General features: G+C 65.6%; 53 protein-coding genes (2 of these 53 running past the window's edge). 29 read left to right on the plus strand and 24 right to left on the minus strand.

Annotation, left to right across the window (positions count from 1 at the left end):
- The 4 genes in view from ACNI3R_RS16290 to ACNI3R_RS16305 are tightly spaced (at most 20 nt apart) and all read right to left on the minus strand, a layout consistent with a single transcriptional unit that may run on beyond the window.
- A protein-coding gene (locus tag ACNI3R_RS16290) for a hydantoinase B/oxoprolinase family protein (RefSeq protein ID WP_426185239.1) crosses the window boundary here: on the minus strand, positions 1 to 368 show its 5' end (the start). 1519 nt of this gene lie to the left of the window's left edge; 368 of the gene's 1887 nt are visible here — the first part of the coding sequence; its start codon is at positions 366 to 368; its stop codon lies beyond the left edge, outside the window.
- Between the two features lie 14 nt (positions 369 to 382).
- On the minus strand, positions 383 to 2431 hold the full coding sequence (locus tag ACNI3R_RS16295) for a hydantoinase/oxoprolinase family protein (RefSeq protein ID WP_426185241.1): 2049 nt from the start codon (positions 2429 to 2431) through the stop codon (positions 383 to 385).
- A 6-nt stretch (positions 2432 to 2437) separates the two neighbouring features.
- Positions 2438 to 3346: a hydroxymethylglutaryl-CoA lyase gene (locus tag ACNI3R_RS16300; RefSeq protein WP_426185476.1), complete on the minus strand. Its 909-nt coding sequence runs from the start codon at positions 3344 to 3346 to the stop codon at positions 2438 to 2440.
- Between the two features lie 20 nt (positions 3347 to 3366).
- On the minus strand, positions 3367 to 4425 hold the full coding sequence (locus tag ACNI3R_RS16305) for an LLM class flavin-dependent oxidoreductase (protein WP_426185243.1): 1059 nt from the start codon (positions 4423 to 4425) through the stop codon (positions 3367 to 3369).
- Positions 4426 to 4704: 279 nt separating this feature from the next.
- Here ACNI3R_RS16305 and ACNI3R_RS16310 point away from each other — a divergent pair, with 279 nt between their 5' ends.
- The 3 genes from ACNI3R_RS16310 (at position 4705) to ACNI3R_RS16320 (ending at position 8727) form a co-directional block, all read left to right on the plus strand.
- Positions 4705 to 7164 carry a TonB-dependent receptor gene (locus ACNI3R_RS16310; protein ID WP_426185245.1) on the plus strand — a complete coding sequence of 820 codons (2460 nt, stop codon included), beginning with the start codon at positions 4705 to 4707 and terminating at the stop codon, positions 7162 to 7164.
- 69 nt (positions 7165 to 7233) lie between these two features.
- Complete coding sequence (locus tag ACNI3R_RS16315; protein ID WP_426185247.1) at positions 7234 to 7989, plus strand: SDR family NAD(P)-dependent oxidoreductase; 756 nt, start codon at positions 7234 to 7236, stop codon at positions 7987 to 7989.
- Positions 7990 to 8067: 78 nt separating this feature from the next.
- Positions 8068 to 8727, plus strand: a complete 660-nt coding sequence (locus ACNI3R_RS16320) for a GntR family transcriptional regulator (RefSeq protein WP_426185249.1) — start codon at positions 8068 to 8070, stop codon at positions 8725 to 8727.
- Between the two features lie 32 nt (positions 8728 to 8759).
- On the opposite strand, the gene ACNI3R_RS16325 is transcribed toward ACNI3R_RS16320, so the two are convergent.
- Positions 8760 to 9680 (minus strand): peptidase associated/transthyretin-like domain-containing protein, encoded by a 921-nt coding sequence (locus ACNI3R_RS16325; RefSeq protein ID WP_426185251.1) that lies wholly within the window; start codon positions 9678 to 9680, stop codon positions 8760 to 8762.
- A 119-nt stretch (positions 9681 to 9799) separates the two neighbouring features.
- Positions 9800 to 10567 carry a response regulator gene (locus tag ACNI3R_RS16330; RefSeq protein ID WP_426185253.1) on the minus strand — a complete coding sequence of 256 codons (768 nt, stop codon included), beginning with the start codon at positions 10565 to 10567 and terminating at the stop codon, positions 9800 to 9802.
- 169 nt (positions 10568 to 10736) lie between these two features.
- On the opposite strand from ACNI3R_RS16330, the gene ACNI3R_RS16335 reads away from it, so the two are divergent.
- From ACNI3R_RS16335 to ACNI3R_RS16380, 10 genes are read left to right on the plus strand one after another with little or no spacing between them, the layout of a single operon-like run.
- On the plus strand, positions 10737 to 11366 hold the full coding sequence (locus tag ACNI3R_RS16335) for a lytic transglycosylase domain-containing protein (RefSeq protein ID WP_426185255.1): 630 nt from the start codon (positions 10737 to 10739) through the stop codon (positions 11364 to 11366).
- Positions 11363 to 11611: a TrbC/VirB2 family protein gene (locus ACNI3R_RS16340; RefSeq protein WP_165323120.1), complete on the plus strand. Its 249-nt coding sequence runs from the start codon at positions 11363 to 11365 to the stop codon at positions 11609 to 11611. Before ACNI3R_RS16335 ends, ACNI3R_RS16340 begins: the two co-directional genes overlap by 4 nt.
- A 7-nt stretch (positions 11612 to 11618) precedes the next feature.
- Positions 11619 to 11897: a VirB3 family type IV secretion system protein gene (locus ACNI3R_RS16345; RefSeq protein ID WP_426185258.1), complete on the plus strand. Its 279-nt coding sequence runs from the start codon at positions 11619 to 11621 to the stop codon at positions 11895 to 11897.
- A gap of 11 nt (positions 11898 to 11908) precedes the next feature.
- Positions 11909 to 14299 (plus strand): VirB4 family type IV secretion/conjugal transfer ATPase, encoded by a 2391-nt coding sequence (locus ACNI3R_RS16350; RefSeq protein WP_426185260.1) that lies wholly within the window; start codon positions 11909 to 11911, stop codon positions 14297 to 14299.
- Positions 14296 to 15471: a TrbL/VirB6 family protein gene (locus ACNI3R_RS16355; protein ID WP_426185262.1), complete on the plus strand. Its 1176-nt coding sequence runs from the start codon at positions 14296 to 14298 to the stop codon at positions 15469 to 15471. Before ACNI3R_RS16350 ends, ACNI3R_RS16355 begins: the two co-directional genes overlap by 4 nt.
- Positions 15468 to 16202, plus strand: coding sequence for a TrbG/VirB9 family P-type conjugative transfer protein (locus tag ACNI3R_RS16360; protein WP_426185264.1), 735 nt, complete (start codon positions 15468 to 15470; stop codon positions 16200 to 16202). The genes ACNI3R_RS16355 and ACNI3R_RS16360 overlap by 4 nt, the downstream gene beginning before the upstream one ends.
- Positions 16199 to 17293: a TraB/TrbI/VirB10 family type IV secretion system protein gene (locus ACNI3R_RS16365; RefSeq protein WP_426185266.1), complete on the plus strand. Its 1095-nt coding sequence runs from the start codon at positions 16199 to 16201 to the stop codon at positions 17291 to 17293. The genes ACNI3R_RS16360 and ACNI3R_RS16365 overlap by 4 nt, the downstream gene beginning before the upstream one ends.
- Complete coding sequence (locus tag ACNI3R_RS16370) at positions 17290 to 18258, plus strand: ATPase, T2SS/T4P/T4SS family (protein WP_426185268.1); 969 nt, start codon at positions 17290 to 17292, stop codon at positions 18256 to 18258. The genes ACNI3R_RS16365 and ACNI3R_RS16370 overlap by 4 nt, the downstream gene beginning before the upstream one ends.
- A gap of 16 nt (positions 18259 to 18274) precedes the next feature.
- On the plus strand, positions 18275 to 18439 hold the full coding sequence (locus ACNI3R_RS16375; RefSeq protein ID WP_426185270.1) for a twin-arginine translocase TatA/TatE family subunit: 165 nt from the start codon (positions 18275 to 18277) through the stop codon (positions 18437 to 18439).
- Positions 18440 to 18480: 41 nt separating this feature from the next.
- Positions 18481 to 20700: an ATP-binding protein gene (locus ACNI3R_RS16380; RefSeq protein ID WP_426185272.1), complete on the plus strand. Its 2220-nt coding sequence runs from the start codon at positions 18481 to 18483 to the stop codon at positions 20698 to 20700.
- 12 nt (positions 20701 to 20712) lie between these two features.
- Here the strand turns inward: ACNI3R_RS16380 and pcaF are convergent, their stop codons facing one another.
- Positions 20713 to 21912: a 3-oxoadipyl-CoA thiolase gene (gene pcaF, locus ACNI3R_RS16385; protein ID WP_426185274.1), complete on the minus strand. Its 1200-nt coding sequence runs from the start codon at positions 21910 to 21912 to the stop codon at positions 20713 to 20715.
- Positions 21913 to 22111: 199 nt separating this feature from the next.
- Between pcaF and ACNI3R_RS16390 the strand changes: the two genes are divergently transcribed.
- From ACNI3R_RS16390 to ACNI3R_RS16430, 9 genes are all read left to right on the plus strand, one after another.
- Positions 22112 to 22573, plus strand: coding sequence for a MarR family winged helix-turn-helix transcriptional regulator (locus tag ACNI3R_RS16390; protein WP_426185276.1), 462 nt, complete (start codon positions 22112 to 22114; stop codon positions 22571 to 22573).
- Positions 22573 to 22983: an acyl-CoA thioesterase gene (locus ACNI3R_RS16395; protein ID WP_426185278.1), complete on the plus strand. Its 411-nt coding sequence runs from the start codon at positions 22573 to 22575 to the stop codon at positions 22981 to 22983. Before ACNI3R_RS16390 ends, ACNI3R_RS16395 begins: the two co-directional genes overlap by 1 nt.
- A 114-nt stretch (positions 22984 to 23097) precedes the next feature.
- Positions 23098 to 25122: a 3-hydroxyacyl-CoA dehydrogenase NAD-binding domain-containing protein gene (locus ACNI3R_RS16400; RefSeq protein WP_426185280.1), complete on the plus strand. Its 2025-nt coding sequence runs from the start codon at positions 23098 to 23100 to the stop codon at positions 25120 to 25122.
- A gap of 103 nt (positions 25123 to 25225) precedes the next feature.
- Positions 25226 to 27541: a bifunctional salicylyl-CoA 5-hydroxylase/oxidoreductase gene (locus ACNI3R_RS16405; RefSeq protein WP_426185282.1), complete on the plus strand. Its 2316-nt coding sequence runs from the start codon at positions 25226 to 25228 to the stop codon at positions 27539 to 27541.
- Positions 27538 to 28296, plus strand: a complete 759-nt coding sequence (locus tag ACNI3R_RS16410) for an SDR family NAD(P)-dependent oxidoreductase (RefSeq protein ID WP_426185284.1) — start codon at positions 27538 to 27540, stop codon at positions 28294 to 28296. The genes ACNI3R_RS16405 and ACNI3R_RS16410 overlap by 4 nt, the downstream gene beginning before the upstream one ends.
- Before the next feature lie 10 nt (positions 28297 to 28306).
- Positions 28307 to 29119: an enoyl-CoA hydratase family protein gene (locus tag ACNI3R_RS16415; RefSeq protein WP_426185286.1), complete on the plus strand. Its 813-nt coding sequence runs from the start codon at positions 28307 to 28309 to the stop codon at positions 29117 to 29119.
- A 1-nt stretch (position 29120) separates the two neighbouring features.
- Positions 29121 to 30302, plus strand: a complete 1182-nt coding sequence (locus ACNI3R_RS16420; RefSeq protein ID WP_426185288.1) for an acyl-CoA dehydrogenase family protein — start codon at positions 29121 to 29123, stop codon at positions 30300 to 30302.
- Complete coding sequence (locus ACNI3R_RS16425) at positions 30299 to 30691, plus strand: RidA family protein (protein WP_426185290.1); 393 nt, start codon at positions 30299 to 30301, stop codon at positions 30689 to 30691. Before ACNI3R_RS16420 ends, ACNI3R_RS16425 begins: the two co-directional genes overlap by 4 nt.
- A 65-nt stretch (positions 30692 to 30756) precedes the next feature.
- Positions 30757 to 31941: an acyl-CoA dehydrogenase gene (locus ACNI3R_RS16430; RefSeq protein ID WP_426185292.1), complete on the plus strand. Its 1185-nt coding sequence runs from the start codon at positions 30757 to 30759 to the stop codon at positions 31939 to 31941.
- A 208-nt stretch (positions 31942 to 32149) separates the two neighbouring features.
- On the opposite strand, the gene ACNI3R_RS16435 is transcribed toward ACNI3R_RS16430, so the two are convergent.
- The 5 genes from ACNI3R_RS16435 to ACNI3R_RS16455 are packed head-to-tail and all read right to left on the minus strand — an operon-like array spanning position 32150 to position 37304.
- Complete coding sequence (locus ACNI3R_RS16435) at positions 32150 to 32482, minus strand: XRE family transcriptional regulator (protein ID WP_426185294.1); 333 nt, start codon at positions 32480 to 32482, stop codon at positions 32150 to 32152.
- The gene (locus tag ACNI3R_RS16440) at positions 32479 to 32838 is read right to left on the minus strand and encodes a type II toxin-antitoxin system RelE/ParE family toxin (protein WP_426185296.1); all 360 of its coding nucleotides are present in this window, start codon (positions 32836 to 32838) and stop codon (positions 32479 to 32481) included. The genes ACNI3R_RS16435 and ACNI3R_RS16440 overlap by 4 nt, the downstream gene beginning before the upstream one ends.
- Before the next feature lie 57 nt (positions 32839 to 32895).
- Positions 32896 to 34380, minus strand: a complete 1485-nt coding sequence (locus ACNI3R_RS16445; RefSeq protein WP_426185298.1) for an indolepyruvate oxidoreductase subunit beta family protein — start codon at positions 34378 to 34380, stop codon at positions 32896 to 32898.
- A complete protein-coding gene (locus tag ACNI3R_RS16450) occupies positions 34380 to 36506 on the minus strand; it encodes a thiamine pyrophosphate-dependent enzyme (RefSeq protein WP_426185300.1) in 2127 nt (708 codons plus the stop codon). Before ACNI3R_RS16450 ends, ACNI3R_RS16445 begins: the two co-directional genes overlap by 1 nt.
- 15 nt (positions 36507 to 36521) lie before the next feature.
- Positions 36522 to 37304, minus strand: a complete 783-nt coding sequence (locus ACNI3R_RS16455) for a cyclase family protein (protein ID WP_426185302.1) — start codon at positions 37302 to 37304, stop codon at positions 36522 to 36524.
- A gap of 85 nt (positions 37305 to 37389) precedes the next feature.
- Here ACNI3R_RS16455 and ACNI3R_RS16460 point away from each other — a divergent pair, with 85 nt between their 5' ends.
- From ACNI3R_RS16460 to ACNI3R_RS16470, 3 genes are all read left to right on the plus strand, one after another.
- Positions 37390 to 37854, plus strand: coding sequence for a MarR family winged helix-turn-helix transcriptional regulator (locus tag ACNI3R_RS16460; protein WP_426185304.1), 465 nt, complete (start codon positions 37390 to 37392; stop codon positions 37852 to 37854).
- A gap of 119 nt (positions 37855 to 37973) precedes the next feature.
- Positions 37974 to 38963, plus strand: coding sequence for a thymidylate synthase (locus ACNI3R_RS16465; RefSeq protein WP_426185306.1), 990 nt, complete (start codon positions 37974 to 37976; stop codon positions 38961 to 38963).
- Positions 38960 to 39886: an alpha-glutamyl/putrescinyl thymine pyrophosphorylase clade 3 protein gene (locus ACNI3R_RS16470; protein ID WP_426185308.1), complete on the plus strand. Its 927-nt coding sequence runs from the start codon at positions 38960 to 38962 to the stop codon at positions 39884 to 39886. The genes ACNI3R_RS16465 and ACNI3R_RS16470 overlap by 4 nt, the downstream gene beginning before the upstream one ends.
- 32 nt (positions 39887 to 39918) lie before the next feature.
- On the opposite strand, the gene ACNI3R_RS16475 is transcribed toward ACNI3R_RS16470, so the two are convergent.
- A complete protein-coding gene (locus ACNI3R_RS16475; protein ID WP_426185310.1) occupies positions 39919 to 41019 on the minus strand; it encodes an ImmA/IrrE family metallo-endopeptidase in 1101 nt (366 codons plus the stop codon).
- A 372-nt stretch (positions 41020 to 41391) separates the two neighbouring features.
- Positions 41392 to 41757, minus strand: a complete 366-nt coding sequence (locus ACNI3R_RS16480) for a hypothetical protein (protein ID WP_426185312.1) — start codon at positions 41755 to 41757, stop codon at positions 41392 to 41394.
- A 260-nt stretch (positions 41758 to 42017) separates the two neighbouring features.
- Here ACNI3R_RS16480 and ACNI3R_RS16485 point away from each other — a divergent pair, with 260 nt between their 5' ends.
- Positions 42018 to 43013: an NAD(P)H-dependent flavin oxidoreductase gene (locus tag ACNI3R_RS16485; RefSeq protein WP_426185314.1), complete on the plus strand. Its 996-nt coding sequence runs from the start codon at positions 42018 to 42020 to the stop codon at positions 43011 to 43013.
- Positions 43014 to 43045: 32 nt separating this feature from the next.
- Entirely contained in the window at positions 43046 to 43873 is an 828-nt protein-coding gene (locus ACNI3R_RS16490) for a TetR/AcrR family transcriptional regulator (RefSeq protein WP_426185316.1), read from the plus strand.
- Here the strand turns inward: ACNI3R_RS16490 and ACNI3R_RS16495 are convergent.
- Genes ACNI3R_RS16495 through ACNI3R_RS16535 form a run of 9 tightly spaced genes read right to left on the minus strand, consistent with a single transcriptional unit; the run spans position 43852 to position 51781 of the window.
- Positions 43852 to 45855, minus strand: a complete 2004-nt coding sequence (locus tag ACNI3R_RS16495) for a pyrroloquinoline quinone-dependent dehydrogenase (protein ID WP_426185318.1) — start codon at positions 45853 to 45855, stop codon at positions 43852 to 43854. The two genes, ACNI3R_RS16490 and ACNI3R_RS16495, sit on opposite strands and share 22 nt — an antisense overlap.
- Positions 45856 to 45874: 19 nt before the next feature.
- Positions 45875 to 46114, minus strand: a complete 240-nt coding sequence (locus tag ACNI3R_RS16500; protein WP_426185320.1) for a lipoyl domain-containing protein — start codon at positions 46112 to 46114, stop codon at positions 45875 to 45877.
- 12 nt (positions 46115 to 46126) lie between these two features.
- Positions 46127 to 47119 (minus strand): alpha-ketoacid dehydrogenase subunit beta, encoded by a 993-nt coding sequence (locus ACNI3R_RS16505; protein WP_426185322.1) that lies wholly within the window; start codon positions 47117 to 47119, stop codon positions 46127 to 46129.
- 13 nt (positions 47120 to 47132) lie between these two features.
- Positions 47133 to 48128, minus strand: coding sequence for a thiamine pyrophosphate-dependent dehydrogenase E1 component subunit alpha (locus ACNI3R_RS16510; protein WP_426185324.1), 996 nt, complete (start codon positions 48126 to 48128; stop codon positions 47133 to 47135).
- A gap of 10 nt (positions 48129 to 48138) precedes the next feature.
- Entirely contained in the window at positions 48139 to 49434 is a 1296-nt protein-coding gene (locus tag ACNI3R_RS16515; protein ID WP_426185326.1) for a M24 family metallopeptidase, read from the minus strand.
- A gap of 1 nt (position 49435) precedes the next feature.
- Positions 49436 to 49900 (minus strand): cupin domain-containing protein, encoded by a 465-nt coding sequence (locus ACNI3R_RS16520; protein ID WP_426185328.1) that lies wholly within the window; start codon positions 49898 to 49900, stop codon positions 49436 to 49438.
- 17 nt (positions 49901 to 49917) lie between these two features.
- The gene (locus tag ACNI3R_RS16525) at positions 49918 to 50679 is read right to left on the minus strand and encodes an SDR family NAD(P)-dependent oxidoreductase (protein ID WP_426185330.1); all 762 of its coding nucleotides are present in this window, start codon (positions 50677 to 50679) and stop codon (positions 49918 to 49920) included.
- Complete coding sequence (locus tag ACNI3R_RS16530) at positions 50676 to 51467, minus strand: SDR family oxidoreductase (protein WP_426185332.1); 792 nt, start codon at positions 51465 to 51467, stop codon at positions 50676 to 50678. Before ACNI3R_RS16530 ends, ACNI3R_RS16525 begins: the two co-directional genes overlap by 4 nt.
- Positions 51464 to 51781: a putative quinol monooxygenase gene (locus ACNI3R_RS16535; RefSeq protein ID WP_426185334.1), complete on the minus strand. Its 318-nt coding sequence runs from the start codon at positions 51779 to 51781 to the stop codon at positions 51464 to 51466. The genes ACNI3R_RS16530 and ACNI3R_RS16535 overlap by 4 nt, the downstream gene beginning before the upstream one ends.
- A 23-nt stretch (positions 51782 to 51804) precedes the next feature.
- Here ACNI3R_RS16535 and ACNI3R_RS16540 point away from each other — a divergent pair, with 23 nt between their 5' ends.
- Positions 51805 to 53319 carry a 2OG-Fe(II) oxygenase family protein gene (locus ACNI3R_RS16540; RefSeq protein ID WP_426185478.1) on the plus strand — a complete coding sequence of 505 codons (1515 nt, stop codon included), beginning with the start codon at positions 51805 to 51807 and terminating at the stop codon, positions 53317 to 53319.
- 78 nt (positions 53320 to 53397) lie between these two features.
- On the opposite strand, the gene ACNI3R_RS16545 is transcribed toward ACNI3R_RS16540, so the two are convergent.
- The gene (locus tag ACNI3R_RS16545; protein WP_426185336.1) at positions 53398 to 55719 is read right to left on the minus strand and encodes a TonB-dependent receptor; all 2322 of its coding nucleotides are present in this window, start codon (positions 55717 to 55719) and stop codon (positions 53398 to 53400) included.
- Between the two features lie 424 nt (positions 55720 to 56143).
- Here ACNI3R_RS16545 and ACNI3R_RS16550 point away from each other — a divergent pair, with 424 nt between their 5' ends.
- Positions 56144 to 56339: the 5' portion of a carbon starvation CstA family protein gene (locus ACNI3R_RS16550; protein ID WP_426185480.1), read on the plus strand. 1847 nt of this gene lie beyond the right edge of the window; the window shows 196 of its 2043 coding nt (coding positions 1-196); the start codon lies at positions 56144 to 56146; its stop codon lies beyond the right edge, outside the window.

The following is a 56339-nucleotide window of genomic DNA, read 5'->3' on the forward strand; positions in this document are numbered from 1 at the left end:
AGGCGGCCGTCCTTGAAGACGGGCAGCAGAACCAGCCAGTCGTTCGAGTGGCTGATCGCGCCCTCGCAGCTATAGGGGTCCGAGAGGAAGATCATGTCGCCTTCCTCGAGGGTGCCGTCGAAGCTCTTGAGGAAGCCGCCGATGAACGAGCCGAACTGGCCGACGATCATCTTGCCGGTGTGGTCGGCGATCAGCGGGAAGGCGTCGCCCTGCTCGCGAATGCCGGGCGACATGGCGGTGCGCACCAGGGTGGCGTCCATCTCGATCCGGGCGTTGCGCAGTGCGTTCTCGATAACCTCGAGCGTGACGGGGTCGATCTCGACCCGGTTGAACGGGGTCTGGTTGGTCTGGACGATCGTTGCGGGCATGACTGTCCCCTCCCTCAGGCCAGGTTGATCAGGATGTTGCCGACATGGTCGACGGTGGCGACGCAGCCGCTCTCGATCAGCGTGGTCGAGTCCATTTCGATGACGATGGCCGGGCCGGGGATGACGTCGCCCTGGCGCAGCTTCGACCGGTCGTAGATGACCGCGGGCTGCTCCTTGCCGTCCATCCACAGGCTGTGGTCGCGCATCTTGGCAGCGATCGGATTGCCGTCGCCCTTGGGCAGTTCGGCCGCCGGCAGGTCGAGCGCGCGGCCCAGCGCGACGGCGCGCAGGTTCACGATCTCATGGGGCGTGTCCATGTTGAAGGTGAAGAGGCGGTGATGCTCTTCGTCAAAACGCTTGAGGATGCCGGCGATGCCGTCCTGGCGCAGCAGGTCGGAGCTGATCGTCAGCGGCACTTCGAAGGCCTGGCCCGCATAGCGGACGTCGACTTCGAACAGGCTGGTGATCTCGGCGTCGGGAACGCCGTCCGATTTGAGCTCCGCGCGGGTCTGTTCCGCCATTTCGTCGAGGATGGCGATCAGTTCCTCGGCCTTGGTGGCGGTGGCGAGGCGAGAGAAGCTGCGCGCGGTTTCGGTGCGCATCTGCGTGGTGGCATCGCCCAGCGCGCAGAGCACGCCGGGGCTGACCGGCGAGACGGCGGGCCAGCTGCCCATCAGCCGCGCGACCGCGTTGACGTGGAGCGGACCGGCGCCGCCGAAGCCCATCAGCGCGAAGTCGCGCGGATCATAGCCCTGCTGGACCGAGATCATGCGCAACGCGCCGAACATATTCTCGTTGACGATGTCGATGATACCGCGCGCGGCCTCCATCAGGCCGATGCCGAGCGCGTCGGCGATCGTCTGGACGGCCTTCTTGGCGCCTTCGCGGTCGAGCTTGAAGGTACCGCCCAGCAGCGCTTCCGGCAGATAGCCCAGCACGACATTGGCGTCGGTGACGGTCGGCAGCGTGCCGCCTTTACCATAAGCGACCGGGCCGGGCACCGCGCCCGCCGACTGCGGGCCGACGCGCAGCGCCTTGGTCAGTTCGGGCACATAGGCGATCGATCCGCCGCCTGCGCCGACCGTCTTCACGTCGAGCGCCGAGGCGCGGACCGAGAGGTGGCCGACTTCGGTGGTGCGGACGCGGCGCGCTTCGAGATTCTCGATCAGCGCCACGTCGGTCGAGGTGCCGCCGACGTCGAGCGTCAGGATATTCTTGATGCCGGCGTTGCGGCCGACCCAGATCGCGCCGGTGACGCCGCCCGCCGGACCCGACATCAGGATGTTGACCGGATGCTCCTCGGCCTTCTGCGCGGACATCAGGCCGCCGTCCGAACGCAGCAGCGAGAGCTTGCCCGCCATGCCCGCCGAGGCGAGCTTGTTGCGCAGGTTGGAGACATATTTGCCCACGACCGGGCGAACCGAGGCGTTGGCCACGGTCGTCAGCGTGCGCTCATATTCCTGCATCTCGGGCAGAACTTCATGGCTCAGCGACACGGGGACGCCCGGCAGCACCTCGGCCGCCAGTTCCCCGACGCGCTTCTCATGCGCGCCATTGAGATAAGCGTTGATCAGGCTGACCGTGATCGCCTCGACGCCCTGCGCCTTCAGAAATTCGAGCTGGGCGCGAATGTCGGCGTCGTCTATCGGGCGGACTTCCTGGCCATCCGCGTTCATGCGGCCCTTGATCGTGACGGTGTCCTCGAGCGCGGCCAGCGGCTGCGGCTTCGGCCATACGATCCAGCCTGCAAGACCGCCCGGCACATAGCTGCGCGCGATCTGCATGATGTGGCGATAGCCCTCGGTGGTCACCAGCCCGACGCGCGACCCTTTGCCTTCGAGCACCGCATTGGTGGCGACGGTGGTGCCGTGCAGGAAGAACTCGACGTCAGCCGGGGTAATGCCGGCCTTCTCGCAGATGGCGACGACGCCGTTGAGGATGCCCTCGGAACTGTCATGCGGCGTCGACGGCGTCTTGTGACGCCAGAAGGCGCCGCTTTCGACGTCGAATAGGAGGAGGTCGGTGAAGGTTCCTCCGACGTCCACGCCCAGGCGATAACCCATTCGTTTCTACTCCTGTACGGTCTTGGGGAAGAGCGGCGCCTGCGCCACCATCCCGGGAAGTTTGCGTTGAATGATCTCGCTGAACCAGGCGTTGGCCTCGATGAGGCGGCCCAGGTCCATGCCCGTGCCCACGCCGGCGCGATGCAGCATATAGACGACGTCCTCGCTGGCGACGTTGCCCGCCGCGCCCGGCGCGAAGGGGCAGCCGCCGAGGCCGCCGAGCGCCGCGTCGACGATCGTTGCGCCCGACTGGACTGCTGCCCAGACATTGGCGATGCCGGTGCCGCGCGTGTTGTGGAAATGGACGCGCACCGGAATCGGCGCGACCGCTTCGGCGACTTTGTTCACCAGCCGGGAAACGCTCGCCGGATCGGCGACGCCGATCGTGTCGGCCAGCCCGATCTCGACCGGATTCGCCTCGGCCAGCGAGCGAGCCATGGCGACCACGCGGTCCTGATCGACCTCGCCTTCGAAGGGGCAGCCGAAGGAGGCGCCGATCGTGACCTGGCCCTTCAGGCCGGCATCCTGCGCCGCGCGGATGATGGCCTTTGCGGCCTCGACCGACTCGTCGCTCGTCTGGCCCTGGTTCGCCATGGCGAAACTGTCGGTCGAGACGCAGACGGCGCCAAGCTCGTGGAGGCGGCCCGTGGCGATGGCGCGTTCGGCGCCGCGCATGTTCATGACCAGGCCGATATAGCTGACGCCGTCCGCCTCGGGCAGCAGTGCGCACAGCTCGTCGGCATCGGCCATCTGCGGGACGCGGCGCGGATTGACGAAGCTGGTCACCTCGATGCGGCGCGCGCCCGCCTCGATCGACCGGCGGACCAGTTCGACCTTGTCGGCGGTCTCGATGACCTGTTTCTCATTCTGCAGCCCGTCGCGAGGTCCGACCTCGACGAAGCTTATGCGATCGATCGTCACAGCCTGTTATCCGTTCAATATTTGACCTTGGGGGCGATCTTCTCGCCGAACTCGCGAATGCCTGCGGTGAAGTCGAGCCAGCTCATCATCACGCCGGGGACGCCGGTTTCCGCGACGATGTCGTTGATCTTGCTCGCCACCGTCTCCGGCGTGCCGCACAGCAGCGGGAAGCTCATGAACGCCATGTTGCCCTGCTCCGCGGGCAGGTCGAGCGCGGCCTGGAGGTGTGAGCTCGAACCGCCCTCGTTTGTGTCGAGCGCGGCGCTGCCGAGGATGTTGCCGATCGCCGAGCGGTCCGCCTTTGCGATCACGTCATCGGCGAGACGCTGCGCCTCGGCGTCGGTCCGACCGGTCACGACCGCATAGAGCGGGAGCGTCCCGACCTGCCGGCCAGCGGCGGCGGCCTTCTCGTTCATGCTGGAGGTGAACTTCTTGAGGTTCTCCGTCCCCGTCATGACGAAGCTGTAGTCGGCATTGTTCACGGTGAAATCGAGCCCCTTGGGCGACTGGCCGGCGCTGACGATCGTCGGCATGCTCGCGGGCTTCGGGGACACGGTCGCGCGGTTCAGCTTGAAGAACTCGCCGTCGTGCGTGACTTCGTCCTCGGTCCACAGGCGCTTGACCACATGGATATATTCGGCGGCATAGTCGTAGCGCCGCTCATAATAGTCGCTGCCCGGCCAGATCCCCATCGATTCATATTCGATATGGTTCCAGCCGGTGACGATGTTCAGCCCGCATCGCCCGCCCGAAATGTCGTTGATCGTGGCGATCATCCGCGCGCACACGGCGGGATGGGTGGTGAGAAGGGTGGTGCTGGGGATCAGCTGGATCTTCGAGGTGCGGGCAGCCATGCCGGCGCACAGCGTGAAGGTCTCCAGGCAGCCATCCCAATAGCCGGTGGTGCCGCCAAAGCCCTTCCACTTCATCATCGCGAGGGCGAAATCGAAGCCCTGCCGTTCGGCCTCGATCGTCGCTTCGAGATTATGTTCGAAGCTGGGATCGTAGAGCGGCGCCGCCTCGGAGATGGTAAAGCCGTTGCGCGCGCTGGGCAGAAACACACCGTATTTCATGGAGCCTCCCTCGGGACTGCGTCAGTGGCTGGGCTTGGAGTGCCGACCGTGGCCGACCAGCTGGATTTTGTGTACCAAATTTTTTCCCTTGTGCACTAATTTTCTGCCTGTGGCCAAAAAACACCGTTCTGAGAGGAAAAACAGGGCGCAAGACAAAGGGCTTGCAATGCGATTTTATACAGCCACAACTTTTTTGTGTACGAACGTCCCGATTCGCGGCACTATCTGCCTAACGAAAAGAGATGCCGCGCAGGGGGAAGCTCAAAAGGGGAGCTGTATATGACGAAGATTCGCTCGGTTTTGCTCGGTAGTGTCGCGATGCTGGCCTTTGGAGGCCAGGGGGTTCAGGCGCAGGAAACGCCTTCGGGGGCTGTCGACGGACAGCAGGAAATCACCGTTACCGCCCGCCGTCAGAGCGAGCGTCTCGTCGACGTGCCGGCTTCGGTGTCGGTGCTGACCGCCGAAAATATCCGCGCCTCCGGTATCGTCACGACGGAACAGGCGATCGCGTTCACGCCCGGCGTGACGATCGTTTCGAACGCCGCTCAGGTCGGCGACGCACAGATCAACATTCGCGGCGTCAATGGCGCCCGCGATGCGGAGAACAACGTCGCGCTCGTCGTCGACGGCATTCTCAAGACCAACACCGCCGCAGTGAACCAATATCAGGGCGACCTGCAGCAGTTCGAAGTGCTGAAGGGTCCGCAGGGCGCTTATTATGGTCGTGGTGCGACCGCCGGTGCCTTCGTCCTCACGACCAAGAAGCCGGGCAAGACGCTCGAGGCCAGTGGGCGGGGTTTTCTGGCAACTCAGAATGGCCAGCTTGCTGAGGGATCGGTTTCGGGTCCGCTCAGCGACACGCTCGGCTTCGTCCTGTTCGGACAATATCGTCATACCGACGGCTTCTACCGCAACAACGGCCCAACGGCCGATCTGCGCGGCAAGATTGTGGACAATTACAAGGGCTGGAACCTTGGCGGCCGCCTCGTCTACGATCCCACCGACAGGTTGTCGATCGACATGAAGGCGCGCTATGGCAAGGTCAACGCCGCCGCGTTGAACTTCGAAGCGATCTTCGCACTGCCCGATTTCGCCTCGGCGCTTGGCAGCCCGAAGTTCAATGAAGACGTCAACGATCACACCCGCTTCAACTATCAGCGCAACATCAAGAACCGTAACAACCAGCGGACGGTCGAAGCCTCGATCAAGGCCGATTATGAGTTCGATACGGCGAAGCTGACTGCCTGGGCGTCCTACTCGGACATCGACGAAACCTTCGTCGGTGACGCCTCGGCTGCCTCGCTCGGCCGCTTCAACAACCGTCCCTCGTGCATTGCCAGCACGGCAGCGCTGTTCGCAGCGGGCGTCACCTTGCCGGCACCGCTCGTGCTCGGGCCGACGCCAGCCGCTTCGATTTTCGGTCCGTTCGGGCCGACCACCTGCGACGGTATTCAGGTGACCGTGCGCGACCAGAAGGACGTCAGCGCCGAAGTCCGGCTCGTCTCGACCACCGACGGTCCGCTGTCCTGGTCGGTCGGCGCTTATTATCTGCACATCAACCGTCACTACGGCGTGGCAGTGAACGAGGATACGGGCCAAGGTTCGCTCGATACACTCTACAACCCGCCGGGCTCGATCAATCCGACCTCGCAGCTGTTCGACGACAAGCTGCTGACCGATGCATATGCAGCCTTCGGTTCGCTTCAGTACAAGCCGACCGACAAGCTGACCGTCTCGGGCGCGCTGCGCTACGACCGTGAAGAGCGCAAGGTGGTTCCGCTGGTGCCGAACGTGCTCGATCCGGTCACCGGTGGCCCGATCAACCCGGGCTTCTCGGTCGGCTCGATCGTGCCGAAGAAGAACACCTACCAGCTCGCGCAGCCGAAGTTCACGGCGCGCTATGAAGTCACGCCCGACGTCAATCTCTATGTCGACTATGGCGTTGGCTTCAAGGCTGGCGGCTTCAACAGCCAGGGCTCGGGTGCGATCATCGACCAGTTCTTCAACCAGCTGCTCGGGTCGAATCTCGGCGTGACCGACGACTATAAGAAGGAGAAGTCGAACGCGATCGAGGCCGGCTTCAAGCTGCGTCTTGCCGGCGGCAAGCTGCAGATCGATGGCGCGGTCTATCGCAACATCGTCCGCGACATGCAGTTCTTCGAATTCTACACGGGCACCTTCGGTCTGCTCCGCGTGGTTTCGAACATCGACAAGGTCCGGTTGCAGGGCGCCGAGTTGGGTGTCGTCTATCGCCCGGTTCGCGGCGTCACGCTGACGGCGGGCGGGAACGTCCTCGACAGCAAGATCCTGCGCAACACGGTGCGGCCTGACACGGTCGGCAACAAGTCACCCTATACGGCCGATTATACGCTCAACGTCGGCCTGCAACTCGAGCAGCCCGTTTCGGACACGCTCGATCTGACTTTCAAGGCCGATTATCGTCTGACCGGCCCGACCTGGTTCCACGTGGTCCAGAACCAGCGGCGTCGGACCATCTTCGACGTGTTCTTCCCCGGCATCGGCACGGGCGATTATTCGGAAACGCAGCGCGACGCCTATGGCATCCTCAATCTGCGTGCCGGTGTGAAGTCGCAGAACTGGCGCCTGACGGCCTTCGTGAACAACGTGTTCAAGAAGCGCTATCTGGAAGAAGTGATCCCGGCCCCCGAGTTCGGCGGTTCGTTCGCAACTCCGGGTCAGCTGCGCACCATCGGTGTCGAAGCCGGCTTCAACTTCTGACGCGACAAGGGTGGCCGGGCTCGTCCCGGCCACGTCCTCCGGGAAATGACCGCTTCAGGAGATGACGGCATGAGACTGCTGGGCAAGAGCGCACTCGTCACCGGCAGCAGTTCCGGGATCGGCGAGGCGGTCATCCTGGCCTTCACCCGCGAAGGCGCTTCCCATCTGATCGTAAACTACCCCGATGAGGGTGAACGCGAGCGGGCCGAGGCGGTGGCGCAGCGCGCGACCAAACTCGGCGCCCAGGCTGTCGCCCTGCAAGCCGATGTCAGCGACGCCGATGCTGTCGCGGCAATGGTCGCGAAGGCTGAGGCTTTTGCCGGCAAGATCGACATTCTCGTCAATAATGCCGGTATCGGCCATGCGGACGCGGTCGAAAGCCTGTCGATCGAAACCTGGGACCGCGTGATCGGCGTCCATCTGCGTGGAACCTTCCTCGTCACCAAGGCCGTATTGCCGGGCATGTATGCGCGCAACAGCGGCCGCATCATCAACACTGCATCACAACTCGCCTATAAGGGCGCGCCGGGACTTTCGGCTTACACGGCTGCCAAGGGGGGCATATTGTCCTTCACCCGATCGCTGGCGCTGGAGATCGGCGAACGCAGGTTGCGGGTGAACTGCGTGGCGCCCGGCGCGACGCGGACGCCTATTCTCGATGCGGTGCCGGTGGCGGTGCTGGAGGCTGTGCGCGCAGCAATTCCGACGGGCCGGATCGCCACGGTCGAAGATATCGCTCCGGCCTATGTCTTTCTCGCCTCGAGCGACGGAGACCATTTTCAGGGACAGTGTATCAGCCCCAATGGCGGAGATCAGTTTCTCTAGGTTGGAACGGGTAGAAAGGGCGGAAAGGCCTTGGTAAGGGCGCCGTCTCGGTTCGTATACAATTCGCCGCGGGGACAGATGTCGAAATCATCCGAACAGGCCTATCGACTGATCCGCGGCGCGATCCTGCAGGGTCATTTTCCTGCTGGCCAGTTCGTTCCCGAGGACGAGTTCGCGCAATATTGCGGCATGTCCCGCACCCCGGTGCGCGAAGCGATCGCCCAGCTGGTCGCGGAAATGCTGCTCCAGCGCTCGGACACCAACCGCGTGTTCGTGCCGGTTTGGTCCGACGAGGATTATGAAGAGCTGTTCACGCTGCGCGCCTATCTGGAAGGTCATTGCGCACAACGTGCGGCGCGATTCATCACGGATGATCAGATCGACGAGCTCAAGAGCCATTATGCCTTTATCGACCGCGCGATAAAGCGACGGCCCGATGCCAGCGTGTCCGACTTCGTCGAAGGAAACCGGCGCTTCCACCGTGTCCTGATGCGCGCGGCCCAGTCCGAGCGGCTGAACCAGCTGATGCAGCTGGTGGTGAACCAGATCGTGATCCACCGCACGGCCGAACGCTATTCGGCCGAAGACATGGCCCGCAGCCAGAGCGACCATTTCGATCTGATCACCGCGCTCGAGGCGCATGACGCCGAATGGGCCGGGTCGATCGCGACCAGCCACATCCGGCGCGCGGCCGGCGCCTATCGGCAAAATCGCGACCGGCTCGTCAACGGGGAATGACCGGGCGGTCGCAAGGCCGACCGCCCCGGCCATCAGATGGCGAGCCCGATGGTCGCCGTGGCGGTATAGCCAGCCGACGCACTGCCCGACATCGTCAGGGTCTGCGCAGCGATCTGGGCGGCGGTATTGTCGCCGAAAACATTGTCGCTGGCGATCGTGACATTGGTGAGGTTGCGCGAACTGGTGCTGTAGCCGCTGGTCGCGTAGGCCGCCGTGCATTCGTCGCGGGGCATCGCCAGCTGCGAGATCAGGGCCGATGCCCGTCCGCTGGTCGCGCCGGCGAGGCTGCTGAAAACCTCGAAGTGGATATGCGGATAGCGGCCGGCATAGCAGCCGGGGAAGATCGTCGTGAAGGTGACCTGCCCGCTCGAATTGGTGACCTGGATACCGCGCAGATAGCTTTCGGTCGGCAGATCGTAGAGCGAATATTCGCCATTGGCGTCGCAATGCCAGATGTAGATGGCATAGTTGGACAGCGCGGCGCAGCTGGCGTTCACATTGACGATGGTCAGCGTGATATCGACCCGTACGCCACTGGCGGTGGTGCTGCTGTTGAGGAAGCTCGATCGGATGTCGCTGCGCACCGCGCTGCTGAGGGTCAGCACGTTGCTGGTCGACCCGCTCGAACTGTTGGTGCCGTCGGCCGGGTAAGGGCCGTTCGTCTCGCTCGACGCCGCGACGCAGCTGCCCGAGGAGGTGCTGCCCGTGCCCGTGCTGGTTCCGCTGCCGGTCGAGGTGCCCGATCCCGTCGAGGTGCTGGAGCCGGTCGAGGTCGAGCTGTCGGTGGACGAGGTGGAGGAAGACGAATCGCCGCCGCCGCAGCCTGCGAGCAGGGCGGTAACGCCGGCGCCGGCGAACAGGCCCAGCGCTCTGCGCCGGCCCAATAGCTGGCGGCTCATGGTCTCCAGATCGCGGGCGAGGCCGTGATCGTGATCGTCGTCATGGTGGGTCATGGTAGCTCCGTCACTGCTTCGGAGCGGCGATCCTGCCGCTCCGATGCGGTGACCTTCAGCGCCGGCCTTTGCCTGTGAATGTCAGGCCTTTTGCCGGTGATGCTACATTGTTGCGGTGGTCAGCGCTCGACGATGGGCGCGAACATATAGCCCTCGTTGCGCACGGTCCGGATCAGGTCCTGTCCGCCCTGGCCACCCAGTTTGCGGCGCAGGCGGCTTACCTGTACGTCGATCGCGCGATCATAATGTTCGCTGTCCTCGCCGCGGGCGAAATCGAGCAGCTGATCGCGCGTCAGCACGCGCCGGGGGTGTTCGACAAAGGCACGGAGCAGGCGAAACTCGCCGTCGGACAAAATTATGGGGTGGCCCTGTGGATCGTTGAGAGTCCGCAAGTTCGCGTTCATGCGCCAACCGGCGAACTGCATGTCGCCTTCCGCGCGCGGCGCCGCCCCGGCATTCGCGGCGGAATCCGCCTTGCGGCGTCGCAGGACGGTCCTGATCCGCGCCAGCAATTCGCGAGGGTTGCAGGGCTTTGCCAGATAATCGTCTGCGCCGAGTTCGAGCCCGACGATCCGATCGACGTCGGTCCCGACCGCCGACAGCATGATAACCGGCGGCCCCGCGTTGCGCTGAAGTTCGCGCAGAGCCGAAAGACCGTCCTCGCGCGGCATCATCACGTCCAGCACGATCAGGTCATAGGGTTGTCGGGCGAGCAGCTCGCGCATCTCGATCGGGTCTCCCGCCGTGTCGGTTCGGAAGCCGTGCTTGTCCAGAAAGGAGGACATGAGCGTGCGGATGCCCGGATCGTCGTCGACGATGAGAATGCGGGTTTCCAGATCCATGCGGTGCAGAATGGCGTTCATCCGCGACGAATGCCAGCGCAACATCGCCGGGATTTTTCAATCGGCACGGTCTGGACCCGGTCTTTGCAAAACAGACGCTACATTGCTGCGACCCGACTGAAATCTGCCGGCAAAACGACTCGCCCATCTTCGGTTCCGCACAGTGAACGGGAGTATCGAGGTGATCCGCATCGACAGCAGGCATCGGAAAGGGATGGGGAGACTGGCAGCAGGCGCAATCCTGCTCTCCCTGTCCGCCTGGGCTCCGGCCCGGGGCGATGTTCTGGAGATCGACCCCGATGGTTCCATCCGCGCGATCGCCGGCCCCGGACCCCAACGCCTGGCCGCGCGATCCTCCGGGGATGTCGAGGGAGCGTCGCTCCCTGACGTCGCCGTCCCCGCCGAAGCGATCATCGGCCAGCTTTCGAACCGCGCCCCGGTCCCCTTTGCGGCGAAGCTGGTCGAGATCGCGGAGGCCAATGATCTCAGCCCGGCCCTGCTCGAAGCGCTGGTGTGGCAGGAAAGCCGCTGGCGCCATGACGCTATATCCTCGGCCGGGGCCATAGGCCTGGCGCAGCTGATGCCGGCCACGGCGCGCTCGCTGGGCGTCGACCCGCGCGACCCGATCCAGAACCTCGCTGGTGGCGCGCGCTACCTCCGCCAGCAGCTCGACCTGTTCGACGGCGACGTCGAAAAGGCGCTTGCCGCCTATAATGCCGGGCCCGGTCGGGTGCTCAAGGCCGGCGGCATCCCCGCCATCCGCGAGACCCGCGCCTATGTCGACGCGATCGTCGGCCGGCTCTCGACCTCGCCCACCCACAATCTTTTCACGCAAGGAGAATGACGATGCAGGCGGATCCCCAGGGTTCCGGCCCGATCCTCGCCGCCCTCGGCTGGCTGCAGGGCACGTTGCTCGGCAATGTCGCCACCGCCGTGGCGGTCATCGCGGTGGCGATGGTCGGTTTCATGATGCTGAGCGGACGGATCAACTGGCGCTTCGGCGCGACGGTGATCCTCGGCTGCTTCATCCTGTTCGGTGCCAGCGCGATCGTGAGTGGAATACAGTCCGCCGCGCTGGTCGCGCGCTGAGGCCGCCATGCTCAGCCGAGCCCCCGTCTTTCGCGTCCTGACCCGACCGCAGATGTTCGGCGGCGTCACCTACAGCTTCTTCATCGTCAACCTCGCGGTGACGACCGAGGCCTTTCTGGTGACACGCAGCTTCTGGGCGCTGCCGGCGGCGTTGGGGGTCCACGCCTGCGGCTATCTCGCCTGTTTGCGCGAACCGCGCATCTTCGACCTGTGGCTGACGCGCGTCAGCCGCTGCCCCCGCACCCGCAATTGGCGGCGCTGGGGCTGCAACAGCTACGCGCCTTGAGGAGATCTGGCATGACGCGATGGATCGGACCTGCGGCGTGGGGAAAGCGCGAAGCGCGGGCGGGCGACCGCCTCCCTTATGCAGCCCATGTCGACGACCACAGCCTGGCCTTGCGCGACGGCGCGCTGATGCGGTCGATCCACATCGCCGGCTTGCCGTTCGAAACCGAGGATGCGGCGATGCTCAACCATCGCCTGGCGGTGCGCGAGGTCATGCTGCGCAGCATTCTCGATGCGCGTTTCCTCGTCTATCACCATGTCGTTCGCCGTCGCATCGCTCCCGAGCTGGCGCCGATCGAGGCGGACCCGCTGTCGGTCGAGATCGACGCCCAATGGCGCGAGAGCCTCGCCACAAGGCGGCTCTACATCAACGAACAGTTCCTGACGATCGTGCGCCGGCCGGCGCGGGGCAAAAGCGGTTGGGCGGAAAAGCTGCGCCGTTCCCTGTCCACCGAGATCGACGCGGCCGACCTGCGCGCACTCGACGTCGCGACAACCTCGATCCTCGCCGCGCTCGAACCCTATGGCGCGCGGTTGCTCGGCCGTTATCCGCTCGAGGGTGGCCTCTGTTCGGAGCCGCTGGAACTGCTCTCGGCGCTGTACAATGGCGAGATGCGGCCGGTGCAGTCCCCCCCTGTGGACTGCGACCTCGGCCACCATCTGCCCTATGCAAGGGTCAGCTTCGGGCTCGACGCGATCGAGACGCGCGGACCCGCAGGGCGCAGTTTTTCGGCGATGCTCGGCGTGAAGGACTATCCCGACGCGACCCGTCCGGGCCTGATAGACGGGCTGCTGCGCCTGCCGCACGAACTGGTCCTGACCGAGAGCTTCGCGCCGGTCGATCGGCAGGTCGCACGCGAGCGGATCGACCTGGCGCTGCGCCGTCTGCGCGTCGCGGACGAGACCGCCGGTGCCGAGCGCGGCGAAATGCTCGCGGCGCGCGACGCGCTGGGATCTGGGCAGGTGGGGTTCGGCGATCATCATCTGAGCGTCCTCGTGCGCGCGGCCGATCTCGGCGAACTCGACCGGGCGACGGCGCTCGCCACCGCCGCCCTGACCGATGTCGGGGCGGTAGCGGTGCGCGAGGATGTCAATCTCGAACCCGCTTTCTGGGCCCAGTTTCCGGGCAATGAATCCTATCTGGTCCGCCGGGCCCTGATCTCGACCGCGAACGCCGCCGGCTTTCTGTCGCTGCACGGGCATCCGCTCGGCCGCGCGCGGGGCAATCATTGGGGCGATGCCGTCACGATCCTGGAGACGACCGCATCCACCCCCTATTTCTTCAACTTTCACGAGAACGACCTGGGCAATTTCACCGTCATCGGTCCCTCGGGCTCGGGCAAGACGGTGGTGCTCAACTTCCTTGCGGCGCAGGCGCAGAAATTCGCACCGCGCACCTTCTTCTTCGACAAGGATCGCGGTGCCGAGATCTTCCTGCGCGGTGCCGGCGGACATTATGCCCGGCTGAGCCCCGGCACGCCGACCGGCTTCAATCCGCTGCTGCTGGCCGACACGCCCGTCAACCGCGCCTTCCTGCGCGACTGGCTGGCGCTTCTGGTCAAGGCGACCGGCCCCGAGGAGGTGGCTATCGTCGCCGAGGCGATCGATGCCTGCTTCGATCATGAACCCGTGCTGCGCCGGCTGCGCCATGTGAAGGAGCTGCTGGCGGGCGCGCGCCGTCCGCAGGCCGGCGATCTCGCTTCGCGGCTGGATCCGTGGATCGGACAGGGCGAGCATGGCTGGCTGTTCGACAATGCCCGCGACGCGCTCGACCTGTCGGTGCGCATCGCCGGCTTCGACATGACCGCGCTGCTCGACCAGCCCGAGTTACGGACGCCGGCGATGATGTACCTGTTCCACCGGATCGAGGAGCGGCTCGACGGCGAGCCGACGATGATCCTGATCGACGAGGGCTGGAAGGCGCTCGACGACCCGATCTTCGCCGCGCGGATCCGCGACTGGATGAAGACGCTGCGCAAGCGCAACGCGATCCTCGGCTTCGCGACCCAGTCTGCCCGGGACGCGCTCGACAGCCACATTGCGGCGGCGATCGTCGAGCAGACCGCGACGATGATCTTCACGCCCAATTCCAAGGCGCGGAGAGAGGATTATTGCGACGGCTTCGGGCTGACCGAACATGAACTAGACCTGATACGTTCGCTGCCGTCGAGCAGCCGATGCTTCCTCGTGCGGCACGCCAATCATTCGGTCGTGGCGCGGCTCGATCTGTCGGCGATGCCAGCGCTGCTGACGGCGCTGTCGGGTCGCGAGGCGACCGTTCGCCGGCTCGAAATGGTGCGCGCTGCCGTCGGCGACGATCCGGCGCGCTGGTATCCGATCGTTACTGGCGCTGCCTGGCCGCAAGGCGATCCCGAGGCCGGGATGTTGGAGGCTGCGGAATGAGAGGCTGTCCTCCGCTCTCGGTCGACGGCCCCGGCGGCATCGCCGCAGCGCTGCGAAGCGTCGATTGCGTCAGCAGCCAGGCCACCGCGGTCGCGTTCGGCCGCCTGTTCGGGGTCGAAAGCCAGTTGGGCCTCGTTTTGACGGCGATGCTGACGCTGTTCATCGGCTGGTTCGCGGTCGGCCTGCTGACTGGGCGGACGCGCCTGTCGCTCGCATCGCTGAGCCCGCGCCTCATGACGCTCATGCTGGTGCTGACCTTCGCCACCTCCTGGCTCGCCTATCAGAGCGTCGTCTGGACTCTGGCGACCGGTGCTCCCGACCAGATCGCGGGCGTCCTGACGGGCGCGCGGGGTTCGGCCACGATGCAGTTCGCGGGGCGGCTCGACCAGCTCTTCGCGGCGATCGCCGAGGTCGCGGCAACCGCGCAATCCGATGCTTCGGTCGCAACTGCCAAGTCGATCGCGACGCCGGCCGATATGCTCTGGCTCGGCGCGCTGCTGCTGCTGATCGGTACGGTCGGGGTCCTGCTGGTCGCCCGCATCGCCCTCGCCGCGCTGCTGGCGCTCGGCCCGGTCTTCATCCTGCTGTCGCTGTTCGACGCGACGCGGGGGCTGTTCCACGGCTGGCTGCGCGGGGTCGCGATGCTGGCCCTGGTGCCCCTGTTCACCGTCCTGATCGGCGGCGGAGCGCTGGCGATGCTGTCGCCGGTCGTCTCAGGCCTTGGCGCTGGCGAACTGACGATGCGGTCGTCGGTCACCGTGTTCCTGGCGGCGATCGTCTATTGTGGGCTGATGCTGATGGTGTTCCGGACCGTTGCCACGATTGCGGCCGGCTGGGGGTTCCCCTCTGCCGGGACTGGAAACCCTTATGCCGATGGCCAGCCGCCGGTCACACATCCTGCGCCTGAAACACGGTCCTTCGAGTCCGTCACGCGCCCTGTAGAGGGCGATCGCATCCGCGCGATCCTTGCTGGCTTCGCGCCGATCGCGTCTTCGTCCCCGGACCCGTCGTCGATGCCCCATGGTGCCGGTGTCGAACGGCTCGCGGGTGCTCCGGTTCTAATGTCTGCGCCGCCCGGCGGCGGCGCTGTGACCCTCGACGGTCGCGCGAAGGGCCTCGGCAATCTCTATCGCCATGCGGCCACGTCCATCTCCCGGGAGATTACCCAATGATCCGCTTTGTGCTCGGATTGAGCCTGCTGGCGACGGCCATTCCCGCTGCGGCGGAGGACCGGCGCATCCAGGCGCTGCTCTATGATCCTGCGGCGGTCGTGACCGTGGTCGGCCGTCCCGGCATCCAGTCCACGATCGAGTTCGCCCCCGACGAGCGGATCGAGAATGTCGCGATCGGGGACTCGGCCGCCTGGCAGGTCACGCCGAACCGGCGCGCGAGCCTGTTGTTCCTGAAGCCGAACGCGGCTGCGACGCGCACCAACATGACCGTCGTCACCGATCGCCGCACCTATATGTTCGACCTGGTCGCGCCGCGCCGGGCCGCGAGCCCGCTCTACGCGCTGCGCTTCACCTATGCCGAGCCGCTCGCGACGGAGATCGCGCCGATGCCCGCCGCCGCCCCGCCGCTGGTGCAGGCAAACCAGCGCCCGACCGCGCTCGATCTGCGCTTCGACTGGGCCGGCAAGGGCAAGTCCGCGCTGCTCCCCCGGCGCGCGTTCGACGACGGCCAGGCGCTCTATCTCGCGTGGGACAGCAGCGCCGCCATTCCGGCGATGCTGACCGTCGACGCGCAGGGGGTGGAGGGGCCCGTCAATTACAGCATGAAGGGGGATTATGTCGTGATCGACCAGATTCCGGACAGGCTGCTGTTCCGTTCAGGGCAGGCGGTCGCGACGCTCAGCCGGGCCGGCGCAACCGCCACCACGCGCAGCGAGAGGGCCGCACGATGAAGGGACAACTCATCCTGTCGCCGGTGGCCGACCGTGACCCCCGCTCCTCGCTCGACGATCAGGCGCTGCTGCTGGCCAGTCGCAACGCCTTTCCCGTCGTCGCTGCCCGGCCAGGGCGATCAGACCGGGCGGGATTGCTCGCGGGCGGGGCGGTGGCGCTGCTGCTCGGCCTCGCGACCTTCTGGTCGATGAGCGGCCAGCGTCAGACATCCGCGCCTGTGCCGCCGTCGCCCGCTCGCCTTGCGGAAAGGCCGCCCGCGACTGTCGCAGAGCCGGCCCCGCCGCCGTCGTCCGCGATGGCCTTGCCGACCCGGCCTGCTCCTATGCCCTCCGTTCCCGTCAACCAGGTGACGCCGATGTCGTCGCCCGTGATGGTTTTCGACACCAGCACCGTCAGGGCCCTGCCGGCTCCGTCCGGTGCCGGCGTTCCGATGCCCGGCAATGCCCCGAAGGCGGCGGCAGGGCAGGGCTTGGGTGACAATGAGAGCTTCGCCGCGCGGCTGGGCGATGCGGGGGTCGAGACGGCGAGTGCGACGCGGCTAGCGGACCCGGCGAACATGATCACCCAGGGCACACTGATCGCGGCGATCCTGGAGACGGCGATCGACAGCGACCTGCCGGGCTATGTTCGCGCCGTGGTCAGCCAGGATGTGCGGTCCTTCGATGGCAGCCGGATATTGATCCCGCGTTCGTCGCGCCTGATCGGCCAGTATAAGTCGGGCCTCGCCGCCGGGCAGACGCGGGCTTATGTGCTGTGGACGCGCCTGATCCGGCCCGATGGCGTGTCCGTCGCGCTGGCTTCGCCCGCGACCGATCATGCCGGTCGCAGCGGCCTCGGGGGAGAGGTGGACGGCCATTTCGGCAAGCGCTTCGGTTCCGCGATATTGTTGTCGGCCGTCGGCGGCCTGGGGGCGATCGCCTCGGGCGGCGCGTCGCTGATCGTCTCGGGCGGGCAGAGCGCGGCGTCGGTCGCGGCGCAGCGCGATGCCCAGATACCGCCGACGATACGGGTCCGGCAGGGCCAGCCGATCCGCATCTTCACCGCGCGCGATCTCGACTTCTCCACCGTCGCCGAAGAGCCTGCGCCATGACGGTCGCTCTTCGCGCCGTGGACGACGGGAAGGACGTCTTCCTCTCCGCCTATCTCGGGTTGCTCGGGCCGTGGCTCGAACGGGAGGATGTCACCGAACTGCTGGTCAACCGGCCGGGAGAGCTGTGGGTCGAAGGCGGGACGGGCATGGAGCGGCATGCGCTGCCTGCGCTCGATGCGCGCTTTGTCCGGCGACTGGCCGAGCAGATCGCACGTGTCAGCAACCAGGGCGTCAACCGGGAGCAGCCGCTGCTGGCGGCGACCCTTCCCGATGGTGCCCGGGTCCAGATCGTGGCGCCCACCGCGACGCGTGGCGACTGGGCACTGGCGATCCGGCGACATCGGTTGCTGGAGCGGCCTCTCGAAAGCTATGGCCACACCCTCGTTGCCGGCCAGCCGCCGCTCCCGCCCTTCGCGGTCGGGGGCGATCCGATCGCCTATCTGCGCGATGCCGTCCGCCAGCGTCGGACGATATTGATCAGCGGCGGCACATCGACGGGAAAGACGACCTTCCTCAACGCCTTGCTGGGCGAAATCGGCGCGGAGGAGCGGCTCGTCCTGGTCGAGGACACCCCCGAAATCCGCCTGCCGGTGACCAATGGCGTCGGTCTCGTCGCGGTCAAGGGGACGCTCGGCGAGGCGCGGGTGACTTCGGACGATCTCGTCCAGGCGGCGCTGCGGCTGCGGCCCGACCGGATCGTGCTCGGCGAGCTGCGCGGTGCGGAGGTCGTCAGCTTCCTGCGGGCCATCAACACCGGTCACCCGGGTTCCTTCGCCACCATCCACGCCAATTCGCCGCGCGGTGCGCTGGAGCAGCTGGTGCTCATGGTGATGCAGACGGGGCTTGGCCTGGGTCGCGACGACACGCTCGCTTATGCCCGCACCGTTATCGACATCGTGGTGCAACTCGACCGGAGTGGGGGGCAGCGCGGGATCGCGGCCGTGACCCGCACCGAAGACATCTAAGGCAGGAGAAAGGCACATGGGTGGATTGAGCATCGCGCATTGGGCGATCGTGGCGGTGGCGGCCAGTCTGCTCTTCGGGCGCAACCGCTTCTCCTCGGCGATGACCGATCTGGGGCAGGGGTTGAAGAGCTTTCGTCGTGGCCTGGCGGAAGAGCCGGACGATGCGCGCCGCGATGGATAATCGCCTCGGCCCGTGGCACTAGAGGGCTTATGAAACAGGCCATGCTCCGTCCTATGCGGGGTCCCGCGCTCGTCGTGCAGATCGTGATGCTCCTGCTCGGCGGGCTCGTGGTCGCGCAGATCGTCACGCTGCTGCTGACGATGCTGCTCCCGCCCGCGCCAACGCCGCAATATAATCTCGACTCGGTCGCGGCAGGCCTGCGAGGACAGAAGCTCGCGGGGAATCTGCGTCGGGACGTGCAGTCCGGGCCGCCCGATCTCGGCGGGCGGGGCTGGCTAGTGTCCGAACGATCGAGACTCGATCTGGCCGGCATGCTTGGCGCCGATCCGGTCGACGTCCGGCTGAGTTTCTACACGCCGCTGCCCTTCGCCGGTACGGTCGCCACGCGCAAGATGGCGATGGCCAATGATGGGCCCGCCGAGCCTGCACAGGCCTGGCTGCACTTATCCGCCTCGATCGGGCAGGCCGAAGACGCACGCCCGAGAGTGATCCTCGCGCAGGCGACGATGCCGCCGCGCTTGCCGCCTCCCCCATCGGCGCAAGGAACGGTTCTGCCGAACGGGGTCCGGCTCCCTCCGTCCAAGGGGGCGCCCAATCGCGACATGCTGCCGCCCGAGGTTCGACCCCAGCACGACCGTGATCGCATGCGACCGATGATCGACGGGATCGAAGGGCGCGCTGTGCAGCCTCCCGCATCGGGCGAGTTGTTCGAGATAGACCCCACCCCGCTCAAGGGCCGCGACGGCATCTGGATCGGCGGAGACCGGGGCGAGACCATCCCGGAGATTCTCGGCGGACCGCAGCAGGGCGGGCAGGGCGGTCTGCCTCCCTTCGTACCGCCCGAAGCGACGGATTCGCTTCCGGGCACCACGACCAGCGTCCCGCCCGCAGTCGCCGGCACCACCGGTGGCAATAATGCGCTCCAGCAGCCTCCGTTCAACGGTTTTCAGCCTGGTATGCGTCCCCCCGTCCCCGGCATGGCGATGCCGATGCTGTCGCTCGAAAATCAGCTCCGTGCGCAGGTTCAGCCGTCCCAGGCGGCTGCGACGAGTTCCGCGATCGACATGTCGCGCGTGCCCTCGATCCTGCTGCGGCCGCAACCGTCCACCGGCGGATCCGCCCAGCTTCCGTTGCGAACCGGCCCGATGCCGACGATCGATCCGCAGCAGATATTGCGCAGCCCGGCACCCGCGCTGGAAGCGCAACCCGTCGATCCGACGATCGCTTATGATGCGCCCGTGCCGCTGGTCCCGCGCGAGCGGGGGCTGTTCGGCCTGGCGCCGGCGCCGTTCGTCGAGGGTGATTTCGTTGCCGCGCTGCGCCTGCCCGATGGCCGGTGGTCGGTCGTCCAGCCCGCTCCAGAGCCCTTTCCGAACAGTTGGCAGAGGCGGGTCCTGCTCTGGTTCGTCATGGCCTTCGCGATCGTGGCGCCGCTCGGCTGGCTGTTCGCGCGGCGGATGAGCAAGCCGCTCGTGGCCTTTGCCGAGGCGGCTGAGAGGCTGGGGCGCGATCCGACCGCGCCGGTGCTGGATCTGGATGGCCCGGCCGAGGTCGGGCGGGCCGCGCATGCCTTCAACGTCATGCAGAGCCGGCTGAAGAGCTTCGTCGGCGACAGGACGGCGATGATCGGCGCTATCAGCCATGATCTGCGCACGCCGCTGACCCGGCTGCGCTTCCGCATCGAGGAGGTCGACGACGAGGCGATCCGCGAAGGGATGATCGAGGAGGTCGAAGAGATGGAGGAGATGATCAATTCGGTCCTCGGCTTCATCCGAGACGCCTCCTCCCCCGGCGTGCGCGAGCGCATCGACTTGCGGACGATCGTCGAGGATGTCGCCGAGGATGCGGCGATCGTCGGCAACGATATCAGCATCGAGACGATGGCGCCGGCCCCGGTCGATGTCGACGTGATGGGCATGCGCCGGCTCTTCTCCAACCTGTTCGAGAACGCCGCCAAATATGGCGAACGGGCACGCGTCCGCGTGCTGATCGACGATGCGGAGGCGGTCGCGCAGGTCATCGACGAAGGGCCGGGCGTGCCGGTCGAGGATCTCGAACGCGCGTTCGAGCCCTTCTACCGCGCGGCCAATGCACGGGCGAGCGACAAGCGCGGCAGCGGCCTTGGCCTTGCCGTATGCCGATCGATCGCGCGGGCCCATGGGGGCGACGTCACCCTGCGGCCTTCGCCCGAGGGTTTCGCCGCCGAGGTGCGGATTCCGCTGGCGTTCGAAGCGCGCGAACTGGCGGCCGTTCCCGCCTGATCGCGCGAAGGGTCAGACGCGTTCGACGGCCAGCGCGAGGCCCTGGCCGACGCCGATGCACATCGTCACCAGCGCCCGCCGCCCACCGCGCGTCTCCAGCGCATGGACCGCCGTCTGCACCAGGCGGGCGCCTGTCATGCCGAGCGGATGGCCGAGCGCGATGCCGCCGCCATGCGGGTTCACATGCTCCGCATCGCCGGGGATGCCGAAATCGGCGAGCGAGGCGAGCACCTGCGAGGCGAAGGCTTCGTTGAGTTCGATCAGGTCGAAGTCGCCGATGGCGAGGCCGAGCCGGTCGAGAAGCTTGCGCGTTGCCGGGACCGGGCCGATCCCCATCAGGCGCGGTTCGACCCCGGCGGTCGCCATGCCCAGAAAGCGTGCGCGTGGCGTGAGGCCATGGCGTTTCGCGGCGACTTCGCTGGCGAGCAGCAGCGCCGCAGCACCGTCGTTGACGCCCGACGCGTTGCCCGCCGTGACGGTACCGCCAGGACGCACGATCGGCTTGAGCGCGGCAAGCGCTTCCAGCGTCGTATCGGCGCGCGGATGTTCGTCGCGGTCGACTTTCGTGTCGCCCTTCCGGCCCTTGATGGTCACCGGCACGATCTCTTCGGCGAAAAAGCCGGCGGCCTCGGCTGCGGCCGTCCGCTGCTGACTGCGCAATGCGTAGGCGTCCTGTTCGGCTCGACGGATCCCATGGGCGTCGGCGACATTCTCGGCGGTCTCGGGCATCGAGTCCGTGCCGTAGAGGCTCTGCATCTGGCGGTTGACGAAGCGCCAGCCGATCGTCGTGTCGGCGATTTCCGCGTCGCGACCGAACGGCTTGTCCGACTTGGCGAGCACGAAGGGGGCGCGGGTCATGCTTTCGACCCCGCCGGCGATCGCGACCTCGATCTCGCCCAAGCGGATCGCGCGCGCGGCGGTGCCCACCGCATCGGCGCCGCTGGCGCAGAGCCGGTTGAGCGTCACCCCGCCGACGCCGACCGGGAGTCCCGCGAGGAGCCCCGCCATGCGCGCCACATTGCGGTTGTCCTCGCCCGCCTGATTGGCGCAGCCGAGGAATACATCGTCGATCGCCGCCGGATCGATCCCACTCCGTTCGACCAGAGCGCGGATAGGCATCGCAGCCAGGTCATCGGTGCGCACCATCGACAGCGCGCCGCCATGGCGGCCGATCGGTGTGCGCAAGGCGTCGCAAATATAGGCTTCGGTCATGGTCGTCACTCCGCTGTCGACGCGGTCGCCGCAGAGGCCGACCGCTGCTATTAGTTTAACCTTAAAGCAAATTGTGCGGCGCAACGCGAAAGGAAAATTAGGCGCGGACCTACTATTTTAAGATTGAACCAAGCCGTTGCCCCCGTCAGATGGGCTATTGCCCGTCGATCGCGGGGGCACGCGCTGTGGCGAGGGATGGATGGAGGAAAAGCACGACGGCTCTCTCGAAGCGCCGATGGACCTGCGGGTCTGGGTGCGCCTGCTGAGCTGCGCCATGCGGATCGAGAAGCGGCTGCGGCGCAATTTCGCCGAGCAGTTCGACACGACCTTGCCGCGCTTCGACGTCATGGCGTCGCTCGATCGCTATCCCGAGGGGCAGACGATGGGCGATCTTTCGCGGGCGCTGCTCGTCTCCAACGGCAATGTCACCTCGATCGTGCGGCAGCTGGAAGCGCAGAAACTGGTCGCGACCAATGTCGATCCCAATGACCGGCGGTCGGCGATCGTGACACTGACCCCCGAAGGCAAGACGCTCTTCCGTCGCATGGCGCGCGATCATCAGGGCTGGGTGCGCGACGCGATGAAGGAGTTCCCCCGCGAGAAGCAGCAGCAGCTCTACGACCTGCTCGCCGACCTCAAAGTCTCGATCGGGCGCTCCTGATGACGTTCCGTACGACCGCGCAGGTCCGTTTCGCGCATATCGATGCGGCGGCAATCGTCTTCTATCCGCGCTATTTCGAGTTCCTCAACGGCGCGGTCGAAGACTGGTTCGCCGCGATGGGCCATGACTTTCACGGGCTGCACGTCCGCCGCCAGCTGGGCGTGCCGACCGTCAGCCTGCAATGCGAATTCCAGGCGCCGAGCGAGCTGGGTGACATTCTCGATATCGACATCGAACCGCGCCGCATAGGGGGATCGAGTTGCGCCTATGATTTCCGGATGTCGGCCCGCGGGCAGCAGCGCATCCTGGGCAATGGCGTGCTGGTCTGCATGGATCTGTCGGCGCGCAAGTCGGTGCCCTGGCCCGACGACATGCGCGCGGCGATGACGCCCTTCCTCCTCACCGCCTGATCCGGTCGTTGCGTCCCGGCGCTGGGGCGGGCTACGGAATTAGTATAGACTTAAAATAATCTGTCGGTAGTGCATGGCCCCGATGCATTGGAAATCGCCTTGGAGGGTGGGACGATGGTTGTGACGCAGGAAAAGCTCGACGGGATCTTGGTCCTCACGGCCGACTATCCCCCGGTCAACGCGCTCGGCCACGCGGTCCGCGCCGGACTTGCGGACGGGATCGCCGCCGCTGCCGCCGATCCGCACGTCTCCGCCATCGTCATCCTCTGCGCCGGCAAGACCTTCTTCGCGGGGGCCGACATCGCCGAATTCGGCAAGCCCCGCCGCGATCCGGTGCTGCCGGCGCTGTGCGACGCGATCGAAGCCAGCCCCAAACCTGTCGTCGCGGCGATCCATGGAACGGCGCTCGGCGGTGGTCTCGAAGTCGCACTGGCTGCCCATTATCGCCTTGCCGTGCGCAGCGCGAAGTTCGGCATGCCCGAGGTCAAGCTGGGCCTGATCCCCGGATCGGGCGGGACGCAACGGCTGCCGCGCCTCGTCGGTCTCGACATGGCGCTGCGGATGATCGTGCTGGGCGAGCAGCTGGATGCTGCTGCTGCGGCGGAGCGTGGCTTGGTCGATCGGATCGTCGAGGATGCCGATCTGCGCGACGCCGCGATCGCCTTTGCGCGCGAGATGGCGGACAGCGGTCCGCTGCCGCGCACGGGCGAGCGGACGATCGCGCCCGACGACGCGCTGGTGGCGCTGTTCAAGGCCGACAATGGCCGGAAACTCGCCGGGCAGGCCGCCCCTGAAGCGGCGATCGAGGCGGTCAATGGCGCCACGACCCTGTCCCTCGCAGACGGGCAGGCACTCGAACGCCGGCTGTTCCTCGCGCTGGAAGGCGGCGAGCAGTCGCGTGCGCTGCGCTATCTGTTCGGCGCCGAGCGGCAGGCGAGCCGCATCGACGGTATCGGCGACGAGGTCATTGTGCGCCCCGTCGAGCATGTCGGGATCATCGGCGCGGGCACGATGGGCACGGGTATCGCGATCAACTTCCTGCTGGCCGGGCTCCGGGTGTCGCTGCTCGAACTTGATGCGGCCGCGCTCGATCGCGGCGTCGCCAGCATCGGCAAGACGCTAGACGGCTCGGTTGCCAAGGGCCGCCTGAGCGCAGAGAGGGCGGCGCGCGCAAAGGCTTTGCTGTCGCCATCGCTCCGCTATGAGGAACTGGCAGGCTGCGATCTGGTGATCGAGGCGGTGTTCGAGCTGATGAGCGTCAAGAAGGACGTATTCGGCGCGCTGGACAAGGTCGTTCGGCCCGACGCGATCCTTGCGACCAACACCAGCTATCTCGACATCGACGAGATTGCAGGCTCGGTCTCGCACCCCGAACGTTTCCTGGGCATGCACTTCTTCTCGCCCGCCAACATCATGAAATTGCTGGAGATCGTGCGGGGCGCACAGACCGCGCCTGAAGTGCTCAAGACGGCGATGCAGCTTGGTCGGCGGATCGGCAAGACGGCGGTGGTCGCCGGCAACTGCCACGGTTTCATCGGCAACCGGATGCTGGCGCAGCGCCGCAAGCAGGCCATTGCGCTGCTGATGGAAGGGGCGACCCCCGAACAGATCGACCGCGTCCATACCGGCTTCGGCATGCCGATGGGACCGTTCCAGATGTCGGACCTCGCCGGTGTCGATATCGGCTGGCACCGCGATCCGTCGCGCATCGAGACGCTGCAGGATGCGATGTGCGCCGCCGGCCGCTTCGGCCAGAAGGCAGGCAAGGGCTATTATGACTATGACGCGGAGCGCCGCCGCTCGCCGTCGCCCGAGGCGCTGGCGATCATAGAAGACTTCGCCAGGGCATCGGGTGCGCGGCGTCGGGCGATCAGCGACGAGGAGATCCGCGAGCGGACCCTGTATGTCATGGTCAACGAGGGCGCGCGCATCATCGAGGAGGGAATCGCACAGCGCGCGTCCGACATCGATGTCGTCTGGATCCACGGCTATGGCTGGCCGCGCTATCGCGGCGGGCCGATGCATTGGGCCGATCAGGTCGGTGCCGGTACGATCGTCGAGTCGCTGCAGCGCCACGGGATAGAGGCCAGTTCGCTATTGGAACGGCTGGCGCGAGAGAACGGGCGTTTCACGTCCTGAGCTTTCGCTGGCACGGGCGTTGATTCAGATCATTTACTTTACGCTTGAAATATCTCCGGGCTCGGATATGTTTTAGACATAAAATGATTTCGGAGACTCCCCGATGAAGATTGCATGCGTGGGCGGTGGCCCGGCCGGTCTCTATTTCGCCATCTCGATGATGCTGCGCGATCCGTCGCACGACATCACCGTGTTCGAGCGCAACCGGCCCGGCGACACCTTCGGCTGGGGCGTGGTCTTCTCCGACCAGACGATGGAGCATCTGAACGGCAACGACCCGATCAGCGCCAGGACGATGATCGACGAGCTCGCCCATTGGGACGACATCGACGTGCACGTCGTCGACGGCGACAAGAAGGTGAAGAACAGCTCGACCGGCCATGGCTTCATCGGCATCGGTCGCAAGCGCCTGCTCAACATCCTGCAGGACCGGGCGCGCGAGCTGGGCGTGAAGCTGGAGTTCGAGGTCGATGTCGATCCGAACGAGGATTTCCTGTCGAGCTACGACCTCGTGATCGCGTCTGACGGCGTCAACAGCAAGCTGCGCCGCGCCTATGAGGAGCATTTCGACGTCGACATCGACGTCAAGCGCAACAAGTTCGTCTGGCTCGGCACGCACCAGCGCTTCGATGCGTTCAACTTCATCTTCGTGAACACCGAATATGGCTGGATCTGGGCCCACGCCTATCAGTTCGACAAGGACACGGCGACCTTCATCGTCGAGACTACGCCCGAGGTCTACGAGAAGGTCGGCTTCGACCGGATGACCCAGGAAGAAAGCTGCCGCTTCTGCGAGGAAATCTTCGCGGATCATCTTGGTGGCCATGAGCTGATGACCAATGCGAGCCACATTCGCGGCTCGGCCTGGATCAACTTCCCGCGTCTGATCTGCGGCAAGTGGAGCTACAAGAACATCATCCTGCTCGGCGACGCTGCCCACACCGCGCATTTCTCGATCGGCTCGGGCACCAAGCTTGCGCTCGAGGATGCGATCAAGCTGGCCGACGTCGTCAGCCGCCCCGATTTCAAGAGTAAGGAAGGCGTCGCCGCCGCGCTCGACGAATATCGCGAGGAGCGCCATCTCGAGGTGCTCAAGATCCAGAATGCCGCGCGCAACTCGACCGAATGGTTCGAGCATCTCGACCGCTATCTGAAGATGGATCCGATGCAGTTCACCTACACGCTGCTGACCCGCAGCCAGCGGGTGAGCCACGAGAATCTGCGCCTGCGCGATCCGGCCTGGCTCGCCCAGCTCGAGCGCGAACTTGCCACCAAGGCGTTCGGCGAGGTCGTGAATGAGCCCGTCCCGCCTATGTTCCTGCCCTTCCGCCTGCGCGACATGGAGCTGCGCAACCGCATCGTGATGTCGCCGATGGCGATGTATTCGGCGACCGACGGCGTCCCCAACGACTTCCACCTCGTCCACTATGGCGCGCGTGCGCTGGGCGGGGCCGGGCTGATCCTCACCGAGATGACCTGCATCTCGCCCGAGGCGCGGATCACGCCGGGCTGCACCGGACTGTGGAACGACGAACAGACCGCCGCCTGGAAGCGTCTGACCGACTTCGTGCACAGCGTGCCGGGCGCCAAGATCTGCGTCCAGCTCGGCCATAGCGGCTCGAAGGGCTCGACCCGTCTCGCCTGGCAGGGCATCGACAAGCCGCTGGAGGAAGGCAACTGGCAGGTCGTGGCGCCGTCCGACGTGCCCTACAGCCCCGACAATCAGGTCCCCGTGCCGCTCACCCGCGAGGGCATGGACGCGATCCGCGACGATTTCGTCAATGCGACGCGCCGCGCGCTCGACGCCGGCTTCGACATGGTCGAGCTGCACTGCGCCCATGGCTATCTGCTGTCCGGTTTCATCAGCCCGACCCAGAACAAGCGCACCGACGACTATGGCGGCAGCCTGGAAAACCGCCTGCGCTATCCGCTCGAGATATTCCACGCGATGCGCGCCGTCTGGCCGGCCGACAAGCCGATGTCGGTGCGCATCTCGGCGCATGACTGGGTCGAGGGTGGCATCACCCCGGACGAGGCGGTAGAGATCAGCCGGGCGTTCAAGGAAGCCGGCGTCGACCTGGTCGACGTGTCCTCGGGTCAGGTCAGCAAGAAGGAGAAGCCGGTCTACGGCCGCATGTTCCAGACGCCCTTCTCCGACCAGATCCGCAACGAACTCGACGTTCGGACGATGGCGGTCGGCAACATCTACGAGGTCGACCACGTCAACTCGATTATTGCTGCCGGCCGCGCCGACCTCTGCGCGATGGGCCGTCCGCACCAGATGGACCCGAACTGGACGCTGCACGCCGCCGCGAGCCAGCAGTATAAGAAGGCGCCCGTGCCCGACCAGTATAAGAGCGGCTTCTTCCAGGCGCAGCTCAACGCGCAGCGCGCCGCGCAGATGGTGCCGCTGAAGTGAGCGGATTTCGCCATGTCGTGGTGACCGGCGGCGGCAGCGGGATCGGTCGGGCCATCGCGCTCGACATCGCCCGCGCCGGCCACCGCGTCACCATCATGGGCCGGAATGCCGAGCGGCTGGAGGCTGCGCGCGCCGAGCATCCCGACCTGCTGGCGGTCGCCTGCGACGTCGGCGATGCCGGGGCCGTCGACGCCGCCTTCGCACGCGCCACGCAGGAACGCGGATCGGTCGATACGCTCGTCAACTGCGCGGGTTCGGTGAAGACCGCACCCTTCCTGAAAACCGGCAACGATATCTGGGAAGCGCTGTGGCGGACCAACGTCATGGGTGCGGTCAACGCGACCCGTGCGGTCCTGCCGGCGATGCGCGAACTGCCGTCGGGGCGGATCATCAACATCGCCAGCACCGCGTCGCTCAAGGGCTATGCCTATGTCAGCGCCTATACCGCGACCAAACATGCCCTGCTGGGGATGACGCGCGCGCTGGCGACCGAGCTGGCGGGCACGGCGATCACGGTCAACGCGATCTGCCCGGGCTATGCCGACACCGACATCGTTCGCGACGCCGTCGCGACGATCGTCGCCAAGACGGGCCGCAGCGAGGCCGAGGCGATGACGACCTTCACCGGCACCAATCCGCAGGGCCGGCTGATCCAGCCCGACGAGGTGGCGGGCGCGGTGCACTGGCTGATGTCCGATCTCGCCCGCTCGGTCACGGGGCAGGCGATCGTCGTCGCCGGCGGAGAAGTCATGTGAGGAGGATGGGATGTTGAATCCGGCAAATTACGCGCCGAAGCATTTTGCCTATGCGCTCGATGGCAAGGTCGCGACGGTCACGCTGAACCGGCCGGAGCGTAAGAATCCGCTGACCTTCGAATCCTATGCCGAGTTGCGCGATTTCTTCCGCGACCTCGTCTACGCGACCGAGGTCAAGGCGGTGGTCGTCACCGGCGCCGGCGGCAATTTCTGTTCGGGCGGCGACGTGCACGAGATCATCGGCCCGCTGACGAAGATGGAGATGCCGGAGCTTCTCGCCTTCACCCGCATGACCGGTGATCTGGTCAAGGCGATGCGCGCCTGCCCGCAGCCAGTGATCGCCGCGATCGACGGCATCTGCGCGGGTGCGGGCGCGATCATGGCGATGGCATCGGACATCCGTTTTGCGACCCCGGCGACCAAGACCGCCTTCCTGTTCACGCGCGTTGGTCTGGCCGGCGCCGACATGGGCGCCTGCGCGATATTGCCGCGCATCATCGGCCAGGGCCGCGCGTCGGACCTGCTCTTCTCGGGCCGCTCGCTCGGTGCCGAGGAGGGCGAGCGCTGGGGCTTCTACAACCGCATCGTCGCATCGGAAGAGGTGCTGAACGAAGCGCAGGCCTATGCCGCCATGCTGGCGTCGGGGCCGACCTTCGCGCACGGCATCACCAAGAACCAGCTCAACATCGAATGGGCGATGTCGCTCGACGTGGCGATCGAGGCCGAGGCGCAGGCGCAGTCTATCTGCATGCAGACGCGCGATTTCGAGCGCGCCTACAACGCCTTCGTCGCCAAGTCGAAGCCCGTGTTCGAGGGCAATTGAGATGGCGGACCAGAGCTTCCTGTCCTGGCCCTTCTTCGAGGATCGCCATCGCAGCTACGCCCAGGACCTGGAAGCCTGGTGCCGCAGCAATGCCGATGCCCTTCACCACGAAACGGGCGACGTCGATGCCGACTGCCGCGCGCTCGTGCGGCTGCTGGGCGAGGCAGGCTTTTTGCGTGCGGCGGTCCCGGCCGATTTCGGCGGGCTGAACAGCCCGGTAGACGTCCGCACCCTCTGCCTGACCCGGCAGATATTGGGCTATCATCATGGCCTGGCAGACTTCGCCTTCGCGATGCAGGGGCTCGGCACCGGCGCAATCGGCCTGTTCGGTAGCGATGCGGTCAAGGCGGCTTATCTGCCCAGGGTCGCACGTGGCGAGATGATCGCGGGCTTTGCGCTGTCCGAGAAGGAAGCGGGCTCCGACGTCGCGGCGATGGCGACCAGCGCGACCAAAGTCGACGGCGGCTGGATCATCAACGGCGAGAAGACCTGGATCTCCAACGGCAGCATCGCCGACATATTGACGATCTTCGCACGCAGCGGCGAGGCGCCGGGCGCGCGCGGCATTTCCGCCTTCGCCTTCCCGACCGCGACCGAGGGCTTTTCGGTCACCGAGACGATCGACGTGATCGCGCCGCATCCGCTGGCGACGATCCGCTTCGACAATTGCTTCGTCCCCGACGATCACCTGCTCGGCGAGCCAGGCCGGGGCTTCATGGTGGCGATGGCGACGCTCGACATGCTGCGCTCGACGGTGGGCGCCGCCGCGCTCGGCTTCGCGTGCCGCGCCACGGACGAGGCGCTCAACCGCGCGACGACCCGCAAGCTGTTCGGCGCGCCGCTGTCGGACCTGCAGCTGACGCAGGCGGCGCTCGCCGACATGGCGCTCGGCAACGATGCCAGTGCGCTGCTGATCTATCGCGCCGCCTGGGCCAAGGACAGCGGCCAGCCGCGCATCACGCGCGAGGCGGCGATGGCGAAGCTCTACGCGACCGACACCGCGCAGCTGACCATCGACAAGGCTGTCCAGCTGTTCGGCGGCGAAGGCGTCGTCAGCGGCAAAATGGTCGAGCGGCTCTATCGCGAGATCCGCGCGCTGCGCATCTATGAAGGCGCGAGCGAAGTCCAGAAGGTGGTGATCGCGCGTGCGACGATCGCCGAAGCGCAGGAACAGGCACAGTGAAGACATTGCAACCGGCCGGCTGGCCGCGCCCGAAGGGCTATGCGAACGCGATCGAGACGCGCGGCCGCACCATCTACACCGCCGGCCTGGTCGGCTGGAACGAGGAAGAGAAGTTCGTCGCGAAGGACCTGCCCGGCCAGTTCGAGCAGCTGCTGCGCAACCTCGTCGCGCTCCTCGCCGAAGCGGGCGCCAAGCCCGAGCATGTCGTGCGGATGACCTGGTACGTCACCGACAAGCAGGCCTATCTCGCCGAGGTCCGCCGCATCGGCGAAATCTACCGTGCGATAATGGGCCGGGTCTTTCCGACCATGGCGGTCGTGCAGGTCGTCGCCCTTATGGAAGACGACGCGCTGATCGAGATCGAGACGACTGCCGTCATTCCCGACTGATCTTTGAATTCAACATTCCGGCCCGACCGTCTGGTGCGCGACGGCCCCGCAAAGAGGAACATGACATGAGCCAGATGAGCCGGTTCGACTGGTCCGATCCCTTCCTGCTCGACGACCAGCTGACCGATGACGAGCGGATGATCCGCGATGCCGCGCGTGCCTATGCGCAGGATCGCCTTCAGCCGCGCGTGATCGACGCCTTCGCGCGCGAGCATACCGACCCGGAAATCTTCCGCGAGATGGGTGCGCAGGGCCTGCTCGGCGTGACCATTCCGGAAGCCTATGGCGGCGTCGGCGCCTCCTATGTCGCTTATGGTCTTGTTGCGCGCGAGGTCGAGCGCGTCGATTCCGGCTACCGATCGATGATGTCGGTGCAGTCGAGCCTCGTCATGTACCCGATCTACAGCTACGGCTCGGAAGAGCAGAAGCAGCGCTATCTGCCGAAGCTGGCCTCGGGCGAATGGATCGGCTGCTTCGGCCTGACCGAGCCCGACGCCGGTTCGGACCCGGGCGGCATGCGCACCCGCGCCACCAAGATCGACGGCGGCTATCGCCTCAACGGCAACAAGACCTGGATCTCCAACTCGCCGATCGCCGACGTGTTCGTGATCTGGGCGAAGTCCGAAGCGCATGGCGACCAGATCCGCGGCTTCGTCGTCGAGAAGGGCGCCAAGGGCCTGTCCGCGCCGAAGATAGAAGGCAAATTCTCGCTGCGCGCCTCGATCACGGGCATGATCAACCTCGACGACGTCGAAGTGGGCGAAGATGCGTTGCTGCCTAACGTGCAGGGGCTGAAGGGTCCTTTTGGCTGCCTCAACCGCGCGCGCTACGGCATCTCATGGGGCTCGCTCGGCGCGGCGGAGTTCTGCTTCCACGCGGCGCGTTCCTACGGCCTCGACCGCAAGCAGTTCGGCCGCCCGCTCGCCGCGACCCAGCTCTACCAGAAGAAGCTCGCCGACATGCTGACCGACATCGCGCTCGGCCTGCAAGCCAGCCTGCGCGTCGGCCGCCTGATGGACGAGGGCCGCTTCGCGCCGGAGATGGTCTCGATCGTCAAGCGCAACAATGTCGGCAAGGCGCTCGATATCGCGCGCATGGCCCGCGACATGCACGGCGGCAACGGCATCTCCGAGGAATATCAGGTCATCCGCCACATGGTGAACCTGGAGACGGTCAACACCTATGAAGGCGCGCACGACGTCCACGCCCTGATTCTGGGGCGCGGCATCACCGATATCGCCGCCTTCTGACGAGGCCCACCCTTCCCCCGGCGACGGGGGAGGGGCGGGAAGGGGCCGCCCGCCACCGCTGCAGGAGCGGCCGGCCCCTTCCCAAAATCCCGCAGCATCGGTGCAGCAAAAAGGGGCCCGTCGACCGGACGGGCCCCTTTTTTTGTGCGCAGCAATTGCGATGCGCGGGATGCTTTCGGCGACGTCCGTTGCCCGCCTCGTCCCCAGTTCACCGCTGCTCGGGTACGCCGATATCCGAGAAATTGCTGATCTTCACGGCACCTTCGGGAAAGCGCGCCACGACATCCAGTTCGCCGCCCATGGCTTCGATAAAGCGGCGCAAATTGCCGACATACATGTCGGTGCGCTTTTCCATCTTGGCGACGGCTGCTTGCCCTACATGAAGCGTTTCGCTCAACATTGCCTGGGTCAGCTGGCGCGCCTGGCGAAGCTCCGCAAGCGACATAGCTTCGGTCAATGCGGCTACCTTGGTCGCGACGGCTGCCTTGCTTTCCGGAGGAAGCTGGTCGCGAAGACCGCTGAACTTGTTTCGGCCGCTCATATCAAACCTTCCTTCCTGAGCAGTTCGAGATGCTCGTCGTAAAGCCGGTCGGCGATGGGTACGAATATCTCGTAAAACCGATCGTCTCCCGTCTTATCACCGCCGATCAATAGGATCGCGTTGCGCAAGGGATCGAACGCATAGAAGACCCTGATGGGCCGCCCGCCGCTCTGCACTCGCAATTCGCGCATATGACCGTGGCGCGAGCCATGGATGCCTGACGAGTAGGGGTGGCCTAGCCGGACATCCCTATTCTCAAGCAGGGTGACATAGGCGGTGACGTCTTCCTGTTCGGTCTGGCTCAGGCTGCGCCACCAGCTACCGAACTCGTCAGTATACTCGACCTCGCATGCCATTCGTGGAATATGCCATGAATGGAATAATTGATCAAGCTGAGCGAGTATGCGGGACGATCAGGCCGCCAGCAATTCCTGCAGATGCTGGCCCTTCTCGTCGGCCAGGGCGGTTTCGCGGGCCTGGGCGAGCCAGCCGGCCGTGCGTTCCGAGGGGGGCAGCGCCTGGCGCCGCTCGCGGATCGCGGCATAGTTGCGCAGGCCGCGTTCGAAGGTGTCGCTATAGCCCTTGATCAGCCGCTGGCAGCGGGCGATCTCGACCGCCAGCGCATTGTCCGACGGGGCGGCTTCGCGGATGTCCTGGAGCCATTGCTCGATGCGGTGCTGCTCCTCGCGGTAGCGCAGCGTCCGTCGGCGCATGCCGCGCATCCGCGACAGCAGCCACAGCACGACGAACCAGCGCGCGCGGGTCGTCTCCACATGGCGGCCCTTCTGGAAGAAGGGATCGAGCCAGCGCTTCAGCCGGTCGGAGGCGAGGATCCTGCCGCCGATCGATTCGGGCAGCGTCTCGCACACCTCCTGCAGGCGCGGGTGCATGAACTCGGTCACGGTCATCAGCTGGTCGGCGCCGACATGAACCTCCTTGCGAACGCGCTCCATGCGGCTCTCGCGCACCTTGAGATCGGCGACGCGGATCGTGTCCTCATAGCTCATCCACAGCGCCAGATGTCGCGCGGTTTCCTCGGTCAGCAGGAAGGGGGCGGCATCGAGCGCCGCGACCGCCTCCAGCCGGTCGAGATAGAGTTCGGCATAGGCCGCGTCCTGATAGTCCATCAGGCGCTGCACCCCGTGGAGCGCATTGGCGTGGGCAGCCGCAGGCAGGGCTGCGCGGAGACGCGCGGCGAGCCGGCGGCCGGTATCGCTGGTCGGCTCGGGCACGTCATGCTGCACCGCTTCGGGCAGCGTCACCGCGCCTTGCGCCGCACGCAGGCCCTCGTCGAAGCCCTTGAGGTTGGACGGGACCGCGATGCCGCTCTGGCGGATCGCCTCCTCGAAGGCGTCGCGGCCGAAGGGCAGGGTGCCACTGCCGGCCAGCGCGCCGAACATGACCGCGCTGATCACGCTGCCCGAACGCTCGGTCGCGGCTTCCATGTCGAAGCCGATGAAGCGCCTGGCGCGGCGGCCGGCCGCCTCGATGATCTTGTCGCTGTTGCCGCGCCCGTCGCCCATCGCCGACTTTTCGGCGATCGAATAGACGCGGTGGGTGGAGGTGATCAGCGTCGTGCGGTCGCCGGTGGAGAAGTTGCGCAGCATGGCGCGGCCCGCTTCCATCAACTCCGAGGCGATGACGATGTCGACGTCGCCGGGCACGGGCATCTGCGCCATGATCGGCAGGCGGCCGTCCACGACCCGGGCCAGCTCGATATAATAGACGGTCGAGCCGGTGCGCTGGGCGACGCCGGGGACCGAAGTGCCCTGCGCCAGCCAGCCATGGTGGCGCGCCATTTCCTGGATCCAGTCGGCGAGCACGCCACCGCCCTGGCCGCCCATGGCGAGGATGGCGATGCAGATGCGGTTGCGATCCGCAGGGGTAACAGCGTTCATCAGAAGGCCCTCGCGGCGCGCGCGCGGTTGTCGCGCTGTTGCAGGAAGCCGATCACGGCGTCGCCGATCCGCTTGCGGAAGCGTTCCCAGCCGGTCGGGTTGGAGACGATGCTCGCCCGGTAGAAGCTGGGGCACAGCACGGCAGCATGGCTGACCTCGCCGCACAGGCCGCAGCCGACACAGCTGTTCTCCACATGCGCCACCGGATCGCGCCGCAGCGGATCGGGGTTGGGCTTGATCGTCAGCGACGGGCAGCCCGACAGGCGGACGCAGCTGTGATCGCCGGTGCAGGTGTCGGAATCGACCCCGAAGCGCTCGCGCACGACGCGCTTGCCCTCCTTGATCGCCTTGCGCACTGCGGGCTTTTCGCGCCGCTGCTTGTTGAGCATGCATTCGGACTGGGCGACGATGATCTTCGGGCCCTTTTCGGGGCTGGTCAGCGCCTCGCGCAGCGCGGCGGTCATCTTCTTCAGGTCATAGGTGCGGTCGATCGTCCGCACCCATTTCGCGCCGATGCCGCGCACCGCGCGCTCGATCGGGTGGCGCGTCGCGCGCTCCTTGTTGTCGGCGCGAGAGGACAGGATGTCCTGGCCACCCGTGGCCGCCGAATAGCCATTGTCGATGATCAGCGTGACGGTGTCGTCCTTGTTGAACACCGCATTGCCGACGCCCGAGGTCAGGCCGTTGTGCCAGAAGCCGCCATCGCCCATCACCGCGATCGCGCGCTTGTCCTTCGGTTTGAACGCCGAGGCGCCGGCGGTGCCCAGGCCATAGCCCATCGTCGTGTTGCCGATGTTGAACGGCGGCAGGATCGAGAAGAGGTGGCAGCCGATATCGGCCGAGACATGCGCGGGGCCGAGTTCACGCTCGATCAGCTTCATCGAGGTGAAGACGGGGCGCTCCGGACAGCCGGTGCAGAAGCCGGCCGGGCGCGCCGGGATCTGCGATGCGACCGGTGCCGGCAGCGGCTCGATCGCCTGTTCGGGCAGTGACAGCGCGGGCTTCCACTCGGCGAGGAACTTGCGCAGCCCTTCGAGCACGACATGCGCGGTATAGTCGCCTGCGCGCGGCAGCACGTCCTTGCCGACGACGCGCGTCTGCAGGTCGGCGCGGCGGACGAGCGTGTTCAGCTCATGCTCGATGAACTCGGGCTGCCCCTCTTCGATGATCATCACCGCCTTCTTGCCCTGGCAGAAGGCCGCGACCTCCTCGGGGATCAGCGGATAGGTGACGTTGAGGCAATAGATCGGCAGCTGCGCCGCGCCGAACGCATCGGCCAGCCCCAGCAGTTCCATCGCCCGGTTGAGATTGTTGTACAGGCCGCCCTGGACGATGATGCCGATATCGTCCTGCGCCGGGCCGAACCATTCGTTGAGCTTGTTGTCGCGCACGAAGGCGATGCCGGCGGGCCAGCGCTGCTCGACCTTCTCGACCTCGTGGAGGAAATTGGCGGGCGGCAGCACGATGCGGTTGGTGTCGCGCACCGGCGAGGCGGCGGCCTGGTCGACCGTCATCGCCGGCCGGACATTGTCCTTGGCGATGAAGCTGCCCGTCATGTGGCAGGAACGAACGCGCAGTTCGAGCATCACCGGCGTGTTCGACGCCTCGGACAGCTGGAAGGCCTGTTCGACCGAATTGACGATGCTGGGCAGGTTGGGGCGCGGATCGAGCAACCACATCTGCGACTTCATCGCGAAGGCGTGGGTGCGCTCCTGCATGATCGAGGAGCCTTCGCCATAATCCTCGCCGACGATGATCAGCGCGCCGCCCTTCACCCCGCCCGAGGCGACGTTGGAGAGCGCGTCCGATGCGACGTTGGTGCCGACGACCGATTTCCACGCGACCGCGCCACGCAGCGGATAGTTGACCGAGGCGGCGAGCATCGCGGCGGCGGTCGCCTCGCTGGCGCTCGCCTCGAAATGCACGCCCAGGCTTTCGAGCAGGTCGTTCGCGTCGGCGAACACGTCCATCAGATGGCTGATCGGCGACCCCTGATAGCCCCCGACATAGGCGACGCCCGACTGGAGCAGCGCCTTGGTGACCGCCAGGATGCCTTCGCCGACGAACTCCTCGCCGGCGCCGGCTTCCAGCTTCCTGACCTCCGCCTTGAACGACCGCTCCGCCATGCCCCTGCTCCCCGATCAGGCCGCGACGAGCGCGAGCACGCGCAGCGGGCTGCCCGAACCGTCGCGGATCTTCAGCGGCGGTGCGACGACGACCGAACCGGTCGGCGGCAGCTGGTCCAGATTCTGCAGGCACTGCAGGCCATAGAGGCCGGCGGCGTGGAGCAGCGTGTGGGCGGGATAGGGCGGCTCGAGCAGATGCGCCTGGCCGGCATCGGTGCCGATCGTCTCGACCCCGAAGCCCAGGATCCTGCGCTCCTCGATCAGGAAGCGGACCGCCTCGGTGCTCGGCCCCGGCGTGTGGGCGCCATCCTCGCGGCGGTTGGTATAGGCGTCGACGTCGCGCTTCGACCAGTCGGTGCGGAACAGCACCCAGCAGCCCGCCGGGATCGTGCCATGCTGCGCTTCCCACGCCTCGATATGCTCGACCTTCAGCAGGAAATCGGCGTCGGCGGCGGCTTCGGCCGAACAGTCGATCACCACCGCGGGCGCGATCAGCTTCTGCGCCGGGATCTTGTCGACCGTATTGTCTTCGAGCTCGGCGCCCGAGACCCAGTGGACCGGCGCGTCGAAATGGGTGCCGGTATGCTCGCCGACGGTGAAGTTGCTCCAGTACCAGGCGACGCCGCGTTCGTCATAGCGCGAGATTTCCTCGCGCGAGAAGGGCGCGCACTGGCCGAATTCGGGGGGCAGGACGAGGACCGGCGTGTCTTCCGACAGCGTCTGCGTGATGTCGACGACCCTGATCTGGTTCTGACTGATCGCCGTAGCGAAATCCATGAGCGTCTGCGTGCTGGACATCGTGCTTCCTCCCAAGCAATGAGCAGTCATCAAGCTGACTCGAAAAACTTGCAGATGCAAGTAAAATCCGGATGGGAAGACAAGCGTGGCTAAGGACCTGCGTCCGCTGGGAAATCCGGGGTCGGAAGACTTCCGCGTCGATGCCTATCCCTTCTATCTGCTGAACCGCGCGGTCAGCCGCTACAATGTCGTGATCGAGGCGGAGCTGCGCGGGCTGGGAATCGACATCCCCACCTGGCGCGTGCTGATGATCCTCGGCGAACAATCCCCCCTCGCCATCGGCCAGGTCGCCCGATCGGCGGTGATCAACCTGTCGACGATGATGCGCATCGTCGAGCGCATGGCGAAGGCCGGCCTCGTCGAAACCCAGCCTAGCGCGCAGGACGGCCGGATCACCGAATTGCTGCTGACCGCCCTCGGCCGCGAGAAGCTTGCCGCCGCGCGCGGCGTGACGGCGCCGATCTACGATCGGGTGACGAAGGGCTTCAGCGCGGCGGATTTTTCGCGGATGCTGACGTTGTTGAATCGGTTGTATGAGAATTTGGAGTAGGGGGGGCGTCAGTTCCAGTTTTGCAGTTCTGTCGCTGGGGATAGATTGCTAGCAACGCTGTGTGGTGCAAACAGATATCTGATATCGGTAATATGTTCTGCTTTTCGGGGGAGGAGGAAGTGGAATTTCTTGGCGATGGGCTCGATGATGTTCTCAATGAATTGTACGAATGCCTCCTAAAAGAGGGTGTTCCCAACACGAGCACGACTGGGGGGTCGGTTGAGTTTCTCGGTGTTACGTTGCGTATCGCCAAGCCTCGTGCTCGGATTAGCCGGTCCCAAACTCGGGCTCGACCATTTAGCGCTCTAGGCGAGCTGCTTTGGTACCTCTCTGGATCAGACAGGGCAGACTTTGTTGGTCGTTACATTCCCTTCTACATCAAGGAGGGAAAGCCGCCCATCGTTAACGGCGCATATGGGCCTAGAATCAGGTCGCGGCACGGTTTCGACCAGCTCGAGCAGGTGATCGAAATTCTGCGGCGAAAAGATGGTAGTCGGCGAGCAGTCATTCAGCTGTTCGAGGCGAATGACCTTCTTGCGGCTGATAAGGTTGACATTCCCTGTACCACAACGATGCAGTTTCATCGCCGAGGTTGCATCCTTCACTTGTCGGTGAATATGCGATCTAACGACGCCTACCTCGGCCTCCCGCACGATGTCTTCTGCTTTACAATGTTGCAGGAACTTGTTGCAGCCGAGCTTAATCTGGAGCTTGGCGAATATATCCACATGGTCGGCAGCATGCATTTGTACGACTGGGACAGAGATAAGGCGGAACGGTATAGGCAGGAAGGCTATCAACGTGCCGCAGAGATGCCTGCCATGCCACGAGCAGATCCTTTTCGGAAGATTGAGCAACTGCTCGCATTCGATCGGCAAGTATGGGCTGGAGAAACCGTCGACGCAGATGCTACGCTGATTGATCCGTACTGGTCCGATCTCGGGAGGCTTGTGCAGATAAGCTTCGCCGGCGAGGATGACGGTACCATCAAGGAAATCTCTGCAAGAATGCACGACAACATATATCATTCCGCAATTGAAGATCAGCGCGACCGTGTCGCTGAGCAGGTTTGCAAAGCTGGCAAGGTACAACAGGTGAACGGTCGATGAAGTGGCCCGCTCGCCAGCCGCGCAAGCAGCAGATATCCGCCCAACTTCTCGCTCACCACCAGACTGTGCGCACTTTGCCCGGCATCGCCGATCCGGTTGCGCGTGACACGCTTGCAATGCAAATCGTAGCCAGCCTTCGGCGGGAGGAGTATTTTGAGGTGATCCGGCGGCGAGGGCCAATCAGCGCAGATCGCGCTGATCCCCACCTCAGCTGCTTCGAAGCAGAACTGGGTGTCGTACATTTTCTACAGCAGAACGCCTATGATGAAGCCGCTTGGCTAGTCTTCCTGATGGTCCACCTCGCAAAGCCGGGTGATAGCGGATGGCGGAGGCTAAGGGATATCTACGGCATGCTCGGGCGAGGGCGCTGGGACTGGGCAACCGTAAGTGCCAATCCGGCCGCGTTCGAACAATGGCTGGCCGCCAACTGGCGGTTGATCGGCGGTAAATTTGGCAACCATCGGAAGTATGAGAGCCTGGAGCCTGGCAAGCAGCGTGCGATGGGTCCAGCGGTAGTTACATATGTACACTGGGTTAATGCCGCCGGGGGACATCAGGCGCTCTTCTCCCAAATTGTCCTAAACGCTGGAAATGATCCGCATATTATATTCGACGCCTTTTATAAGGCTCTACCGGTCAAGGGTTACGGACGCCTTGGTAGATTTGATTGGGCGGCGATGCTGTCACGCTATGGTTTTGCGCCGGCCAAAGCTGGCTCGGCCTATCTAGAACTGGCGACCGGTCCGAAGGCCGGAATGCGCCTCCTGTTTGCTGGGAATTCCAATTCCGGCGTCGGCCCATCACGGCTTCAGGAATGGCTAGACGAGCTTGATGCCACGCTGCAAGTGGGCATGGAGGTACTAGAGGATTCGATATGTAACTGGCAAAAAAAGCCGACCGTTTTCGAGCACTTCAAGGGATAACGCTCTTGGCCCCTCAATATGCGAAGGCCGGATCAGATCGCTTCTAGGATCTGATCCCAAGTCCAGTTACGGCGGAGCCTATGCAAGGCGCCGGGAGCAACGATTCCGCGATGCTGCAGTTGGCCAAGGACGAGGCCCGGCGCTACGCCCAGAGAAACGGCGAACCTCCGAATGGATTCCTCGTGCGGCCTCAAACTCATCAGTTCGGCTTCGCGTTCTTTTGGCACGATCATGGAGGCGGCGAAGTCGTTTGCTTCCTCCTCGTAGGGATCATCGCCATCCGTGCCTTCGGAATCCACAAACGACGATGCTTCATGTAGAAGAAGATGGCCAATCTCGTGAAAAAGCGTGAACCAGAAATGGTCGTCTGCCCGATGCCTGAAGCTCATAAGAATCATCGCCTTGTCGGGCGAGATCATGCGGCTTGCGCCACTGGCACGACAGCCCTTTGGAGCCCGTACCACCACAAGCGCGACGCCGGCATCTGCCATCACTTTAACGAGGGCTGGCATGAACCGGCTAGGCTTGCTGATCTTCGACAATGCCCTGATATCATTAAGACGGGCCTGGAGCGCATCTCTTGACCAAGTAGCCGTCTCCCGAAGATTCGCGTCGAGCTCGCCTTCCCGCAGCCACATCGACGTTGCGCCATCGTGCTGCGTGAACGCCAGCGATCGACGGAACCTCGCTTGGCGTTGGTGGGGGCCGTAGCGTGCGTCCCAAGACTTCAGAGTACTGACGCCGAAGTAGGCCAAACGTCGCTGCAGTTCGGCCGAACGCGCCTTAGCCGCGATTCGACCCTTGCTGCCAGGAGCCGGAATACGGTCCAACCAAGCCTCAGCATCCTCGGGGGATAATTGACTAACTGCTCGAACCAAAGCTTCTTGATATCTCGCCTGCCGGTTCTTCCAGAAGGTGGTTGATCCACCGAGCAGGGCGGAAAGCGCGTCCGCAGTGTCATCGTCGATGATGCCGAACCCACTAGTCAGGTCGCGCAGCTGGGGCATCCCTCCGGCCAGGCGCCCGGCGAGCGTCGAAGCGGATACGCCACGTCGACGCATCGCTGACAGCACGCTGTCGCCGGGTCTGGAGAACCAGTCTTTTTCTTGAAGCTGAACTTCGACAATCGCCATCACCGGATCTCGATCAGCATAATTCTACGAACTTGCTCCCAGGCCACACTACCATCTGCCGAGCGTGGTAGATTTTTGCCCACCGCAATGAACGCTGCTCGGTAGTGTGTACCGAATGAGAAGGAAAGGGAATCCCTTCCTGAAATTTCACCGTCCCGAAACTGGATCAGTTCGTCGGCGGTGAAGAAGGACTCCGCTTCGGCTAGTAGCTCGTGCAACTCTGCGGCTGCCCCCGGTCCGAACTGAGCCTGAGCCTCCTCTATCCTCGTGCAGAGAGCCTTTAGATTCTTGCTGCCATAAGAGACGTTTAGCACGGCGCCTCGCTTAATTCACGAGATGGCCGATGTGCCGGCAAGATCGTTGCTCGTATCATCACTGCGGCAGCGGGGAACCGTGGGGCTTGGCGGCCTGCTTCGCGCGGATCGTATCAATGCGATCCCAGTTGCGCTTTAGTTCCGCGTCGCCTGCGTCGTCCATGTTGATCCGGGAAGCGCTGCATAGTGCGGCCAGCGTGACCATAACGCCACCCACCTCTAAATCTGGCTTACCGACCGGACGGGCGTAAACATAATCGACCAGCGCCAGAGCATCTTCACGCGAGCAGCCGTTGGCCTGCGCCAACTCCAGCGCCTCTTCAACAAATCGATGCGTTCGTTCAGCGCGATTAGACCAGACGGCTATCGGAAAACAGGCCTTCAACCAGCTCTCGACCCGCTCTTGGAATGAAGTGATGCCCAAGCGGCCTCCTCTTGTGTCCTTCTCATAAATGGCGAAATGAAATCAATACAAGGGTAATATAAAGCTACTCAATGATAAGCCCAATCAGGCCATTCTGATTCATGCAGCCAACCTGATTATCAACACCCATGCCGACAGGATCAATTGAGTAGTCCCAGACTGGTTGACCTCGCCGAATACCGATGCCCCCCCCTTGGCATCCACCCCATCTTCCCCCATGGCATTACCGTAAATCCCTTGCCCCATGCGGAAAGTGAGTCATGCCTGCCTCCCGATATCCGATCTTCGACACGCTGCGTCTGCCGGTCATCGGCTCGCCGATGTTCATCGTGTCCGGGCCCGAGCTGGTCATCGCGCAGTGCAAGGCGGGGATCGTCGGGAGTTTTCCGGCGCTCAATGCGCGGCCGGCGAGTCAGCTCGACGAGTGGCTGCACCGGATCACCGAGGAACTGGCGGCGCATGATCGCGACCATCCCGAGCGGCCGGCTGCGCCGTTCGCGGTCAACCAGATCGTCCATCGCTCGAACGACCGGCTGGAGCATGATCTGCAGGTCTGCGCCAAGTGGAAGGTGCCGCTGGTGATCACCTCGCTCGGCGTGCGCGAGGACGTCAATGCGGGGGTGCATGGCTGGGGCGGGATCGTGCTGCACGACGTCATCAACGACCGCTTCGCGCGCAAGGCGGTCGAGCGCGGGGCCGACGGGCTGATCCTCGTCGCGGCGGGCGCGGGCGGGCATGCGGGGACGCTGTCGCCCTTCGCGCTGGTGCAGGAGGTGCGCGCCTGGTTCGACGGGCTCGTCGCCCTGTCGGGGGCGATCGCCACCGGCCGGTCGATCCTGGCGGCGCAGGCGCTGGGGGCGGACTTCGCCTATATCGGCTCGCCCTGGATCGCGACGACGGAGGCCAATGCGGTCGACGGCTATAAGCAGGCGATCGTCGAGGCGGGGGCGTCGGACATCGTCTATTCGAGCTATTTCACCGGCGTGCACGGCAATTATCTGCGCTCGTCGATCGTGGCGGCGGGGATGGACCCCGATGCCCTGCCCGAGCGCGACCCGAGCGCGATGGACTTCGGATCGGCCTCCGGCGCCGATGCGAAGGCGTGGCGCGACATCTGGGGATCGGGGCAGGGCGTCGGCGCGGTCAAGGCGGTCGAAAGCGTCGCCGACCGCGTGGCGACGCTGGAGCGTGATTATGGCGAAGCGATCGCCGCCCTGCGCACCAAGGCCAGTTGGCAGGACTTCTCCGGAGCGTGACGACAGGCGCTTTAGGGATTAGCCTGTCCGCAATGACCGACATCGACTCTGGCGACATCGAACCTGACGATATCGAGCTCGGCGATATCGAGGGTGGCGATATCGACGCCGAGGCGGGCACGGCCAAGCCGCGCCCCCGCAAGCGCTATGCCAGCCAGGGGATGACCGAGCGCCGCGCGCGCATCATCAATGCTGCGCACAATATATTGGGCGAGGGCGGGGTGCAGGCGCTGACGATCGAGCGGCTGAGTCGCGAGGCCGATGTTGCGCCGCGCACGCTCTACCGCCTCTATGGCGACAAGGAAGGCGTCATCTTCGCGACCGTGGCCGAGCGCCTGCGCGAGGTCCGCCGCCACGTCGCGCGCAAGAAGAAGGAGTACAGCATCGAGGTCGTGTTCAAGGAGCTCGACTGGATGGTGGCCGAAATGTACCGCGACTCGCTCTATGCGCGCACGGTGATCGACTTCTATTTCTCATCGGTGCCCCGGCCCGCCGCGATCCGCGAGCTGGGCTCGGTCGCCTATAACCGCTTCCGCAACTGGCTCGACCGGGAGATCATCGCGGGCCATGCCTGCACCGACCTCGACCTGGAGCGGATCGCGCAGGAGCTCGTCGCGACCGAGTTCGTCATCTACCATCGCTGGGCGGTAGGGACGATCGACGGGCCGACCTGCTGCATCGAGCTCCACGCCAATTTCCTGAAGAGCGCGATCCTGTCGCTGGAGGGCGAGGTGCGCCGCCATTATATCGCGCTACTGGCCGAAAAGCACCGCGAACTGGGGATGAGCGAGATCGGCGCTGCGGCCTCCACCAACCGCGCCGAGCGCGACGCCGGGCTTCACTTCACCGGCAGGGCATAGGCGATCAGCTCGTCCGACCGGGGCGTCTGGAACCACATATGCTGCCCCGATGACACCACGACGAACTGGCGGCCGCCGGTGACATAGCTCATCGGCGTGGTCTGGCTGCCGCCGGGCAACCGGTCCTGCCACAGCAGCCTGCCGCTGCGCATGTCTATAGCGCGCAGATTGCGGTCCATCGTCGCCGCGATGAAGAGCACGCCGCCGCCGGTGGCGACCGGCCCGCCGATATTCGGGGTCCCGAGGGTGATGTCGACGGGAAGGGGGATCGGCAGGCGGTCGTTGATCGTCCCTAGCGGAACGTCCCACAGGATGCGGCCGCTGCGCAGGTCGATCGCGGTGAGGCCGCCCCAGGGCGGCGGCGTGCAGGGGGCGCCGAGCGGGGACAGGAGCCACTCGCGCTTGACGTCATAGGGGGTGCCGGCCATCGGCGAGACGTCCTCATGCGCCGACAGCTGGACGGTGCCGCTGCCCCCCGGCTTGCGCGGGCGCAGCTTGATGACCGAGGCGACCCGGCTGCTGTTGACGTAGAAGATCTGCCGCACCGGATCGATCGCGCCGCCGCCCCAATTGGCGCCGCCCGAGGCCGCCGGATAGGTGATCGTGCCGCGCGTTGTGATCGGGGTGAACAGCCCTTCGGAGCGATATTGGGCGATCAGGTCGCGGCATTTGCCCCGGTCCCAGGGGGTGAAGCCCCAGGCCTGATCGGGGGTGATGCTCTGCGGGACGATCGGCTTCGGCAGGCGCGGGCGCGGCTGGGTCGGCGACAGCCATTCGCCGGGCACGCCGCTCTGGGGCACGGGGACCTCGTCGATCGGGAAGAGCGGTGCGCCGGTGCGGCGGTCGAGGACGAAGACATAGCCCTGCTTGGTCGGCTGGACGAGCGCGGGGATGCGGCGCCCGCCCCGGTTGATGTCGACCAGTGTCGGCTGGGCCGGGGTGTCATAGTCCCAGATATCGTGATGGATCAGCTGGCGCGCCCAGATCAGCTTGCCGGTCGCCGCATCGAGCGCGACGGTGCTGTTGGCGTGGCGGTTGTCGCCGGGCCGCAGACCGCCATAATAATCGGGCGAGGCGCTCGACGTCGGCAGGAACACCATGTTGAGGTCGGGGTCGCCCGCGATCACCGACCAGACATTGGCGGCGCCGGTCGTGTGGCGGCTGTCGCCCATCCAGTCGCGGTCGGACCCGCCCTCCTGCGGGATCGGGTCGAAGGTCCAGATCTGGCGCCCGCTGCGCGCGTCGAAGGCGCGGATGATTCCGCGCGGCGCGTTGGCGCGGACATTGTCGAGCACCGACGTGCCGATGACGATGCTGTCGCGGACGATCGCGGCGGGGGCCGCGAGCTTCACCTCGCCGCGATGGTGCAGCTTGCCCGGATCGACGCGGACGGTGCCCTTGTCGCCGAAGCCGGCGCAGGGGCGCCCGGTCCGCGCATCGAGCGCGATCAGCCGCATGTCGACCGTGGCCAGGATGATCCGGGTCGAGCAGGCGGCCGGGCCAGTAGCGGAGGCGGTAGCGGCGGCATCCTGCCACTGCGACACGCCCCGGCAGATATATTGGTCGGGCAGCTGGAAGCGGGTGTCGATGCCCGCATCATAGACCCACTTCTCGCGCCCCGTCGCCGGATCGAGCGCGATGACCCGGCCGAAGGGCGTGCAGGTGATCAGCGAGCCGGCGGCGAGGATCGGCGTCGTCTCGTTGGTGCTGTTGGTCAGCATCGCATCGGGCCGGCGCGCCAGTTCGCCGGTCGAATAGCGCCACGCGACCTTCAGATGCGCGACATTGGCGGGAGTGATCTGCGCGGCGGGGGTGTAGCGGGTGCCACCCATGGTGGCGCCCCACTGATCCCAGCGCGTCTCGCCGGGTCCGCCCTTCGGCAGTTCGAGCGGGCCGAGCGGCGGCATCAGCCTTATCGCCCAACCCACCGCCCAGGTGACCAGGACCAGCCCGAACAGGGCCAGTCCGATGCGCCCGATCATCCGCCCCCGCCGCGCCATGTCAGACCGTAATCGTCGCGATATGGGTGCGAACGGCCACCGTCTCCCCTTCCTCGATCAGGATTTCGCTGAGCGTTCCGCTGCCGGGTGATGGCACTTCGACCGTGGTCTTTGCGGCCTCGATCTCCACCAGCGGCTCGCCGGCCTCGACGCTGTCGCCGACCGCCTTCATCCAGCGTACGATCTCCGCATCCTGCATGCCCATGCCGAACTGGGGCAGCAGCACTTTCATGTTCGCCATGCTGCGCTCTCCTCAGGCGTCGACGGTTTCGCGCGCGCCGACCAGGCGGCGGGCGGCGGCGATGATGCGCTCGGCACTCGGGTAGAGCGCCTTTTCGATCGGGGGCGAGAAGGGCACATGCGTCTCGGCGGTCGCGATGCGCAGGACCGGCCCCCGCAGCGAGTCGAAGGCATGTTCGGCGATCAGCGCGGCGATCTCGCTGCCCGCGCTGCAGCTCTGATGCGCCGGATCGACCGTGATCGCGCGGCCGGTCTTGCGGACCGAGCGCAGGATGATCTCCTTGTCGAGCGGGACCAGGCTGCGCGGATCGACGACCTCGGCCGAAATCCCTTCCTTGACCAGCGTCGCGGCGGCCTTGAGCGCGAGCGGAACGCCGCCGCCGATCGCGATGATCGACAGGTCGGTGCCTTCGCGCTTGATGTCGCCCTTGCCGAGCGGGATCAGGAAGTCGGGATCGTCGGGCATGTCGGACTTCGACGTCCAGCAGGTCGAATCCTCGAAGCACAGCACGGGATCGTCGTCGCGCACCGCCGCCTTGAGCATGCCCTTCATGTCATAGGCGGTCGACGGGACCATGATCTTCAGCCCCGGCACATTCATGAACATCGAATAGTTGCGGTCCGAATGCTGCGCAGCATTGGAGTTGCCGTAGAACAGGCAACTGCGGATCACGAGCGGCAGCCGCGCCTGTCCGCCATAGATGTAGCGCGACTTGGCGATGATGCTCATGATCTGGTCCATCGCCGGGTAGAGGAAGGACGAGATCGTCGCATCGACGATCGGCCGCATCCCCACCATCGACGCACCCGCAGCGGCGCCGATGAAGCCGTTCTCCGAGATCGGGGTGTCGCGGACGCGCTCGGTGCCAAAGGCGTCGACGAAGCCCGTGGTCGTGCCGAACACGTTGCAGATGATGTCCTCGCCCATGATGAAGACGCGCTCGTCGCGGGTCATCTCTTCCATCTGGGCCTGTCGGATGGCCTCCAGGAACGTCACTTTCGCCATGATGATCCTCTCCTCAGGCCTTGATGAAATCGGGGATGGGGAGGCGGTCGACGAACACGTCGTCAAAGGCTTCCTCCTGCGTCGGGTAGGCGCTGTCGCGCGCGAACTGCAGCGCGTCGGCGACCTCGTCGGCGACCTCCCTCTCGATCCGGTCGAGCAGATCGGCGGCGGTGCCCGATGCGATCAGCTTGGCGCGGTAGAGCTTCAGCGGATCGCGCTCGCGCCACTCGTCGACCTCGGCGCCGCGATCGAGCAGGATGCGCCCCATGTTCACCGCATGGTCGGCATAGCGATAGGTCTTGGTCTCGACGAAGGTCGGCCCCCCACCCGTCCGGGCCCGCTCGACCGCCTCGGCGACGGCGGCCTCGACCGCGTCGACATCCTGGCCGTCGACGATGATCGAGGGCATGCCATAAGCCTTGGCGCGCTCGGCAATGTCCTTGACCGGCACCGCGACGCTCGCCGGGGTCGACACCGCATAGCCGTTATTCTCGCAGACGAAGATCGCGGGCAGCTTCCAGATCGCGGCGATGTTCAGCCCTTCGTGAAAGGCGCCTTCGTTGGTCGCGCCATCGCCGAAGAAGCACAGCGCGACGCGGCCATTGCCCTGCATCTTCGAGCCGAGCGCCGCGCCTGCGGCGACGGGCACGCCCGAGCCGACGATGCTGGTCTCGCCGAGACTCCCGACCGAGAAGTCCGACAGGTGCATCGACCCGCCCTTGCCCTTGCAGATGCCGGTCGCCTTGCCGAGCAGTTCGGCCATCAGCGGGCGCAGCTTGGCGCCCTTGGCGATCGGGTGGCCATGGCTGCGGTGGGTGCCGACCATATAATCTTCGGTGTTCAGCGCCATGCAGGCGCCGACGCCGGAGGCTTCCTGTCCGGCATAGGTGTGGAGCGCGCCGGGAATCTCGCCCTGGGCGTGGATCGCCTCGGCGAGATCCTCGAACTGCCGGATGCGCTGCATCCGCCGATATTTTTCGAGACTTCGGTCATTCTGTCCGTCGGTCATGACGTTCCTTTCAGGCGGGTTCGGCGACGCGGACGGGTGCGTCGGCGACGATCAGTTCGAGCGGGGCCGCGTACATCGGCTCTGCCCCGGAAGCGGTGATCGCGTAGACATTCTCCATGTGGCAGGGGCCGAGCTTCGCGCCGAAGAACAGGCTGTCGAGGCTGATCAGCATGTCCTCCTCCATGACGAAGCCCTGCTTGACGCCGGCCAGCCCCGCCGCCGGATAGGCGAGCGGAATTTCCAGCGGCATCAGGCCGATGCCATGCGCCACGACGAGCAGCTTCTCGGGCGCGGCGACGCCCTTCGCCTTCAGATGCTCATAGCCGATGGCGGGCAGGCTGTTGGTCGACACGCCCGGACGCAGCCGGTCGGCCATCAGCAGGAAGGCGTCGCGCAATATGTCGTGCAGCCGCTGATAGTCGTCCGAGGGCTTCCCGATGATCGCCGTCCGGTTGATGTCGATCCAGAAGCCGTCGAGCACGCCCTGCGTTTCGAGGATGACGATGTCCCCGCGCCGCAGCGTGCGCCCGCCCGAAGTGCGGAACAGGTCGGGGATGAACTCGTCCTGGTCATAGGCGCCGCCGAACAGCATCGCCCCCTCATCGACAGGGATGACCCCATTGCGCACCATGAAGTCGCAGATGCCGGCCTGGACATCGTTCCAGTCGGCGCCTTCGTGCAGCAGCGACCCGGCATGGGCGATCACCCGGTCCGCCATCTTGCCGACCGTGCGATAGCGGGCGAGCTCCTCCTGCGTCTTCACCACGCGCACGCGCATCATGAAGTCGAGCGCGTCGACAAAGGCATGCGGCACCTGCCGCGCGACGGCGGCGGAGACGCGATGCTCGTCGAAGCCGATCCGCCCGCCCGACAGGCCGTGATCGGCCAGCGCGCGGGTGATCGCCGCCGCGATGTCGGGCTGGCATTCGCCCCGGATGGCCCCTGCGACCGACATCGCATCCTCGGCGAGCCGGCTGCCCTTGCGATCGGGATCGGCATAGCGGCTGACCTCGCAGAAGTTCAGCATGTCGAAGGTGCGGATCTCGTCATAGGTGCAGGCGTCGGCGCGGGCGCGGTTGAGCACGGCGACGATGCCGACATTCGCTTCGGGAATGACGAGGGTCACCGGTTTCGCCGGATCGGCGAAGACGATGGCGCCGGCAAAGGGCTCCATCTGCGTCCAGCGTTCGAGGACCGAATGATAGCCGATGGCGTAACGCACGTCGTGCGGATGGGTCAGCACGACCGCGTCCAGCCCCTCGGCCGCCAGCATTGCGCGAAGGCGCTCTGCGCGGGGGTTGGCCATGTCAGGCGGCCTCGTGCGCCGGAACGGCGTCGCCGGAGATGTCCGGCTGGTCCTTGCCCTGGTGCAGGTCGCGCAGGAACTCGTGGTTCATGATGAACCGGACCTCGCCTGCATCGTCGGTATAGGCGACTGCGCCGTGGCCGAGGAACAGATATTCGGTCGGCTCGACGCAATGCGCCTCGGCGTGGCGCGATCCGATCGGCTCATAGCCATAGGTGCCTGCGGGGGCCGAGCCGACGTCGTAGATCAGCTCGCCCTTGGTGACGAAATACTGGCCATGGCCGAGATGCCAGTGCGGTGCGAAGGTCGCCCCCGGCTCCATCTGCACCCACAGCACCCAGTCGCCGGTCTCCTCGCTGTAGCGGAGCAGGCGGATGGTGGTGCCCGAACCCAGCTGGTGCGGCTTGGCGTCGGCGATGTTGACGATCAGGTCGCCGAGCTTTCCCGGATCATGTTCGATGGTCATTGTCCTCGTCCTTTCGGTTACATCGTTGCGGTCAGACCCTCGTCGGCGATGATCACTGCGCCATGGATGGCGCTCGATCGCGGATCGGCGAGGAAGCAGATGACCTCCGCCATCTGGGCGGGGTCCATGAAGAAGATGCCGCGCGGGGAGGGGTGGTCCTCCATCAGCGCGGCGATGGCCTTTTCGCCTTCGGGCGTGCGCAGCCCGGCGGTCAGCGGGGTCGCCACCGATCCCGGACAGACGCAGTTGATGCGGATGCCCTGCGATCCGAGTTCGGCGGCGAGCGTGCGGGCAAGCATCGCGACGCCGGCCTTGGACGCCGAATAGGCGCTGTCCCCGGCGCGCCCCGCTATGCCCGAGACCGAGCCGACGAAGATCACCGATCCGGCACGCTTCGCCAGCATCGCGGGCAGCACCGCATGGGTGACGTAGAAGCTGCCCTTCAGGTTGACGTCGATATGCCGGTCGAACAGCGACAGCGGGCTTTCGGGAACCGGATTGGGCGCCCAGATCGCTGCATTGTTGACCAATATGTCGACGCTGCCCGCCTCGGCGGTCAGATCCTCGACCGCTCGGGCGACGGCGCTCGCATCTGCGATGTCGACCTGCCGGCCTGCCGCGATCAGCCCGCTTCGCGCCGCCGCGTCGATATCCGCCTGGGCCACGTTGGAGAGCACCAGCACCTTGGCGCCCTCGCGCGTCAACTGCGCGCTGACCGCCTCGCCGATGCCCGAGGTGCCCCCCGTGACGAGCGCGACCTTGCCGGCGAAGCGGCTCATTGCGCGGTATATCCGCCGTCGACGACCAGTTCGGAACCGTGCATGTAGCCGGCTTCGTCGGACGCGAGAAAGCGGACCGCCTTGGCGATGTCGATCGGGTCGGCCATGCGGCCGATCGGATGCGCCGGCCCCATGCCGTCGAGCGCTGCCTGCACCGACGGGAAGAAGCCCTCGTCGACGAAGCGCTGCATGATGTGGTCGACCATGCCGGTCTTCACCCCCGAGGGATGGACGGTGTTGATCCGGATCTTCTGCCCGAGCGCGGAGAATTCCATCGCGCAGGCCTTGGAGAACAGCCGCACCGCGCCCTTCGATGCGCAATAGCCGGTGTGGAGCGCCGAGCCGATCAGGCCGGCGACCGAGGAGATGATGATGATCGAACTGCCGTGCGGTGTCGTAGCACCGGTGCGGGCCATCAGGTCTGCCGCGACCTTGGTGCCGAGGAAGGGGCCGTCGACATTGACCGCCATCTGCTTGCGCCATTGCTCCAGCGTGGTGTTGGCGAGGCGTTCGACCACGGCGATGCCCGCGACATGGACGAGGATGTCGAGCCGCCCGTTGCTTGCTTCGATATCCGCTACGACCTTCTGCCAGTCGCCTTCGTCGGTGACGTCGAGCTTCAGATAGCGACCGTTCGGCACCGCCTGGGTGAAGGCGCCGCCGTCATCGACCATGTCCGCACCGACCACCGTGGCGCCGGCCTCGGCGAGCGCGGAGGAAATCACGCTGCCGATGCCGCCGGTGCAGCCGGTGACGAGGGCGACGCGTCCTTCGAGCGATCCGATCATTCAGTCTCTCCTTCGATGTCTTTTTCGGTAATCGGGGTGCACAGGCGGATTTCGGGCTGGCCGTCGACGCAGTCCCAGCCGGCCGCCGACATGGCGACATGATAGGGCATGTCGGCATGGGCGGCCTGCGCCTCGGCGGTGGCGAACAACTCGGTAAAGTAGAACAGGTTGGCATCGTCCTGCGCGCGCATCACCTGCCAGATCAGCGCGTCGGGTTCGTTGGCGCGCACATCCCTCTGGAGCTTCGCGACGAGACGTGCGAACTCCTCGGCCCGTCCGGGCTTGGTCCTGACGATCATGACGACACCGATCATTCGGAGAGTCTCCCTTGGTGAATATGGAATGGCTGCAGCAGGCGGCGAAGCTCGCACAGGGGCCGGACCCGAAGGCTGCGGCTCGGCTTGTCGAGCGTCTGCTGCGAGAGGCGCCCGGCGATCCCGACGTGCTGACGGTTGCCGGAATTGCTGCGCAGCGAAGCGGCGATATCGAGGCGGCGCTGGCATATTTTGCCGCCGCGCGATCGGCCGATCCGGCGAATCCCGCGCGGCTGGTCAACCAGGCGGTGGCGCTCAAGCAGGCGGGTCATCTCGACGAGGCGATCGCGGCGCTGCGCCGCTCGCTCGACCTGCGGCCCGATGCCCCCGTCGCGCTCGCCAATCTCGGCTCCTGCCTGATCGCGGCCGACCGGGCCGACGAAGCGCTGGTGCCGTTGCGGCAGGCCGTCGCGGTCAAGTCCGACCATGTCGAAGCCTGGAACAATCTCGGGGTCGCGCTGGCGAATGTCGGCAAGCCCGCCGACGCCGTGCCGGCCTATCGCCGGGCGCTGGCGCTGCGGCCGAACTATGCCGAGGCCGCGCTCAATCTGGTCGACGCGCTGGTCGCGCAGGGTGAGGCTGCCGAAGCCGAGAGTCTGGCCAGGACATTGCTGGCGGCGATGCCGGGGCACCCGCGCGCCTCCAACCAACTGGCGGCGATGCTCGACGCCCGAGGCGATCTGGCTGGGGCCATCGCTCTGTATCGGCAGGCGCTCGAACGCGGGCCGAACCATGCATTGGGGATCAATCTGGCGATGGCGCTGCTGCGCACGGGCGAAAGCCGCGAGGCGCTGTCCGTATGCGATGCGCTGATGGCTGCGTCGCCGAGTATCACCACGCCGCTGGCGCTGCGCTGTGCTGCGCTGGAGAGGCTGGGGGAAGGCGAAGATCTGGCCGAGCTCATGGCGCTCGACCGTTTTGTGACCGTGATCGATGTCGAGCAGGCCGACGGCTTCGAGACCATGGCGGCCTTCGATGCGGCGCTGCTTGCCGAACTTGAGGTGCATCCGTCGCTCACCTTCGAGCCCGAAGGCCTGGTAACCCGCGCGGGTCGGCAGAGCGACGAACTGGCCCATGACGAGAGCCCTGCGATCGCGGCGCTCGCGCGGCTGGCGCGCAAGGCGCTCGGCGACTGGCACGATGTGCAGCGGGGCGACGATCACCCCTGGCTGCAAGCGCGGCCCGACGACTGGTCGTTGACCTTGTGGGGCACGATCCTGGCACCGGGCGGGGAGGTCGGTTCGCATATCCACGCGCCCAACTGGCTGTCGGGCGTCTATTATCCGGCGTTCCGGCCGCCAGCGGGCGGCACCGAAGGCTGGTTCGCGATCGGTGCGCTGCCGGAGGCGCTGGGCGGTGGCGGGACGCTCCACCTGCGCGAGCCGCGCGCAGGACGGATGATCCTGTTCCCCTCCTATCTGTGGCACTGCACGCTGCCGTTCGGCGGAGACGAGCCGCGGATCAGCTTCGCCTTCGATCTGGTGCCAAAGGGCACGGGCAATCGCCACAAACTGCGGCGACGCACCGTGCAGGAATGATGGTCCGGCTCGCCGCCACCTGGGCCGCGAGGTTTGGGAAGACGGCTTCGGAGGTACGAGCCGGACCACCAGGCGGCGTCAGAGCTTCACGCCAAGCTCGATCCCGAACGAACGGGGCGGAGCATAGTTGGTGAAGTTGAAGAGGCCGGCCACCGAGTTGGCCGAAACCCGATAGGTTTCGTCCAGAAGGTTGCGGGTGAAGACCGACACCCGATAGCGTTCCGTGGGATCGGCCCACTGGATGCTGGCGCCCACCAGAGTGCGCGCCTCACCCTGGGTGAAGGGCGCGTTCAGCGTGACCGATTCATATTGTGCCTGATAGTTGACGTCGGCGTTCAGGCTGACCTGCCCCCAGTCGGTCGGCGGGAAGGCATAGTTGGCCGAGGCGTTGGCGGTCCATTTGGGGACGTTGCGCAGCTTCAGGTTGGAGGCATCGTCGTTCGTCCCGTTGCCGTCGACGTCGGTGAAGAACTCCAGATATTTCGCCTTCTGATAGCCGAGCGAGGCACCCAGGGTCAGGCCGTCGACCGGCACCGCGCTGGCTTCGAGTTCGAGGCCGTAGACCTCGGCCTTGCCGGCGTTGGTGGTGCGCGTCTCCTGTCCGGGCAGGCCGGTGATCGGATCGATGAAGGGCACCACCGCGTCGCGCTGCAGGTCGTCATATTTCACGTAGAAGGCGGCGAGGTTGAAGCGCAGGCGACGATCGGCGGTTTCGGTTTTCAGGCCGAACTCGAAGCTGTCGGCTGTCTCCTCGCGGAAGGGCAGGGCGGATGTCGCCGACATCGCCTGCTCATTATAGCCGCCCGACTTGTATCCCTGGCTGTAGGTGAAATAATTGTTCACCCCATCGGTGATTTCCCAGCGATAGCCGGCGCGGAAGGTGGGCTTCGAAAAGCTGGCCTTGTCCGAAAATTCCGGCCAGAAGCCGCCCTGCACTATCGAGCGCCGCACCTGCGGCCGGACCGAGAAGGTCTTCTTCTCCTTGGTGTAGCGGCCGCCGAGGAAGACCGAGAAGGGGTCGCTGACCTTATATTCCGCCTCGCCGAACGCCGCATAGCTGTCGACCTTGTAGTCGGCGGTCGAGATGTTGGGATCGGTCAGCGCAGTCGGATCGCCGAGAAAGCGGAGGAAGCCGAGGAAGGAGGTCGCGTTCGCGTCGAGCTTCTGGCCCCAGTACATCGATCCGACGGTGAACTTCAGCTTGTCGGAGAAGTCAGACGAGAAGCGCGCTTCGAGGCTGTACTGGTCGCGCGTGTCGTTGCGGGTCGATACGAACAGATAGGCGCTTTCGCCGGTATAGTCCGACGGCAGGATCGACTTCACCTTGCGATAGCCGCCGACGACGGTAAGCGAGCCGATATCCTGCATATTGTGCTCGACCCGCACATAGCCGCCGTCGACGTTGATGCGGTGGCCGTTCAGCGTGCCGGGGCAGGTCGGTGCGTTGGCGTTGCCGCGGCACAGCGTCGTGCCGGTGTCGAACGGGCTCGCGCCGGTGGTCTGGATGCCGGGGAAGCCGAGCACGTCGAACAGGAAGCCGGCGGGGGATTCGTTGACGCTGGGCGGGGAGTCGCCACGGTCGCGCAGCATTTCGTAGGTGAACAGAACGTTGGTATCGGGACCCGGCTCCCACAGCAGCTTGGCGCGGCCGCTGAAATAGCGGGTGCCGCCCCAGCGCTGGCCGCGTGCGGGCACGTCCATCGGGATGAAGTCGACATTGTTCGTCTTGGTCAGCCGGTAGAAGCCGTCGCTTTCCTGGAAGGAACCGGCCACGCGGAAAAACAGATTGTCGGCCAGCGGCAGATTGATCGCGGCCTTCACGTCCTTGGTGTTGAAGCTCGAATAACCGAGCCGCATTTCGGCACCGAAGGTCTTTTCCGGGCGCTTGGTGATGACGTTGACGACGCCGCCGACGGTGTTCTTGCCGAACAATGTGCCTTGCGGGCCGCGCAGCACCTCGATCCGGTCGATGTCGAACAGGTCGAACAGCTGGGTCTGGACGTGGGCGAGCACGAAATCGTCGACGACCACGCCGACCGCCGGCTCGAAGGTCAGGATGATGTCGCCGGTCGACTGGCCGCGAATGCCGATCGAGGCGGCGTTGAAGCCGGGGACGTTGGTGATGACGACGTTCGGCACGTCACCCGCGAGAGCGCGGATGTCGGTCGCGAATTTCCGCTCGATCGCCATGGAGGAGAAGGCGGTGACCGCGACCGGGGTGTCCTGAAGCGATTCCCGCACGCGGCGGGCCGTGACGACGATTTCTTCCAGGCCGGCCGTCTGGCCCTGCCGTTCCGGCTCAGGCGCGGTCTGCGCCAGCGCCACGGTGCTCGTCGATGTCAAGAAGGCGATAGTCGCCGTTCCCAGGGCGCGCGTCGCACCCCGGAGCAGTCCTTTCATGGCTCTCTCTCCGTCCCTTCGGGACCGTTCGCTGCTCGCGAGCGAATCGGCTGCCCCTCCTCGCGATCCATCCGATCGCCCCTATAAAGGAACATAGATGGTCATTTTTGAAAAGAGCAAAAAACATGCATGAATGATTTTTTTACGGGCCCGGAGAGCGCGGGTTGTCCTTGTTACCTATTCTTTTGAAAAAGAATAATTTTAGGTTGTGAAGGTTGCGTGGAGTGGGCTGAGACATGGCGCTTCAGCGTGACGATTTCGCCCGCCCTTGTCTGCACGGTTGCCGAATATGTCGGCTCTGATGCTGCACAGCATGTCGTGATTGCGGCGATAGCGGACGGGCTCTTGCCCTTGACCGGCGGCCGTCTACAGGCTGGGGTCTGAGACGCTGCGGTCGGGTTGGCCACAGGAGGAGAATGGCGTGATCCGGAAACATGGTCCCTGGGCCCTGCTGGCGGCGATCGGCGCCTTCGCGCTGGCGGTCGTCGCAACCAGCCGGGGCGAGATGATCAACGCTCTGTGGATCGTGACGGCGGCCGTCAGCGTCTTCCTGATCGGCTATCGCTATTATGCGCTTTTCATCGCGCGCACCGTGATGCGGCTCGACGGCGCGCGACCCA

The sequence above is a fragment of the Rhizorhabdus antheiae genome (genome assembly GCF_049889055.1).
Taxonomy (GTDB): Bacteria; Pseudomonadota; Alphaproteobacteria; order Sphingomonadales; family Sphingomonadaceae; genus Rhizorhabdus.

Coding starts and splice junctions, on each gene's coding strand:
- ACNI3R_RS16505 (WP_426185322.1), bottom strand. CDS start 47,119: ATGGCGAAAGTGACGTTCCTGGAGGCCATCCGACAGGCCCAGATGGAA.
- ACNI3R_RS16395 (WP_426185278.1), top strand. CDS start 22,573: ATGACGTTCCGTACGACCGCGCAGGTCCGTTTCGCGCATATCGATGCG.
- ACNI3R_RS16495 (WP_426185318.1), bottom strand. CDS start 45,855: ATGATCGGGCGCATCGGACTGGCCCTGTTCGGGCTGGTCCTGGTCACC.
- ACNI3R_RS16370 (WP_426185268.1), top strand. CDS start 17,290: ATGACGGTCGCTCTTCGCGCCGTGGACGACGGGAAGGACGTCTTCCTC.
- ACNI3R_RS16355 (WP_426185262.1), top strand. CDS start 14,296: ATGAGAGGCTGTCCTCCGCTCTCGGTCGACGGCCCCGGCGGCATCGCC.
- ACNI3R_RS16540 (WP_426185478.1), top strand. CDS start 51,805: ATGGAATGGCTGCAGCAGGCGGCGAAGCTCGCACAGGGGCCGGACCCG.
- ACNI3R_RS16535 (WP_426185334.1), bottom strand. CDS start 51,781: ATGATCGGTGTCGTCATGATCGTCAGGACCAAGCCCGGACGGGCCGAG.
- ACNI3R_RS16320 (WP_426185249.1), top strand. CDS start 8,068: ATGTCGAAATCATCCGAACAGGCCTATCGACTGATCCGCGGCGCGATC.
- ACNI3R_RS16500 (WP_426185320.1), bottom strand. CDS start 46,114: ATGGCGAACATGAAAGTGCTGCTGCCCCAGTTCGGCATGGGCATGCAG.
- ACNI3R_RS16440 (WP_426185296.1), bottom strand. CDS start 32,838: ATGGCATGCGAGGTCGAGTATACTGACGAGTTCGGTAGCTGGTGGCGC.
- ACNI3R_RS16400 (WP_426185280.1), top strand. CDS start 23,098: ATGGTTGTGACGCAGGAAAAGCTCGACGGGATCTTGGTCCTCACGGCC.
- ACNI3R_RS16420 (WP_426185288.1), top strand. CDS start 29,121: ATGGCGGACCAGAGCTTCCTGTCCTGGCCCTTCTTCGAGGATCGCCAT.
- ACNI3R_RS16450 (WP_426185300.1), bottom strand. CDS start 36,506: ATGGCGGAGCGGTCGTTCAAGGCGGAGGTCAGGAAGCTGGAAGCCGGC.
- ACNI3R_RS16345 (WP_426185258.1), top strand. CDS start 11,619: ATGCTCAGCCGAGCCCCCGTCTTTCGCGTCCTGACCCGACCGCAGATG.
- ACNI3R_RS16510 (WP_426185324.1), bottom strand. CDS start 48,128: ATGACCGACGGACAGAATGACCGAAGTCTCGAAAAATATCGGCGGATG.
- ACNI3R_RS16380 (WP_426185272.1), top strand. CDS start 18,481: ATGCTCCGTCCTATGCGGGGTCCCGCGCTCGTCGTGCAGATCGTGATG.
- ACNI3R_RS16430 (WP_426185292.1), top strand. CDS start 30,757: ATGAGCCAGATGAGCCGGTTCGACTGGTCCGATCCCTTCCTGCTCGAC.
- ACNI3R_RS16390 (WP_426185276.1), top strand. CDS start 22,112: ATGGAGGAAAAGCACGACGGCTCTCTCGAAGCGCCGATGGACCTGCGG.
- ACNI3R_RS16405 (WP_426185282.1), top strand. CDS start 25,226: ATGAAGATTGCATGCGTGGGCGGTGGCCCGGCCGGTCTCTATTTCGCC.
- ACNI3R_RS16445 (WP_426185298.1), bottom strand. CDS start 34,380: ATGAACGCTGTTACCCCTGCGGATCGCAACCGCATCTGCATCGCCATC.
- ACNI3R_RS16305 (WP_426185243.1), bottom strand. CDS start 4,425: ATGAAATACGGTGTGTTTCTGCCCAGCGCGCGCAACGGCTTTACCATC.
- ACNI3R_RS16365 (WP_426185266.1), top strand. CDS start 16,199: ATGAAGGGACAACTCATCCTGTCGCCGGTGGCCGACCGTGACCCCCGC.
- ACNI3R_RS16545 (WP_426185336.1), bottom strand. CDS start 55,719: ATGAAAGGACTGCTCCGGGGTGCGACGCGCGCCCTGGGAACGGCGACT.
- ACNI3R_RS16490 (WP_426185316.1), top strand. CDS start 43,046: ATGACCGACATCGACTCTGGCGACATCGAACCTGACGATATCGAGCTC.
- ACNI3R_RS16350 (WP_426185260.1), top strand. CDS start 11,909: ATGACGCGATGGATCGGACCTGCGGCGTGGGGAAAGCGCGAAGCGCGG.
- ACNI3R_RS16415 (WP_426185286.1), top strand. CDS start 28,307: ATGTTGAATCCGGCAAATTACGCGCCGAAGCATTTTGCCTATGCGCTC.
- ACNI3R_RS16360 (WP_426185264.1), top strand. CDS start 15,468: ATGATCCGCTTTGTGCTCGGATTGAGCCTGCTGGCGACGGCCATTCCC.
- ACNI3R_RS16455 (WP_426185302.1), bottom strand. CDS start 37,304: ATGTCCAGCACGCAGACGCTCATGGATTTCGCTACGGCGATCAGTCAG.
- pcaF (WP_426185274.1), bottom strand. CDS start 21,912: ATGACCGAAGCCTATATTTGCGACGCCTTGCGCACACCGATCGGCCGC.
- ACNI3R_RS16375 (WP_426185270.1), top strand. CDS start 18,275: ATGGGTGGATTGAGCATCGCGCATTGGGCGATCGTGGCGGTGGCGGCC.
- ACNI3R_RS16315 (WP_426185247.1), top strand. CDS start 7,234: ATGAGACTGCTGGGCAAGAGCGCACTCGTCACCGGCAGCAGTTCCGGG.
- ACNI3R_RS16525 (WP_426185330.1), bottom strand. CDS start 50,679: ATGAGCCGCTTCGCCGGCAAGGTCGCGCTCGTCACGGGGGGCACCTCG.
- ACNI3R_RS16330 (WP_426185253.1), bottom strand. CDS start 10,567: ATGTTGCGCTGGCATTCGTCGCGGATGAACGCCATTCTGCACCGCATG.
- ACNI3R_RS16475 (WP_426185310.1), bottom strand. CDS start 41,019: ATGGCGATTGTCGAAGTTCAGCTTCAAGAAAAAGACTGGTTCTCCAGA.
- ACNI3R_RS16340 (WP_165323120.1), top strand. CDS start 11,363: ATGACGATGCAGGCGGATCCCCAGGGTTCCGGCCCGATCCTCGCCGCC.
- ACNI3R_RS16470 (WP_426185308.1), top strand. CDS start 38,960: ATGAAGTGGCCCGCTCGCCAGCCGCGCAAGCAGCAGATATCCGCCCAA.
- ACNI3R_RS16515 (WP_426185326.1), bottom strand. CDS start 49,434: ATGGCCAACCCCCGCGCAGAGCGCCTTCGCGCAATGCTGGCGGCCGAG.
- ACNI3R_RS16530 (WP_426185332.1), bottom strand. CDS start 51,467: ATGATCGGATCGCTCGAAGGACGCGTCGCCCTCGTCACCGGCTGCACC.
- ACNI3R_RS16310 (WP_426185245.1), top strand. CDS start 4,705: ATGACGAAGATTCGCTCGGTTTTGCTCGGTAGTGTCGCGATGCTGGCC.
- ACNI3R_RS16325 (WP_426185251.1), bottom strand. CDS start 9,680: ATGACCCACCATGACGACGATCACGATCACGGCCTCGCCCGCGATCTG.
- ACNI3R_RS16295 (WP_426185241.1), bottom strand. CDS start 2,431: ATGGGTTATCGCCTGGGCGTGGACGTCGGAGGAACCTTCACCGACCTC.
- ACNI3R_RS16520 (WP_426185328.1), bottom strand. CDS start 49,900: ATGACCATCGAACATGATCCGGGAAAGCTCGGCGACCTGATCGTCAAC.
- ACNI3R_RS16335 (WP_426185255.1), top strand. CDS start 10,737: ATGGGGAGACTGGCAGCAGGCGCAATCCTGCTCTCCCTGTCCGCCTGG.
- ACNI3R_RS16485 (WP_426185314.1), top strand. CDS start 42,018: ATGCCTGCCTCCCGATATCCGATCTTCGACACGCTGCGTCTGCCGGTC.
- ACNI3R_RS16435 (WP_426185294.1), bottom strand. CDS start 32,482: ATGAGCGGCCGAAACAAGTTCAGCGGTCTTCGCGACCAGCTTCCTCCG.